52 protein-coding genes and 1 tRNA gene (1 of these 53 running past the window's edge) are annotated in these 57,671 nt (G+C 71.3%); 34 read left to right on the top strand and 19 right to left on the bottom strand.

All coding sequences use genetic code 11. The annotated features are described in order from the left end of the window. On the bottom strand, positions 1-1,152 hold the 5' portion of the coding sequence (gene tkt, locus DEJ01_RS07410; RefSeq protein ID WP_111029283.1) for a transketolase. 942 nt of this gene lie to the left of the window's left edge; only the first 1,152 of its 2,094 coding nucleotides appear in the window; it begins with the start codon at positions 1,150-1,152; its stop codon lies off the left edge, out of view. Positions 1,153-1,576: 424 nt separating this feature from the next. Here tkt and DEJ01_RS07405 point away from each other — a divergent pair, with 424 nt between their 5' ends. Beyond that, on the top strand, positions 1,577-2,503 hold the full coding sequence (locus DEJ01_RS07405) for a heme o synthase (protein ID WP_071403755.1): 927 nt from the start codon (positions 1,577-1,579) through the stop codon (positions 2,501-2,503). Between the two features lie 489 nt (positions 2,504-2,992). Here DEJ01_RS07405 and DEJ01_RS07400 read toward each other — a convergent pair whose 3' ends face one another. Beyond that, positions 2,993-3,967 (bottom strand): heme A synthase, encoded by a 975-nt coding sequence (locus DEJ01_RS07400; protein WP_071403756.1) that lies wholly within the window; start codon positions 3,965-3,967, stop codon positions 2,993-2,995. A 251-nt stretch (positions 3,968-4,218) separates the two neighbouring features. Here DEJ01_RS07400 and sufB point away from each other — a divergent pair, with 251 nt between their 5' ends. The 5 genes from sufB to DEJ01_RS07375 are packed head-to-tail and all read left to right on the top strand — an operon-like array spanning position 4,219 to position 8,449. Next, positions 4,219-5,637 (top strand): Fe-S cluster assembly protein SufB, encoded by a 1,419-nt coding sequence (gene sufB / locus DEJ01_RS07395; RefSeq protein ID WP_071403757.1) that lies wholly within the window; start codon positions 4,219-4,221, stop codon positions 5,635-5,637. Then, the gene (gene sufD / locus DEJ01_RS07390) at positions 5,638-6,963 is read left to right on the top strand and encodes a Fe-S cluster assembly protein SufD (RefSeq protein ID WP_111092627.1); all 1,326 of its coding nucleotides are present in this window, start codon (positions 5,638-5,640) and stop codon (positions 6,961-6,963) included. Then, complete coding sequence (locus DEJ01_RS07385) at positions 6,963-7,289, top strand: non-heme iron oxygenase ferredoxin subunit (protein ID WP_375342377.1); 327 nt, start codon at positions 6,963-6,965, stop codon at positions 7,287-7,289. The genes sufD and DEJ01_RS07385 overlap by 1 nt, the downstream gene beginning before the upstream one ends. Positions 7,290-7,346: 57 nt before the next feature. After that, a complete protein-coding gene (gene sufC / locus DEJ01_RS07380; protein ID WP_071403760.1) occupies positions 7,347-8,120 on the top strand; it encodes a Fe-S cluster assembly ATPase SufC in 774 nt (257 codons plus the stop codon). After that, on the top strand, positions 8,120-8,449 hold the full coding sequence (locus DEJ01_RS07375) for a metal-sulfur cluster assembly factor (RefSeq protein ID WP_017887270.1): 330 nt from the start codon (positions 8,120-8,122) through the stop codon (positions 8,447-8,449). The genes sufC and DEJ01_RS07375 overlap by 1 nt, the downstream gene beginning before the upstream one ends. A 305-nt stretch (positions 8,450-8,754) precedes the next feature. Here the strand turns inward: DEJ01_RS07375 and DEJ01_RS07370 are convergent, their stop codons facing one another. After that, positions 8,755-9,354: a biotin transporter BioY gene (locus DEJ01_RS07370; RefSeq protein ID WP_111092625.1), complete on the bottom strand. Its 600-nt coding sequence runs from the start codon at positions 9,352-9,354 to the stop codon at positions 8,755-8,757. Between the two features lie 115 nt (positions 9,355-9,469). Here DEJ01_RS07370 and DEJ01_RS07365 point away from each other — a divergent pair, with 115 nt between their 5' ends. Beyond that, on the top strand, positions 9,470-11,068 hold the full coding sequence (locus tag DEJ01_RS07365; protein WP_071403762.1) for an ABC-F family ATP-binding cassette domain-containing protein: 1,599 nt from the start codon (positions 9,470-9,472) through the stop codon (positions 11,066-11,068). Positions 11,069-11,923: 855 nt separating this feature from the next. On the opposite strand, the gene DEJ01_RS07360 is transcribed toward DEJ01_RS07365, so the two are convergent. The 3 genes from DEJ01_RS07360 to DEJ01_RS07350 are packed head-to-tail and all read right to left on the bottom strand — an operon-like array spanning position 11,924 to position 13,634. Further along, positions 11,924-12,907 carry an SURF1 family protein gene (locus DEJ01_RS07360; protein ID WP_111092624.1) on the bottom strand — a complete coding sequence of 328 codons (984 nt, stop codon included), beginning with the start codon at positions 12,905-12,907 and terminating at the stop codon, positions 11,924-11,926. Beyond that, positions 12,904-13,212: a hypothetical protein gene (locus tag DEJ01_RS07355; protein WP_371830589.1), complete on the bottom strand. Its 309-nt coding sequence runs from the start codon at positions 13,210-13,212 to the stop codon at positions 12,904-12,906. Before DEJ01_RS07355 ends, DEJ01_RS07360 begins: the two co-directional genes overlap by 4 nt. Further along, complete coding sequence (locus DEJ01_RS07350; RefSeq protein WP_051596733.1) at positions 13,212-13,634, bottom strand: DUF3099 domain-containing protein; 423 nt, start codon at positions 13,632-13,634, stop codon at positions 13,212-13,214. The genes DEJ01_RS07355 and DEJ01_RS07350 overlap by 1 nt, the downstream gene beginning before the upstream one ends. 165 nt (positions 13,635-13,799) lie before the next feature. On the opposite strand from DEJ01_RS07350, the gene fabG reads away from it, so the two are divergent. Further along, positions 13,800-14,513: a 3-oxoacyl-ACP reductase FabG gene (fabG, locus tag DEJ01_RS07345; protein WP_027465673.1), complete on the top strand. Its 714-nt coding sequence runs from the start codon at positions 13,800-13,802 to the stop codon at positions 14,511-14,513. A gap of 12 nt (positions 14,514-14,525) precedes the next feature. Here fabG and serB read toward each other — a convergent pair whose 3' ends face one another. Next, complete coding sequence (gene serB / locus DEJ01_RS07340; protein WP_111039106.1) at positions 14,526-15,164, bottom strand: phosphoserine phosphatase SerB; 639 nt, start codon at positions 15,162-15,164, stop codon at positions 14,526-14,528. 113 nt (positions 15,165-15,277) lie between these two features. Then, positions 15,278-16,519: a glucose-1-phosphate adenylyltransferase gene (locus DEJ01_RS07335; RefSeq protein ID WP_111023028.1), complete on the bottom strand. Its 1,242-nt coding sequence runs from the start codon at positions 16,517-16,519 to the stop codon at positions 15,278-15,280. Between the two features lie 47 nt (positions 16,520-16,566). Between DEJ01_RS07335 and glgA the strand changes: the two genes are divergently transcribed. The 3 genes from glgA to DEJ01_RS07320 all read left to right on the top strand — a co-directional run bounded on the left by glgA (position 16,567) and on the right by DEJ01_RS07320 (position 18,909). Continuing rightward, positions 16,567-17,766 (top strand): glycogen synthase, encoded by a 1,200-nt coding sequence (gene glgA, locus DEJ01_RS07330; protein ID WP_071403766.1) that lies wholly within the window; start codon positions 16,567-16,569, stop codon positions 17,764-17,766. 9 nt (positions 17,767-17,775) lie between these two features. Further along, positions 17,776-18,558, top strand: a complete 783-nt coding sequence (locus tag DEJ01_RS07325; protein WP_017887279.1) for an ABC transporter ATP-binding protein — start codon at positions 17,776-17,778, stop codon at positions 18,556-18,558. A gap of 102 nt (positions 18,559-18,660) precedes the next feature. Beyond that, positions 18,661-18,909: a type B 50S ribosomal protein L31 gene (locus DEJ01_RS07320; RefSeq protein WP_017887280.1), complete on the top strand. Its 249-nt coding sequence runs from the start codon at positions 18,661-18,663 to the stop codon at positions 18,907-18,909. Positions 18,910-19,089: 180 nt separating this feature from the next. Here DEJ01_RS07320 and DEJ01_RS07315 read toward each other — a convergent pair whose 3' ends face one another. Next, a complete protein-coding gene (locus DEJ01_RS07315; RefSeq protein ID WP_220038670.1) occupies positions 19,090-19,836 on the bottom strand; it encodes a 3'-5' exonuclease in 747 nt (248 codons plus the stop codon). A gap of 35 nt (positions 19,837-19,871) precedes the next feature. Then, positions 19,872-21,581, bottom strand: coding sequence for a maltose alpha-D-glucosyltransferase (gene treS / locus DEJ01_RS07310; protein WP_071403984.1), 1,710 nt, complete (start codon positions 21,579-21,581; stop codon positions 19,872-19,874). A gap of 113 nt (positions 21,582-21,694) precedes the next feature. Between treS and DEJ01_RS07305 the strand changes: the two genes are divergently transcribed. Both DEJ01_RS07305 and DEJ01_RS07300 read left to right on the top strand, forming a co-directional pair. After that, positions 21,695-22,687 (top strand): alpha/beta fold hydrolase, encoded by a 993-nt coding sequence (locus tag DEJ01_RS07305; protein WP_258370542.1) that lies wholly within the window; start codon positions 21,695-21,697, stop codon positions 22,685-22,687. A gap of 5 nt (positions 22,688-22,692) precedes the next feature. Further along, positions 22,693-23,763 carry a glycosyltransferase family 1 protein gene (locus DEJ01_RS07300; RefSeq protein WP_111023087.1) on the top strand — a complete coding sequence of 357 codons (1,071 nt, stop codon included), beginning with the start codon at positions 22,693-22,695 and terminating at the stop codon, positions 23,761-23,763. Positions 23,764-23,893: 130 nt separating this feature from the next. Here DEJ01_RS07300 and DEJ01_RS07295 read toward each other — a convergent pair whose 3' ends face one another. The 3 genes from DEJ01_RS07295 to DEJ01_RS07285 form a co-directional block, all read right to left on the bottom strand. Beyond that, complete coding sequence (locus DEJ01_RS07295) at positions 23,894-24,625, bottom strand: hypothetical protein (RefSeq protein WP_111092623.1); 732 nt, start codon at positions 24,623-24,625, stop codon at positions 23,894-23,896. A gap of 49 nt (positions 24,626-24,674) precedes the next feature. Next, on the bottom strand, positions 24,675-25,313 hold the full coding sequence (locus DEJ01_RS07290; protein ID WP_111024980.1) for a histidine phosphatase family protein: 639 nt from the start codon (positions 25,311-25,313) through the stop codon (positions 24,675-24,677). A 132-nt stretch (positions 25,314-25,445) separates the two neighbouring features. Further along, complete coding sequence (locus DEJ01_RS07285) at positions 25,446-26,279, bottom strand: Sir2 family NAD-dependent protein deacetylase (RefSeq protein ID WP_111046434.1); 834 nt, start codon at positions 26,277-26,279, stop codon at positions 25,446-25,448. A gap of 259 nt (positions 26,280-26,538) precedes the next feature. On the opposite strand from DEJ01_RS07285, the gene DEJ01_RS07280 reads away from it, so the two are divergent. Next, positions 26,539-27,357, top strand: coding sequence for an RNA methyltransferase (locus tag DEJ01_RS07280; protein WP_111024981.1), 819 nt, complete (start codon positions 26,539-26,541; stop codon positions 27,355-27,357). Here DEJ01_RS07280 and DEJ01_RS07275 read toward each other — a convergent pair. From DEJ01_RS07275 to DEJ01_RS07265, 3 genes are read right to left on the bottom strand one after another with little or no spacing between them, the layout of a single operon-like run. After that, positions 27,354-28,994 (bottom strand): AtzH-like domain-containing protein, encoded by a 1,641-nt coding sequence (locus tag DEJ01_RS07275; protein WP_111092622.1) that lies wholly within the window; start codon positions 28,992-28,994, stop codon positions 27,354-27,356. The genes DEJ01_RS07280 and DEJ01_RS07275 overlap by 4 nt on opposite strands. Further along, positions 28,991-30,118, bottom strand: a complete 1,128-nt coding sequence (locus DEJ01_RS07270) for an acetamidase/formamidase family protein (protein WP_111092621.1) — start codon at positions 30,116-30,118, stop codon at positions 28,991-28,993. The genes DEJ01_RS07275 and DEJ01_RS07270 overlap by 4 nt, the downstream gene beginning before the upstream one ends. Further along, complete coding sequence (locus tag DEJ01_RS07265) at positions 30,115-30,792, bottom strand: FadR/GntR family transcriptional regulator (protein WP_111030131.1); 678 nt, start codon at positions 30,790-30,792, stop codon at positions 30,115-30,117. The genes DEJ01_RS07270 and DEJ01_RS07265 overlap by 4 nt, the downstream gene beginning before the upstream one ends. A 147-nt stretch (positions 30,793-30,939) precedes the next feature. Here DEJ01_RS07265 and DEJ01_RS07260 point away from each other — a divergent pair, with 147 nt between their 5' ends. Genes DEJ01_RS07260 through DEJ01_RS07245 form a run of 4 tightly spaced genes read left to right on the top strand, consistent with a single transcriptional unit; the run spans position 30,940 to position 35,513 of the window. Continuing rightward, on the top strand, positions 30,940-32,235 hold the full coding sequence (locus tag DEJ01_RS07260; RefSeq protein WP_111046375.1) for an amidohydrolase family protein: 1,296 nt from the start codon (positions 30,940-30,942) through the stop codon (positions 32,233-32,235). Further along, complete coding sequence (locus DEJ01_RS07255; RefSeq protein ID WP_111055566.1) at positions 32,228-32,878, top strand: DUF1097 domain-containing protein; 651 nt, start codon at positions 32,228-32,230, stop codon at positions 32,876-32,878. The genes DEJ01_RS07260 and DEJ01_RS07255 overlap by 8 nt, the downstream gene beginning before the upstream one ends. A 25-nt stretch (positions 32,879-32,903) precedes the next feature. Next, on the top strand, positions 32,904-34,136 hold the full coding sequence (locus DEJ01_RS07250; protein ID WP_146247573.1) for a D-alanyl-D-alanine carboxypeptidase family protein: 1,233 nt from the start codon (positions 32,904-32,906) through the stop codon (positions 34,134-34,136). Positions 34,137-34,178: 42 nt separating this feature from the next. Then, complete coding sequence (locus tag DEJ01_RS07245) at positions 34,179-35,513, top strand: serine hydrolase (RefSeq protein ID WP_181438388.1); 1,335 nt, start codon at positions 34,179-34,181, stop codon at positions 35,511-35,513. Positions 35,514-35,559: 46 nt separating this feature from the next. On the opposite strand, the gene DEJ01_RS07240 is transcribed toward DEJ01_RS07245, so the two are convergent. Beyond that, positions 35,560-36,354, bottom strand: coding sequence for an SGNH/GDSL hydrolase family protein (locus DEJ01_RS07240; protein WP_071244716.1), 795 nt, complete (start codon positions 36,352-36,354; stop codon positions 35,560-35,562). Between the two features lie 23 nt (positions 36,355-36,377). Here DEJ01_RS07240 and DEJ01_RS07235 point away from each other — a divergent pair, with 23 nt between their 5' ends. From DEJ01_RS07235 to DEJ01_RS07200, 8 genes are all read left to right on the top strand, one after another. Next, positions 36,378-37,541, top strand: coding sequence for an acyl-CoA dehydrogenase family protein (locus DEJ01_RS07235; RefSeq protein ID WP_111092618.1), 1,164 nt, complete (start codon positions 36,378-36,380; stop codon positions 37,539-37,541). Positions 37,542-37,944: 403 nt separating this feature from the next. Next, positions 37,945-39,189: a DNA polymerase IV gene (dinB, locus tag DEJ01_RS07230; RefSeq protein ID WP_111030125.1), complete on the top strand. Its 1,245-nt coding sequence runs from the start codon at positions 37,945-37,947 to the stop codon at positions 39,187-39,189. 206 nt (positions 39,190-39,395) lie between these two features. Further along, a complete protein-coding gene (locus DEJ01_RS07225; RefSeq protein WP_111089390.1) occupies positions 39,396-41,186 on the top strand; it encodes a DEAD/DEAH box helicase in 1,791 nt (596 codons plus the stop codon). Positions 41,187-41,193: 7 nt separating this feature from the next. Beyond that, positions 41,194-41,403, top strand: a complete 210-nt coding sequence (locus DEJ01_RS07220) for a hypothetical protein (RefSeq protein ID WP_017887301.1) — start codon at positions 41,194-41,196, stop codon at positions 41,401-41,403. Between the two features lie 32 nt (positions 41,404-41,435). Next, entirely contained in the window at positions 41,436-42,764 is a 1,329-nt protein-coding gene (locus tag DEJ01_RS07215; protein ID WP_027465651.1) for an NAD(P)/FAD-dependent oxidoreductase, read from the top strand. 150 nt (positions 42,765-42,914) lie between these two features. Continuing rightward, positions 42,915-44,396, top strand: coding sequence for an HD domain-containing protein (locus DEJ01_RS07210; protein ID WP_146247572.1), 1,482 nt, complete (start codon positions 42,915-42,917; stop codon positions 44,394-44,396). 142 nt (positions 44,397-44,538) lie between these two features. Then, positions 44,539-45,678 carry a zinc-dependent alcohol dehydrogenase gene (locus DEJ01_RS07205; protein ID WP_111039368.1) on the top strand — a complete coding sequence of 380 codons (1,140 nt, stop codon included), beginning with the start codon at positions 44,539-44,541 and terminating at the stop codon, positions 45,676-45,678. An 11-nt stretch (positions 45,679-45,689) separates the two neighbouring features. Beyond that, positions 45,690-46,274 (top strand): hypothetical protein, encoded by a 585-nt coding sequence (locus tag DEJ01_RS07200; RefSeq protein WP_111092616.1) that lies wholly within the window; start codon positions 45,690-45,692, stop codon positions 46,272-46,274. A 387-nt stretch (positions 46,275-46,661) separates the two neighbouring features. Here DEJ01_RS07200 and DEJ01_RS07195 read toward each other — a convergent pair. Next, positions 46,662-46,747: transfer RNA gene (locus DEJ01_RS07195), tRNA-Leu, on the bottom strand. A 161-nt stretch (positions 46,748-46,908) separates the two neighbouring features. Here DEJ01_RS07195 and DEJ01_RS07190 point away from each other — a divergent pair. The 3 genes from DEJ01_RS07190 (at position 46,909) to mshC (ending at position 50,371) form a co-directional block, all read left to right on the top strand. Then, positions 46,909-48,237, top strand: a complete 1,329-nt coding sequence (locus tag DEJ01_RS07190; RefSeq protein ID WP_111092615.1) for a M20/M25/M40 family metallo-hydrolase — start codon at positions 46,909-46,911, stop codon at positions 48,235-48,237. A 62-nt stretch (positions 48,238-48,299) separates the two neighbouring features. Then, entirely contained in the window at positions 48,300-49,130 is an 831-nt protein-coding gene (locus DEJ01_RS07185; protein ID WP_027465647.1) for an undecaprenyl-diphosphate phosphatase, read from the top strand. Next, on the top strand, positions 49,127-50,371 hold the full coding sequence (mshC, locus tag DEJ01_RS07180) for a cysteine--1-D-myo-inosityl 2-amino-2-deoxy-alpha-D-glucopyranoside ligase (protein ID WP_111055573.1): 1,245 nt from the start codon (positions 49,127-49,129) through the stop codon (positions 50,369-50,371). Before DEJ01_RS07185 ends, mshC begins: the two co-directional genes overlap by 4 nt. Before the next feature lie 688 nt (positions 50,372-51,059). Here mshC and DEJ01_RS07175 read toward each other — a convergent pair. Further along, positions 51,060-51,983 (bottom strand): proteasome assembly chaperone family protein, encoded by a 924-nt coding sequence (locus tag DEJ01_RS07175; protein ID WP_027465645.1) that lies wholly within the window; start codon positions 51,981-51,983, stop codon positions 51,060-51,062. Between the two features lie 147 nt (positions 51,984-52,130). Between DEJ01_RS07175 and DEJ01_RS07170 the strand changes: the two genes are divergently transcribed. The 5 genes from DEJ01_RS07170 to DEJ01_RS07150 all read left to right on the top strand — a co-directional run bounded on the left by DEJ01_RS07170 (position 52,131) and on the right by DEJ01_RS07150 (position 57,133). Beyond that, positions 52,131-52,949, top strand: a complete 819-nt coding sequence (locus DEJ01_RS07170) for an HAD family phosphatase (RefSeq protein WP_258375659.1) — start codon at positions 52,131-52,133, stop codon at positions 52,947-52,949. Next, positions 52,946-54,082, top strand: a complete 1,137-nt coding sequence (locus DEJ01_RS07165; RefSeq protein WP_111092613.1) for a tRNA (adenine-N1)-methyltransferase — start codon at positions 52,946-52,948, stop codon at positions 54,080-54,082. The genes DEJ01_RS07170 and DEJ01_RS07165 overlap by 4 nt, the downstream gene beginning before the upstream one ends. Positions 54,083-54,124: 42 nt before the next feature. Next, positions 54,125-55,045, top strand: coding sequence for an FKBP-type peptidyl-prolyl cis-trans isomerase (locus DEJ01_RS07160; RefSeq protein WP_084740364.1), 921 nt, complete (start codon positions 54,125-54,127; stop codon positions 55,043-55,045). A gap of 71 nt (positions 55,046-55,116) precedes the next feature. Beyond that, the gene (locus tag DEJ01_RS07155) at positions 55,117-56,169 is read left to right on the top strand and encodes a YafY family protein (protein ID WP_071403785.1); all 1,053 of its coding nucleotides are present in this window, start codon (positions 55,117-55,119) and stop codon (positions 56,167-56,169) included. Further along, complete coding sequence (locus tag DEJ01_RS07150) at positions 56,162-57,133, top strand: YafY family protein (RefSeq protein WP_111031702.1); 972 nt, start codon at positions 56,162-56,164, stop codon at positions 57,131-57,133. The genes DEJ01_RS07155 and DEJ01_RS07150 overlap by 8 nt, the downstream gene beginning before the upstream one ends. Positions 57,134-57,671: the final 538 nt, after the last annotated feature.

Raw genomic sequence — 57,671 nt, 5'->3', positions numbered from 1 at the left:
CATCAGCGGCGCGATGGCGTTGATGACCTTGCCGGAAGCGGCACGGGTCGAGACGGCCTTGTCGGTCGGGAAGACCGGGAGCGCTGCTTCGAGGCCCTCCGGGAGCTCCTTCGACTGGACACGGTCGAACAGCGCCTTCTTGTCGGCGTTGGCCGCGGCCCACGCGTCGAAGGACTTCTGCCACTCGGCGTGCTCGGCCTGGCCCTTGGCGACGGCGCCGCGGGTGTACTCGAGGACCTCGGGGGCGACCTCGAAGGTCTTGTCGGTGTCGAAGCCGAGGATCTCCTTGAGACCCTTGATCTCGTCGGCGCCGAGCGCCGAACCGTGGATCTTGCCCGAGTTCTGCTTGGTCGGCGACGGCCAGCCGATGATCGTCTTGAGGACGATGAGCGACGGCTTGTCGGTGACCTGCTTGGCGGCCTCGATCGCGGCGTGGAGCTCCTCGACGTCCTCGGAGTACTCGCCGGTCTTCTTCCAGTCGACGATCTGGACGTGCCAGCCGAGCGCCTCGTAGCGGTCGGCGACGCTCTCGGAGAACGCGATGTCGGTGTTGTCCTCGATCGAGATCTGGTTCGAGTCGTAGAACGCGATGAGGTTGCCGAGCTGCTGACGGCCGGCGAGCGAGCCGGACTCGTTCGTCACGCCTTCCTGCATGTCACCGTCGCCGGCGATCACGTAGGTGTAGTGGTCGAACGGCGACTGACCGGCCGGGGTCTCCGGGTCGAACAGGCCGCGCTCGAAGCGCTGGGCGTAGGCGAAGCCGACCGAGGACGCGAGGCCCTGGCCGAGCGGGCCCGTGGTGATCTCGACACCGTCGGTGTGGCCGTACTCCGGGTGACCCGGGGTCTTCGAGCCCCACTTGCGCAGGTGCTGCAGGTCGTCGATCTCGAGCCCGTAGCCGTGCAGGTAGAACTGCACGTACTGGAGGATCGAGGCGTGACCGGCGGAGAGGATGAAGCGGTCGCGGCCGATCCAGGTGGAGTCGCTCGGGTCGCGACGCATCACCTTCTGGAAGAGCAGGTGGGCGAGCGGAGCGAGGCTCATCGCGGTGCCGGGGTGACCGTTGCCGGCGGCCTCGACCGAGTCGGCGGCGAGAACGCGGGCCGTGTCGACGGCCTTCCGGTCGATGGCGTCCCAGGTGAATTCAGCCACTTGGATGTTGACCCTTCTTGATGCGACATGTGCGAGGGCTCGTGCCATCGCACGGACATGTGGCCATCCCGGGGCCGAGTCGTGTCGCCGTCTAGCGGCGGCCGACCGGCTCATCGCGGCCGACGTCATCGGGGCGCGCACTGCGGGAGGGCGTGTCCAGCATAGTGACCCGGTACTCAGAAGGGGTTCAGGTGACCCCCGATGTTCACACCGGGGTGGCCGTCGACGGTCGATCCGGGCGTGTCGAGCGCGTCCGGATCACGCCGGGATGTCGGAGCGGGGCACCGTCGCGGCGCTTCCATCCCGTAAACTGATCGGGACCCGTGGACATTCCGGGTCAGCGCATGCCCGGACGCCGTCGCAGTCGTCCACCGAGTGTGCGAGCTGATGCGAACAGACTGAGGTTCTCTTGCCGACTGCCACCGTGACCCGGCCCGACACCGATCGACCCCGATCGCCGCTGTCCCGCAAGGTCCGTGCGTACGTCTCGTTGACGAAGCCGCGCGTGATGGAGCTGCTGCTCGTCACCACGGCGCCGACGATGTTCCTCGCCGAACGCGGCGTCCCCGACCTGTGGCTCGTCTTCTGGACGATGCTCGGCGGAGCGATGTCGGCCGGTTCGGCGTCGGCCTTCAACTGCTACATCGACCGCGACATCGACCGACTGATGAAGCGGACCAGCACCCGCCCGCTCGTCACCGGCGAGCTGTCCGACCGCGAGGCCCTCGTGTTCTCGTGGGTGCTCGGCATCCTGTCGACCGCGGTGCTCGGGTTCCTGGTGAACTGGCTCGCCGCGGCGCTGAGCGTCATCGCGATCCTCATCTACGTGTTCGTCTACACGCTGTGGCTCAAGCGCCGCACCCCGCAGAACATCGTGTGGGGCGGCTCGGCCGGCTGCATGCCCGTGCTCATCGGCTGGGCGGGCGTCACCGGGTCGCTGACCTGGACCCCGGTCATCCTGTTCATGGTGATCTTCCTGTGGACGCCGCCGCACTACTGGCCGCTGTCGATGAAGTACCGCGACGACTACGACGCGGCCGACGTGCCGATGCTCGCCGTGGTCCGTGGCCGCACCGTCGTCGGCCTGCAGGTCGTGCTCTACGCGTGGGCGACGCTCGTCTGCTCGCTCCTGCTCATCCCGGTCGGGCACATGGGGCCGCTCTACACGGTCGTCGCGCTGGCCGGCGGCATCTGGTTCGTCGTCGAGTCGCACCGCCTGTACTCGCGGGCCATCCAGCACGTCGAGCACGTGCAGCCGATGCGGGTCTTCCACAGCTCGATCACGTACCTGACGCTGCTCTTCATCGCCGTGGGCATCGACCCGCTGCTGCCGCAGGTCTTCACCTTCTAGGCGGTCGAGCGGGCGCCCGCGCGCTCGGTCCGCACGACGCCGTCGTGTCGATTCGACGCCGTCGTGTCCGGTTGACGCTGTCGTGTCCTGTTGACGCCGTCGTGTCCTGTTGACGCCGTCGTGTCTGCATGACGCCGCCACCCCGCCGAGACGCCGCCGAATCCGGCGGCGTCTCGCGCGTTCGGCGGCGTACCGGCAGGACACCGGCGTCCTGCGTCGGCCACGAGGCGGCCTGGAGGCGCGGTGCGGGCCCGCCACGGGCCTCCCGTCCGGCGTGACCGCCGTCGGCCGCGGGGCGGACGCGAGCCGCTGCGGACCGCGCGTGGTGCGGATGTCGAGCGACGAAGTCGATGTCGTGCGACGTCCGCGGTGTCGTTCTGCGTCGTCAGCGCCCGCCCGTCCACGTCCACCGGAAACGCGACACCCCACGAGTCGAACGACTCGTGGGGTGTCGCGGAACGGGTGTCGAGCGCGCGACGCGCCCGGGCGTCAGGCGTCGATGGGTTCCCGGACGGCGTCTCGGCCGGCCGAGGCCCGCGTCGACAGCACGACGGCGGTCACCGCTCCGACGAGCAGCCCGGCGAGCACCATGTGCGTGCCGACGAGCCCGACGGGCAGACCCGTTCGCGCCTGCGTGAGCCCGACAGCGATCTGCAGGAACTCGACGACGAGCAGCAGCAGCGGCCACTTGCTCGGGCGGCCCAGGCGGACGGCTCCGATGACGAGCACCAGGGTCAGGGCGAAGAGGGCGTACGCGGGCCAGGCGTGCACGTGCTCCATGACCGCGGGGTCGAACCCGGTGCGGTGCAGACGTCCACCGTCGACCGCGGCGTCGGCTCCGGCGTGCGGCCCGCTGCCGGTGGTCAGGATGCCGACGAGCACGGTCACGACGACGGCGGCGACGGTGCCGCGGACGACACCCGTGTACCAGCGCGGGACGAGCCGCTGGGCGGTGCGCGGGCCGTGCGTCGTGCGGTAGACCAGCGCAGCGGTCACCGAGGTGAGGGCCGCGGAGACGACGAAGTGCAGCCCGACCACGAATGGGTTCAGGTTCGTCCAGACGCTCATGCCGCCGATGACGGCCTGCACCGGGATCGCGACGCCCTGAGCGAACGCGAGCCAGAAGAGTTCGGGGCGCGTGCGGAGCATCCGGACGACCGCGAGGAACATCGCGACGGCCACGATCACGAGCACGAAGGTCAGCAGTCGGTTGCCGAACTCGATGATGCCGTGGATGCCCATCTCCGGCGTGGAGACGAGCGAATCCGCCGTGCACTTGGGCCAGGTGGGGCATCCGAGGCCCGAGGCGGTGAGGCGTACCAGGCCTCCGGTGCCGATCAGCACGACCTCGACCACGAAGGACGCCCAGGCCAGTGCGACCACGCGACGGTCGACGACGCGGGGGAGCGACCACCACCGTCCGGTCCGGAGATCCTGCTCGACGGGGGATCCGACGCGTGTCACGAGGGTGGTGCCTTCCTGTTGTTCCGTGCAGTGAACCTGTAGGATTCGAGGGTTCAGCAGCAGTCAAGTCTAGGCAGGCGCCGGCTCCGAATGGGCCGAGATCGCCGATCAACCCACGGACTGCGTGGAACCATTGTCGTTGCGAGGGAGCAGCACCCGGTCCGCATGTCAGCGGTCCGCGGTGGAATGGCGTCCAGACGCCACGGGTTCACACCTGTAACGCTGTCCCGCGAGAAGGAAACGAGGAGACCATGTCCGACGTGCTCATCGACCGTCCCGAGCTCGAAGGGCTCGGCCAATACGAGTTCGGCTGGTCCGACTCCGACTCGGCAGGGTCCTCCGCCCGTCGTGGGATCTCGGAAGAGGTCGTCACCGACATCTCGAACCTCAAGGACGAGCCCGAGTGGATGCTGAAGAACCGCCTCAAGGGGCTGTCGCTCTTCGGCCGCAAGCCGATGCCGACGTGGGGTGCCGACCTGACGGGCATCGACTTCGACAACATCAAGTACTTCGTGCGCTCCACGGAGAAGCAGGCACAGTCGTGGGAAGACCTTCCCGAGGACATCCGTGCGACCTACGAGAAGCTCGGCATCCCCGAGGCCGAGCGCCAGCGCCTCGTCGCCGGTGTCGCCGCGCAGTACGAGTCCGAGGTCGTCTACCACCAGATCCGCGAGGACCTGGAGCAGCAGGGCGTCATCTTCATGGACACCGACACGGCGCTCCGTGAGCACCCGGAGCTGTTCGAGGAGTACTTCGGCACCGTGATCCCGGCCGGCGACAACAAGTTCGCCGCGCTGAACACGGCCGTCTGGTCCGGTGGCTCGTTCGTCTACGTCCCGAAGGGCGTCCACGTCGAGATCCCGCTGCAGGCCTACTTCCGGATCAACACCGAGAACATGGGCCAGTTCGAGCGGACGCTGATCATCGCGGACGAGGACTCGTACGTCCACTACATCGAGGGCTGCACCGCCCCGATCTACAAGTCCGACTCGCTGCACTCGGCCGTCGTCGAGATCATCGTGAAGAAGAACGCCCGCGTTCGGTACACGACGATCCAGAACTGGTCAAACAACGTCTACAACCTCGTCACCAAGCGTGCGATCGCACACGAGGGCGCGACGATGGAGTGGATCGACGGCAACATCGGGTCCAAGGTCACGATGAAGTACCCGTCGATCTACCTCGCCGGAGAGCACGCCAAGGGCGAGACGCTCTCCGTCGCCTTCGCCGGCCCCGGTCAGCACCAGGACGCCGGCGCGAAGATGATCCACATGGCGCCGTACACGACGTCCTCGATCGTCTCGAAGTCGATCGCCCGTGGTGGCGGTCGTGCGGGCTACCGCGGTGAGGTCCGGGTCGACCCGGCCGCGCACCACGCCGCCAACACCGTGCGCTGCGACGCCCTGCTGGTCGACACGATCAGCCGGAGCGACACCTACCCCGCGATCGACATCCGTGTCGACGACGTGCAGCTGGGACACGAGGCCACGGTCTCGCGTGTCAGCGAGGAGCAGCTCTTCTACCTCATGTCCCGCGGCATGGCCGAGGACGAGGCGATGGCGATGATCGTCCGTGGCTTCATCGAGCCGATCGCACGCGAGCTCCCGATGGAGTACGCACTCGAACTCAACAAGCTCATCGAGATGAGCATGGAAGGATCCGTCGGCTAGATGTCCAGCACCACCCCTCCCCACATCGACCAGCCGATCGAGCCCGCTGCCGCAGCGCAGGGCGGCACCCAGCACGGCGCCGGAGCCCACTCCGACGGCGGCTGGGACGCCCCCGACAAGAAGGTGCCGGTCCAGACCCGCTCCGAGCGGTTCCAGTCCGGCGACGTCGAGGCGTTCCCGAAGGTCACCGGCCGAGAGGTCAACTGGAAGTTCGCGCCGCTCACCAAGCTCCAGCCGCTGCTGGACGGCGCGCTCGACGGATCCGCCTACCCGTACCTCGCCCGCCAGTCCGAGGGCGCCGACGTCGAGTGGGGTCGCAGCGACGACCCCCGCGTCGGCTCCGCCGGCCTGCCCGAGGACCGCGCCTCGGCCGCAGCCTGGACCGCGCGTGACGCGGTCCTGGCGATCACGATCAAGGCCACCGAGGCGCACGAGTTCATCACCGTGACCCGCTCCGACTTCGGGTCGCAGCCCCGCGCCGCGCACACGGTCATCACGGCCGAGCCGAACTCCCAGGGCATCGTCGTGCTCGACAACCGCGGCAGCGCCCTGCTCAGCGAGAACGTCGAGATCGTCGCGCAGCAGAACGCGCGACTGACCGTCGTCAGCCTGCAGGACTGGGACGACGACGCGGTGCACGTCTCGACCCACTTCGCCGAGGTCGGCCGCGACGCGTTCCTCAAGCACGTCGTGGTCTCGCTCGGCGGCGACGTCATCCGCGTCAACCCCTCGACGCACCTCGGTGCGCAGGGTGCCGACACGGAGATGTACGGCGTGTACTTCGCCGACGCCGGCCAGTACATCGAGCAGCAGGTCTACGTGAACCACGACGCGCCCAACACGCGCGGTCGGGTCAACTACAAGGGCGCGCTGCAGGGCCAGGGCGCGCACACCGTCTGGATCGGTGACGTCCTGATCGGCCGCGCCGGAGACGGCACCGACTCGTACGAGCAGAACCGCAACCTCGTGCTGACGGACGGCACCCGTGCCGACAGCATCCCGAACCTCGAGATCGAGACGGGCAACATCGAGGGCGCCGGCCACGCGAGTGCGACCGGTCGCTTCGACGACGAGCAGCTGTTCTACCTGCAGTCCCGCGGCGTCCCGGAAGAAGAAGCCCGGCGCCTCGTCGTGCTCGGCTTCCTGGTCGAGGTCATCCAGAAGATCGGTGCACCCGAGCTCGAGGAACGCCTCATCGCCGCGGTCGAGCAGGAGCTGGCCGAGGGCCGTTCGGTCATCGCCGCACCGGCCGAGGCGGGCGACGCACAGGCCGCCACCTCGCAGGCTTCCGCCCCGCAGACCGCCGCTCCGCAGGCCACCGCCTGATGGCCGAGAAGGTCTGCGCCGAAGCCGACATCGCGGTGGACAGCCCGATGCGGGTGGTCGTCGACGGCACGGCGGTCGCGATCGTGAAGGACTCGGCCGGCACGGTCCACGCCATCGGCGACACCTGCACGCACGGCGACATCTCGCTGGCCGAGGGTTTCGTCGAGGGTGACTCGCTGGAGTGCTGGGCCCACGGGTCCCGCTTCTCACTGACCACCGGCAAGCCGCAGAACTTCCCGGCCTACGAGCCCGTCCCGGTCTTCCGGGTCGAGGTCCGCGACGGCGACGTCTACGTCGACGTGCAGGACGTCGTCCCGGTCGACTGAGCACCCCCAACACTTCCCGCGGCTGACGCCGCACACAGCTGCAACCGAAGGAACGCAATGTCCACTCTGGAAATCCGTGACCTCAAGGTCTCGATCGACACCGATCAGGGCACCAAGGAGATCCTGAAGGGTGTCGACCTCACCATCAACGAGGGCGAGATCCACGCGATCATGGGGCCGAACGGCTCCGGTAAGTCCACCCTGGCGTACACGATCGCCGGTCACCCGCGGTACAACGTCGTCGGTGGCACGATCACCCTCGACGGCGAGGACGTCCTCGCGATGAGCGTCGACGAGCGTGCCCGTGCCGGCATGTTCCTGGCGATGCAGTACCCGGTCGAGATCCCCGGCGTCACGGTGTCGAACTTCCTGCGCACCGCCAAGACGGCGATCGACGGCGAGGCTCCGGCGCTCCGTGGCTGGATCAAGGAACTCCGCCAGTCGATGGCCGACCTGAAGATGGACTCGTCGTTCGCCGAGCGCAACGTCAACGAGGGCTTCTCCGGTGGCGAGAAGAAGCGCCACGAGATCATGCAGCTCGAGCTCCTCAAGCCGAAGTTCGCCGTCCTCGACGAGACCGACTCCGGCCTCGACGTCGACGCGCTGAAGATCGTCTCCGAGGGCGTCAACCGCGCCAAGGCCGCGACCGGCCTCGGTGTGCTGCTCATCACGCACTACACGCGCATCCTCCGCTACATCAAGCCGGACTTCGTGCACGTGTTCGTCGCCGGCAAGATCGCGGAGCAGGGCGGCCCCGAGCTCGCCGACCGCCTCGAGAACGAGGGCTACGACCGCTACGTGCAGGTCGCCGCCGCCGAGGCGCAGGCCTGATGATCGCCGCACTCGCTCCCGACAAGTTCGACGAGGTCGTCGAGGGCCTGAAGGAGGTCCAGGACCCGGAGCTCGGCGTGAACATCGTCGACCTCGGCCTGATCTACGACCTCGCCTGGGACGACGACGCCAACGCGCTCGTCATCAGCATGACGCTCACCAGCGCCGGCTGCCCCCTGACCGACGTCATCGAGGGTGACACCGCGAACGCCCTCGACGGCATCGTGGACGCCTTCCGGATCAACTGGGTCTGGATGCCGCCGTGGGGTCCGGAACGGATCACCGACGACGGCCGCGAGATGATGCGCGCCCTCGGGTTCGCGATCTAGTCGCGACCCACCACGGACGGGAGGCGCGGTGCCAGCTGGCACCGCGCCTCCCGTCCGTCTGTGCGCACGCCACGCGCGGGGCGCGCCGCCGAGTGGTCGTGACCACACGCTCACGTTCGCCGAGTGGTCACGTTCTGTCGGCTGACCGCGCTCCAGGCGACGGGATGCGACCACTCGGCGTCCGGGTGGCGGGGAGTCGTGACCGACCGAAACCCCGGCCCGGCCCCGCACGGACTGTTCATCCCCGCACCGGACGCAGAACGGCCCCGCACCGATCAGGTGCGGGGCCGTTCTCGTACGACGGGTCAGCGGCGACCGACGACCTTCCACGCGAGCGGCAGGATGCCGGCGGCGATGAGGGCCTTGGCGATGCCACCGACGATGAACGGGTACAGGCCGGCGGCGAGCACCGACTGGACGTCGTTCGGGGCGCCGAGCTGGCCGAGCGCCACGGCCAGGTACGGCAGGCCGGTCACGAACGGGATGGCACTCGCGAGCAGCATCGCGACGGTGGCGCGGCCGACGTTGCGGTCCCAGTTGCGGCGGGCGAGCCAGCCGACGAGCCCGGCGGCGGGGATGAAGCCGATGACGTACCCGAAACTCGGCAGGGCCAGGGCCTGCAGACCGCCCTGCATGTCGGCGAAGAATGGGGCACCCGCGAGTCCGGCGACGGCGTAGACGAGCAGCGAGAGCATGCCGCGACGTGCGCCGAGGGTCGCGCCGACGAGCACGACGGCGAGCGTCTGCCCGGTGATCGGGACCGGCCACATCGGGACCTCGAGCTGCGCCATCGCGGCGGTGAACAGGGCTCCGCCGGCGACGAGGGCGGCGTCGGTGGCCAGCCCGTGCGTGCGCAGACGGTCGGCGAGGACTGCGCGGGGAGCGAACCCGGTGGCGTTCGTCATGGATTCTCCTAGAATGGACTGCTGGTTCCGTTCGGAACCATCGGTCCCGTCAGCGTAGCGGTGCACCTCACGCACACACCGTTGTGCAAACCCACCAACTGATTGGACGTCCACTGTGCTTGCCGTGCACGAACTCGAGATCCGCGTCGGAGCTCGTCTCCTCATGGAGGACGTGTCCTTCCGTGTCGAGAAGGGCGACAAGATCGGACTCGTCGGCCGCAACGGCGCGGGGAAGACGACGATGACCAAGGCCCTCGCGGGCGAGACGCAGCCGAACGGCGGCACGATCGACCGCGGTGGGGAGATCGGCTACCTGCCGCAGGACCCCCGCTCCGGCGACCCGGAGGAGACCGCGCGGAAGCGCATCCTCGACGCCCGTGGGCTCGGAGAGCTCGTGGAGGGCATCCGCCTCGCCACGCTCGACATGGCGAGCGACGACGCGGCCGTTGCCGAGAAGGCGATGCGACGCTACAGCCGCCTCGACGACCAGTTCAACGCGCTCGGTGGCTACGCGGCCGAGGCCGAGGCGGCGTCGATCGCCTCGAACCTGAAGCTGCCGGACCGCATCCTCGACCAGCAGCTCAAGACGCTCTCGGGTGGTCAGCGCCGGCGCATCGAGCTCGCCCGGATCCTGTTCTCGGACGCCGAGACGATGATCCTCGACGAGCCGACCAACCACCTCGACGCCGACTCCGTCGTGTGGCTCCGCGAGCACCTGAAGACCTACCCCGGTGGCGTCATCATCATCTCCCACGACGTCGAGCTCGTCGACGAGGTCGTGAACCGCGTCTTCTACCTGGACGCCAACCGCCAGACCATCGACATCTACAACATGGGCTGGAAGCTGTACCAGCGGCAGCGCGTCGCCGACGAGGAGCGCCGCCGCAAGGAGCGCGCGGGCGCCGAGAAGAAGGCCGCCACGCTCAAGGACCAGGCCGCTCGGTTCGGCGCGAAGGCGTCCAAGGCCGCGGCCGCGCACCAGATGGTCGCGCGTGCCGACAAGCTGCTCGCCGGCCTCGAGGACGAGCGTGTCGCCGACCGGGTCGCGAAGATCCGCTTCCCCACGCCGGCCCCGTGCGGCCGCACCCCGCTGATGGCCGAGGGGCTGTCGAAGTCGTACGGGTCGCTCGAGATCTTCGCGGGTGTCGACCTGGCGATCGACCGCGGTTCGCGCGTGGTCATCCTCGGCTTCAACGGTGCGGGCAAGACGACCCTGCTGCGCATCCTGGCGGGAGCCGACCAGCCCGACACCGGCGAGATCCAGCCCGGTCACGGTCTGCGCATCGGCTACTACGCGCAGGAGCACGAGAACATCGACATCAACCGCACCGTGATCGAGAACATGGTGTCGGCGTCGACGGACCTCAACGAGACCGAGGCCCGGCGGGTGCTCGGCTCGTTCCTGTTCACGGGCGACGACGGCTACAAGAAGGCCGGCGTCCTGTCCGGTGGCGAGAAGACCCGTCTGTCGCTCGCGATGATCGTGGTCTCCGGCGCGAACGTCCTGCTCCTCGACGAGCCGACGAACAACCTGGACCCGGCTTCGCGCGAGGAGATCCTCAATGCCCTCGCCGGCTTCGAGGGTGCGGTCGTCCTGGTGTCCCACGACGCCGGCGCGGTCGAGGCGCTCAACCCCGAGCGCGTGCTGCTGCTGCCCGACGGCACCGAGGACCACTGGAACAAGGACTACGCGGAGCTCATCGAGCTCGCCTAGCTGCCGCGCGTGTGGTCGGGCGAGGCCCGTCCGCACGGTGCCGCGTTCGCGGTCCGGTGCGGCGTTGCGTGCTGGGTGGCCGTTTGTGGCGCTGCACGGTGCTCGGAAGCGCGCACGGGGTTGCGAGGTCCGCACGGTGCGGCCTGGAGGCGCGGTGCGGTCGTGCGCCGTGCCTCCCGTCCGCGCGGTGCCCGTTTCGCTATCCGGTGCGGCGTTCCGTGCTGGGTGCGCGCGTGTGGCGCTGCACGGTGCGTGGAAGCGTGCACGGGGTTGCGAGGTGCGCACGGTGCGGTCCCGTCTGCACGGTGCGGTGTTCGCGGTCCGGTGCGGCGCTGGGTGCTGGGTGCGCGCTTGTGGCGCTGCACGGTGCGCGGAAGCGCGCACGGGGTTGCGAGGTCCGCACGGTGCGGCCTGGAGGCGCGGTGCGGTCGTGCGTCGCGCCTCCCGTCCGCACGGTGCCGCGTTCGCCATCCGGTGCGGCGTTGCGTGTTGGGTGTCCGCTTGTGGCGCTGCACGGTGCGCGGAAGCGCGCACAGTGCGGCCCCGTCCGCACGGTGCCGCGTTGGCCATCCGGTGCAGCGTTGCGTGCTGGGTGCCCGCTTGTGGCGCTGCACGGTGCTCGGAAGCGCGCACGGGGTTGCGAGGTCCGCACGGTGCGGTCTGGAGGCGCGGTGCCGGTCGTGCGCCGTGCCTCCCGTCTGCACGGTGCCGCGTTCGCCATCCGGTGCGGCGTTGCGCGCTGGGTGCGCGCTTGTGGCGCTGCACGGTGCGCGCAAGCGCGCACGGGGTTGCGAGGTGCGCACGGTGCGCCGACGCGCACCCACGGACGCGCCTCGGCCGCGCCACGGCCGCGCGTCAGCGACGTGACGCGATGAGCTCGTCCTCGATCTCGGCGTCGGTCTTCGGCTTCGCGTTCTTGCGGCGTTCGCGCTCGAGGGCGCGCTCGCGCTCCTCGGGGTCGTCCTGGTTGAGGTTCCGGTACTCCTGCACCATCACGTACGCCAGGAAGCCGAACCCCCCGGCGGCGAACAGGAACCACTGGATGAAGTAGCTCAGGTGCAGCCCCGTGTCGGCGTTCGGACGCTCCCAGCCGAGCGGACGTGCCTCGGTCGGTGCGGGGGACTCGGAGGCGAGCTGCCCGTACGCACCGGTCCAGATCGGGTCGTCGACCTTGTTCGCAACGTCGGCCAGGGTCACCGACTGCACCTGGTCGGTGTCCTTCGGGTCGGAGCGGCCGGGGATGCGCGGTTCGCTCTGCTGCAGGCGGACGATCGCGGTGACCTCACCGGACGGGGGAGCGGGCACGTGGTCGGGTGCGTCCTGGGCGTTGCCGGTCGGCACCCACCCGCGGTCGACGATGAAGGCGCGGCCTTCGGACGTGACCAGGGGCGTCAGGACCTCGAACCCGGGCTGCCCGTTGTGCACGCGGTTGCGCACGAGCAGCTGCGAGTCGACGTCGTAGCGGCCGGTCACGGCGACCCGGAGCCACTCCTGCTCGTCCTGCCAGCTCGAGGCCTTCGGCAGCGCCCGGTCGAGGGGGACGGGGGTGTGGTCGTAGTTCTGCGCGACCTGCTCGTTCTGCCGGACGGCCTCGTTGCGGCGGTCCCACTGCCACATGCCGAACAGTGCGCACACGATCGCGAAGGCGACGGCGATCGCGAAGTAGCCGAGCCAGCGGCGGCTCCGGACGAAGCGCCAGCCCACGAACGGTTCGTCGGGGTCCCGACCGGACGAGCCCGACCTGGTGTCGTCGGTCGAGCGGGACTCCGCGGCGGCGCGCTGCAGCTTGGCGGCGTGCTTGCGGCCGTACCGGGACTGCGGGTCGAAGCCGTCGGTCATCGCGAGGTGCCGGTGGAGCGCACCCCGACGTCGTTCTTCGGCGCCGCCGTTGACTCGCGCTCGTCGTCGAGGTGGTCGACGTCCTCGTGCATGCCGGTGACGCGCACCGGGAAGGAGCGGGACCGCAGGTAGTCGGCCAGGAAGTCGCGGTGTTCTTCGCACGCGGCCCAGATCTTCACGCGGTCGATCGCGTGGATCCGGGGGTTGCGCCAGTTCACACGCCACCCGGCCGTCGACACGCAGCCGGCACGCGAGCACACCGGGGTGGATCCGGGTTCGGTCTGCAGGTCGAACGTCGCACCCATCAGCGGGGTCCCCACATCTTCGATCGGTCGCCGTTGCGCTGCCACTCGTCCTGCGCATGCTGCGCCTGCTGGCGGAGGCGGTCCTGCTCGTCGCGGTAGGCCTGGGCCCGGGCGTCCTCCTGCTGTTCGCGGAGACGCGGGTCGACGGCGTCGTAGAGCTCGATGGACCCGGCGGGGGAGATCATGTCGCTCTCGGTCCGGCTGCCGGCGTTCGCGATGACGACGGCGACCCAGGGGATCACCGCGGCGAGGACGATCGGGATGACCGCGAGCCATGAGTGCCAGATCGAGTACACGAGCACGGCGGAGATGAAGAGGACCACTCGGATGGCCATCTGCCAGACGTAGCGGGACAGGCGGTGCGCCCGGTCCTGCTCCGGTGTGTCCGGCAGCGACGTGATGCTCGTGTGCGTGCTCTTCATACAGATGGTCTCCGTCTACCCGTGGTCAAGCCTAATCCCGCCGGACCGATCGTGGGTGCGCCGCGCGCGAACCGGCGGGGTGGTCCGCTCCGGTACGCTCGTCCGGGCGTGTCCGCCGGGTCCCCGGCACCGCGTGCCGAGCAGATCCCACCGAACGGAGCGACCATGAGCACCCCCCGTACCGTCCTCATCACCGGCGGCAACCGCGGCATCGGCCACGCGCTGGCCGAGCGGTTCGTCGCAGCCGGCCACCGGGTCGCCGTGACGTCGCGCAGCGGCCAGGGTGGTCCCGAGGGCGCGCTGACGGTGCAGGCCGACATCACCGACACGGCGTCCGTCGACGCCGCGTTCACGCAGGTCGAGGCCGAGCTCGGTCCGATCGAGGTCCTCGTCGCGAACGCCGGCATCACCAACGACCAGCTGCTCCTCCGCATGTCCGAGGACGACTTCACCAGCGTGGTCGACACGAACCTCACGGGCACCTTCCGCGTCGTCAAGCGCGCCACGAAGGGCATGATGAAGGCCAAGTTCGGCCGCATCGTGCTGATGTCGAGCGTCGTGGGCGCCTACGGCCAGATCGGCCAGGTCAACTACGCGTCCTCGAAGGCCGCCCTGGTCGGCATGGCCCGGTCGATCACGCGTGAGCTCGGCTCGCGCGGCATCACCGCCAACGTCGTGGCGCCCGGCTTCATCCAGACGGACATGACCGCCGCGCTCTCCGACGAGCTGCAGGCCGAGTTCAAGAAGGCGATCCCGGCCGCCCGCTACGGCACGGTCGACGACGTCGCCGACGCCACGCTGTTCCTGGCGAGCGACGGCGCCGGGTACGTCTCCGGTGCGATCATCCCGGTCGACGGTGGCCTCGGGATGGGCCACTAGCCCTCGGACTGATCAGCCGCGCAGACCGAGCGTCGCGAGCACGGCGGACAGGTCACGGTCGACGACCGCGACGTCCGCCTGCTCCCGCACGCGCGGCTTCGCGTCGAACGCCACCGAGAGCGCGGCGACGCGCATCATCTCGAGGTCGTTCGCGCCGTCGCCGATGGCGATGGTCCGTGCCGGGTCGACCCCGTCGGCGTCCGCCCACTCGCGGAGCGCGACGGCCTTGGCGTGCGCGTCGACGACGTCGCCGAGCACGCGGCCGGTGAGCACGCCGTCGGTGACCTCGAGGCGGTTCGCCCGGCAGTGGTCGAGGCCCAGCTGCTCGGCGAACGGGTCGAGCACCTCGTGGAACCCGCCGGACACCACGCCGACGGTGCCGCCTGCGGCGTGCACCCCGCGGACGAGCTGGTCGGCGCCCCGCGTCACACGGACCGCCTGCTGTGCACGGACGAAGACGTCTGCCTGGAGGCCCGCAAGGGTCGCGACACGCTCCCGGAGGCTCTCGGCGAAGTCGAGTTCCCCGCGCATGGCGCGCTCCGTGATCGCCGCCACCTGTGGCCGGGTCCCGGCGCTGTCGGCGAGCAGTTCGATCACCTCGTCCTCGAGGAGCGTGGAATCGGCATCGAGGACGACGAGGAAGCGGGGCACGCACCAACGGTACCGACTGACGAAAGGCACGGCCGCGTCCGTGACGCGAGCCGTGCCTCCAGGCCGTCCGTCCGGGGCTGCGCCCCGGGTGTCTGCTTCGTTACGCGTCGTGCCTATGCGTCGACGCGGACGCCCTTGCCGACCACGGTGATGCCCGACTCCGTGACGGTGAAGCCGCGCGCTTCGTCGGCCTCGCGGTCGACGCCGACCTGCGCGCCCGGTGCGATGACGACGTCCTTGTCGAGGATGGCGCGGTTGACGACCGCGCCGGCGCCGATGGTGGCGCGCTCGAACACGATCGAGTCGAGGACCTTCGCGCCGGAGTCGATCGAGCACCAGGGCCCGATCATGCTGCGCTCGACCTGCGCACCCGACACCAGGCAGCCGAGCGACACGAGCGAGTCCACCGTGGACCCGGTGTTGCCGTTCGCGTCGCGGACGAACTTCGCCGGCGGCAGGTTCGTCTGCTGGTTGAAGATCGGCCAGTCCTGGTTGTACAGGTTGAAGACCGGGACCGGGGCGATGAGGTCCATGTGGGCGTCGAAGAACGAGTCGATGGTGCCCACGTCGCGCCAGTAGTACTTGTCGCGGTCGGTGGACCCGGGGACCTCGTTGCGCTGCAGGTCGTACACGCCGGCGTCGCCGCGGTTGACGAAGTCGGGGACGATGTCGCCGCCCATGTCGTGCGCGGACGTCTCGAGTTGGCCGTCGCGCAGGACCGCGTCGACGAGCGCGTCCGCGTTGAACACGTAGTTGCCCATCGAGGCCAGGATCTCGCCGGGGGAGTCGGCCAGCCCGACGGCGTCCTTCGGCTTCTCGAGGAACGCGTCGATCTTCGTGGGGTCGTCGTCGGCCACCTGGATGACGCCGAACTGGTCGGCGAGCCCGATCGGCTGACGGATCGCCGCCACCGTGGCACTGCGGCCGGACGCGATGTGCGCCTCGACCATCTGGTGGAAGTCCATCCGGTACACGTGGTCCGCACCGACGACGACCACGATGTCGGGTCGCTCGTCGCGCAACAGGTTGAGCGACTGCAGGATCGCGTCGGCCGAGCCGGCGAACCAGCGCTTGCCGAGCCGCTGCTGCGCGGGGACGGACGCGACGTAGGAGCCGAGCAGCCCCTCCATGCGCCACGTCTCCGCGACGTGCCGGTCGAGACTGTGCGACTTGTACTGGGTCAGGACGACGATCTTCTGCAGACCGGAGTTGACCAGGTTCGACAGTGCGAAGTCGATGAGACGGAAGTTGCCGCCGAACGGGACGGCGGGCTTCGCGCGATCGGCCGTGAGCGGCATGAGTCGTTTGCCCTCGCCGCCGGCGAGCACGATGCCGAAGACCTTCTTTGGTGCCATGCCGCTCACAGTAGGCGTCAGCACTGGGAACCGGTTACGTTGAACCAGTGCGAGTCGATCTGCTGACCAGGGAGTATCCGCCGGAGGTCTACGGCGGAGCGGGTGTCCACGTGTCCGAACTCACCGCCGCATTGCGGTCGGGGACGGACACGGAAGTCCGTGTCCGGGCCTTCGGGGCCTTCCGTGACGAACCCGACGTGTGGGGCTACCGGACCCCGGACGGCCTCGGCCAGGCGAACGGCGCGCTGCAGGCCCTCGGGACCGACGTGGCCATCGCGGCCGACGTCGAGGGCGCCGACCTCGTGCACTCGCACACCTGGTACGCGAACTCCGCGGGCCGGATCGCGCAGCTGACCTACGGCATCCCCCACATCGTGACCGCCCACAGCCTCGAGCCCCTCCGCCCGTGGAAGGCCGAGCAGCTCGGCGGCGGCTACCGCCTGTCCAGCTGGATGGAGCGCGAGGCGTTCGAACACGCCGACGGCGTCATCGCGGTCTCGAAGGCCATGCGTGCGGACATCCTGCGCTCGTACCCGTCGATCGACCCCGCGAAGGTCCACGTCGTCTACAACGGCATCGACATCGACGCGTGGAAGCCGACCGTCGACGAGGACGCCGTGCGCGCCCTCGGCATCGACCCGACGCGCCCGAGCGTCGTGTTCGTCGGACGCATCACCCGCCAGAAGGGCCTGCCATACCTGCTCCGAGCCGTGGCGTCGCTGCCGTCGGACGTGCAGATCGTGCTGTGCGCCGGCGCGCCGGACACCCCCGAGATCCTGGCCGAGGTCACCGAGCTCGTCGAGGGCCTCCGCGCGGAACGTGAAGGCGTCGTCTGGATCGACCGGATGCTCGCGCACGAGGAGATCGTGAACGTGCTGTCCTCGGGCACCGTGTTCGTCTGCCCGTCGGTCTACGAGCCGCTCGGCATCGTGAACCTCGAGGCCATGGCGTGCGGCATCCCGGTCGTCGGCACCGGCACCGGGGGCATCCCCGAGGTCGTCGCCGACGGGCTCACCGGTCGCATCGTCCCGATCGACCAGGTGCAGGACGGCACCGGCACCCCGACCGACCCCGACCGCTTCGTGGCCGACCTCGCCGCGACCCTCACCGAGGTGCTCGCCGACGAGGGGCTGGCGAAGCTCATGGGACGCGCCGGACGGCTCCGTGTCGAGACCGAGTTCACCTGGGACGCGATCGCCACCAGGACACGGCAGGTCTACGACCGGGTGCTCGGCCAGAACCCGTAGGCTGGTCGCATGCCCTCGGTCGTGCGCTTGTCAGACGTCTCCGTGGTCCGCAACGGGGCCACCATCCTCGACGCGATCTCGTGGGAGGTGCAGGACGACGAACGCTGGGTCGTGCTCGGCGCGAACGGCGCCGGCAAGACGACGCTGCTGCAGGTCGCCGGCGCCCAGACGTTCCCGACCTCGGGTGACGTCGAGGTGCTCGGGACCGAACTCGGCGGCGCCGACTTGTTCGAGCTCCGCCCGCGCATCGGCTTCGCGTCGACCGCGCTGGCCCGTCGCATCCCGGTGACCGAGAAGGTCATCGACGTCGTGCTCACCGCGGCGTACTCGGTCACGGGCCGCTGGAACGAGGAGTACGAGGAGCTCGACGTCCGCCGGGCGCAGCGCGTGCTCGAGGAGTGGGGCCTGGGGTCCTTCACCGACCGCACGTTCGGCGACCTGAGCGACGGCGAGCAGAAGCGCGTGCAGATCGCCCGCGCCGTGATGACCGACCCGGAGATCCTGTTCCTCGACGAACCGGCCGCGTCGCTCGACCTCGGCGCCCGTGAGAGCCTCGTCCGCACCCTCGGCGGCTACGCCCAGAGCGCCGACTCGCCGGCCATCGTCATCGTGACCCACCACGTCGAGGAGATACCCGCCGGGTTCACCCACGCGCTCGTCCTCGCCGACGGCCACGTGCAGGCCGCCGGCCCCATCGACGAGGTCCTGACGGACCAGACCCTGACCGAGGCGTTCGGCATCGACCTCTCGGTCACCAAGGACGCCGGTCGCTACACGGCACGCGCCGCGTAGCGCTGCGATCCCGCCGTCTCTCTGGTATCGTGGACGGCTGGCGCAAGCCGACGACTTCCCGCGCAGTTCGCGCAATCCCATCACCGCTATCGAGGAATCTCCATGAAGACCGACACCCACCCCGAGTACCGCGCCATCGTCTTCCGCGACCTGGCCTCCGGTGAGACGTTCCTGACGCGTTCGACCGCGAACAGCGACAAGACCATCGAGCTCGACGGTGCGACCTACCCGGTCATCGACGTCGAGATCTCGTCCGCTTCGCACCCGTTCTACACGGGCAAGCAGCGCATCCTCGACTCGGCCGGTCGCGTCGAGAAGTTCAACCAGCGCTTCAAGGGCTTCAGCAAGTAAGCAGCCCCCACGCAACGCCCACGGGCGGTCCTCCTCCGGGAGGGCCGCCCGTTCGCGTTGTGCGGTGCCTCCGGCTGCCGCTGGACCTGGAACACAAGACACCGGTGTTCGCGCGTCACACCGCGTTCTGCGGGTGTTCGGCGCGTGGACACCGGTGCTGTGCGAAGGGGCAGTGCGAGGTCAGGCGCCGTTGCGGTGGGGCCAGCGGCCGTCGGCGGTGAACGTCGGGTCGCGCTTCTTGCGCATGTAGTCCTGGAACGAGGTGGCCTGCTCGGCGCACCAGCCGACCTGCTTGCGGTGGAGTTCCTCGGCGGAGATGGCGAGCTCGTCCGGGTACTTGCCCGCGATGGCCTGGGCGACACGCCCGGCAGCGATCGCGTCGGCACCGGCGTCGTGGGCGTCGTCGAGGGTGACGCCGTAGAGCTCGGACGCGGCCTCGAGCGTGCGCTTGCCCTTGCGGAAGGTGTCGAGCGCCTTGTCGATCACCAGCGGGTCGACGACGTTGCCGATGACGGGCGAGGCGAACCCGTGCCGCTTCGCCTCGCGGTCGAGGACGGTGAGGTCGTACGGGGCGTTGTAGATCACCAGGGGGATGCCCCGGGCGAACACGGCCTCGATCGCGGCGATGATCTCGGCGACGACCTCGGCCGCGGGACGCCCCTCGGCCTGGGCGCGCTCGGTGGTGTAGCCGTGCACGGCCGCGGCGCCCTCCGGGATCGGCACGCCGGGGTCCGCGATCCAGGCACCCTCGACGATGGAGGCCCCGGTCATGTCGATGAGCCCGACGTGGGCGGTGACGATGCGGGCCGTCTCGACGTCGACCCCGGTGGTCTCGAGGTCGAAGACGCCCAGCGCGTGCCACCAGGGCCGACCCGTGAGGTCCTGGGACGGAGCGGGCGCGTCGAGCTGTGCTGTGGGGAACGTCACGCGGTCAGGCTAACGGGACGCACCGACACCCCCGACTACCGGGTCGGCGCGCCGACGTGCAGCCAGTAGAACGACTGCGTGCCCATGGTGAGCGTGACGGTGCCGTCCTCGTCGAACGACGGGAACGAGCTGCCGCCGAACAGGTCGTAGAGCGGGCGCCCCGCGAACTCCGGAGCGGAGATCGTGACCGAGGTCGGGTTCGTCGCGAACGAGAACACGCACAGGACGTCCTCGGCGGAGGGGCCGAACTGCTGGCCGGAGCCCTCCCACGAGCGGACGAAGGCGAGCACCGAGTCGTTCGAGGTCTCCTGCACGTGCAGGGACCCGAGGCCGAACACCGGGTGGGCCTTGCGCGTGTGGATGACGTTCCGGACCCAGTGCAGCAGCGAGCGCGACTGGGCGAGCTGCGCCTCGACGTTCACTTGCGCGTAGTTGTACACGAGCGACTGCACGACGGGCAGGTAGAGCTTGCCCGGGTCGGCGGTGGAGAAGCCGGCGTTGCGGTCCGGCGTCCACTGCATCGGCGTGCGCGACGAGTCGCGGTCCGGCAGCCAGATGTTGTCGCCCATCCCGATCTCGTCGCCGTAGTACAGGAACGGCGAACCGGGCAGCGAGAACAGCAGCGCGTGGATGAGCTCGAGCTCGGCGCGCGAGTTGTCGAGCAGGGGAGCGAGACGTCGGCGGATACCGATGTTCGAGCGCATCCGCGGGTCGTAGCCGTACCAGCCGTACATCGCCTGCCGGTACTCCTCGCTCACCATCTCGAGCGTGAGTTCGTCGTGGTTGCGGAGGAAGACGCCCCACGCCGCGCTGGCCGGCACGTCGAGGGTCTCGGAGAGGATCGCCTTGAGCTCGGCGGCGTGCTGGGCACGGAGCGAGTAGAAGATGCGCGGCATCACCGGGAAGTCGAACGCCATGTGGCACTCGGGCTCCTCGTCTGTGCCGAAGAACGCCGCCGTCTCGCGCGGCCACTGGTTGGCCTCGGCCAGGAGCACGCGGCCGGGGTACTCGTCGTCGACCATCGCGCGGAGCTTCTTGATGAACTCGTGGGTCTCCGGCTCGCCCTCGCCGTTGCCCTCCTCTGATTCGAACAGGTACGGGATCGCGTCGAGCCGGAGCCCGTCGACGCCCATGTCGAGCCAGTGCCGGACGACGTCGTAGATCGCCTCGATGACCGCGGGGTTCTCGAAGTTCAGGTCGGGCTGGTGCGAGAAGAAGCGGTGGAAGAAGAACTGGCGTCGGACCGGGTCGAAGGTCCAGTTGGACTCCTCGGTGTCGACGAAGATGATGCGGATGTTCGAGTAGTCCTCGTCCGTGTCCCGCCAGACGTAGAAGTCGCCGTAGGGGCCGTCCGGGTCCTCGCGGGACTGCTGGAACCACTCGTGCTGGTCGCTGGTGTGGTTGATCACCATGTCGATCACGATGCGCATGTTCCGCTCGTGCGACTTCGTGACGAGCTCGCGGAAGTCGTCGAGCGTGCCGAACTCCGGCAGGATCGCCCGGTAGTCGGCGATGTCGTACCCGCCGTCGCGCATCGGCGACTGGAAGAACGGCGGCAGCCACAGGGCGTCCACGCCGAGCCACTGCAGGTAGTCGAGCTTGCCGATCACGCCCTGGATGTCGCCGATGCCGTCTCCGTTGGAGTCGACGAACGACCGGATCATGCACTCGTAGAAGACCGAGCGCTTGTACCACTGCGGGTCGAGCGTCAGGCCGGGCAGCTGGATCGGGGCTGTGAAGGTCACCGTGCTCCTCGTCGTCATCGACGGACCGGTCGACGGCCCGCCCCGGACACGATAGGCGCGAGATGCTGCGGGTGTCCGGGGTTTCGTGCGGTTCGCTCCCTAGACTGGCGCGGATGCAACCGCCCGTGCTCTCCCCGTACCAGTCGTTGATGGCCGCCACCCCGGTCGTGCACCGGGCCGTCCAGGTCGACGGCCGGACCACGCACTACTGGGTCTACGGGCCCGAGGATGCGGATCGCACCGTGCTCGCCGTGCACGGGTTCCGCGGGGACCACCACGGGCTCGAGACCATCGCCGCGCACCTCGAAGGTGTCCGTGTGATCGTGCCCGACCTGCCCGGCTTCGGCGTGTCCGATCCGCTCCCGGTGTCGGACATCGACGCGTACGTGGCCTGGCTGACGGGGTTCCACGCCGCGCTCGGGCTCGGCCGCGACACGGTCGTGCTCGGGCACTCGTTCGGGTCGATCGTGGTGTCGGCCACCGTCGCCGCCGGGCTCGACACCCGGCTGCTCGTCCTCGTCAACCCCATCGCGGCCCCGGCACTGCAGGGACCGCGTGCCGTCGGGACCGCGATCGCGATCGGGTACTACCGCGCCGGCGCGGTCCTGCCGAAGCCGATCGGGCTCGGGATCCTGCGGAACGGCGCGATCGTCCGGGCGATGAGCATCGCGATGCTGAAGTCGCACGACCCCGCCGTCCGCCGATGGGTGCACGACCAGCACGACCGGTACTTCTCGGCCTTCGCGAACCGCACGAGCGTGCTCGAGGCGTTCCGCACCTCGGTCACCCACGACGTCTCCGAGTACGCCGACCGCATCCACGTGCCCGTGCTGCTCGTCGCGGCCGAGCACGACGACATCACCGCCGTCCCCGAACAGCGCGCACTCGCCGAGCGGCTGCGTGACGCCGAGCTCGTCGTGATCCCGGGGGTCGGCCACCTGGTGCACTACGAGACGCCGGCTCCGGCCGCGGCGGCCGTGCTCCGCCGGATGGCGGACACGACCGGGCGTGCGGGACGCCATGGACGCACTGGACGCGGCGCGGCCGCGACGGACAGCCGACCGTCGGGGGCGGGGCGGGCCTCCCGGACGGCGGACGCGTCGTGACGCGCCTGCGCATCGGCATCGACTGCCGGTACGTGCGGATCGGTCGGCACGACGGCATCAGCCGGTTCACCGCCGGGGTCGTCGCGCACCTGCCGGACCGGCACGACTACGTGCTGCTCGTCAGCGACGAGCGCCAGCTCGAGTCGCTGCCGAGGGACCTGCCGTGGGAGCTGCTGCCCGCGCCGACGGACGCGGGGGAGCCGCTCGTCGCCCGGCGCGTCAACCGGCTCGGGCTCGACGCGGTGTTCTCGCCCATGCAGACGATGGGGTCACGGGGGCGCCGGTACGCGCTCGTCCTGACGCTGCACGACCTGATCTACTACCGCAACCGCACGCCCCCGCGGGAGTTCTCGTGGCCGCTGCGGCTCGGCTGGCGGGCGTTCCACCTGTCCTGGGCGCCGCAGCGGTTCCTGCTGAACGGCGCCGACGGGGTCGTGACGGTGTCCGAGACGACCGCCGGGCTGATCGCCGAGCACCGGCTGACGAAGCGACCCGTGACGGTCGCCTACAACGCGGCCGACCCGGCGACACCGCGGGTGGCCGGAGCGCCACGTGGACGCTCGCTCGTCTACATGGGCTCGTTCATGCCGTACAAGAACGTCGAGACCCTGGCGGCGGCGCTGCCGCTCCTGGGGGCGGACTGGACGCTGCACTGCATGTCGCGGGTGTCCGACGCCGACCGTGCACGTCTCGAGGCGCTGGCTCCCACGGGGACGATCGTGTTCCACGACGGCGCCACCGACGAGGAGTACCTGTCCGTGCTTCGTTCGGCCACTGCGCTGGCGACCGCGTCGTACGACGAGGGGTTCGGCATCCCGCTCGTCGAAGCGATGGGCGTCGGGACCCCGGTCGTCGTCAGCGACATCCCGATCTTCCGGGAGATCGGTGGCTCGGCTGCGGAGTACTTCGACCCGGCGTCGCCGTCCGCCCTCGCCGCGGCCGTCCGGCGGGTCGAGGAACGGTGGGACGAGGCCTCGCGGCAGTCGATCGAGCGTGCCGGTCGGTTCCGGTGGCAGGACTCGGCGGAGCAGGTCGTCCGGGCCGTCGAGCGGGCGGTGGGGGACCGGCGGGGCTGAGGGCTGGTGCGGGTTCGGGCTCGCGGTTCGTGGCGATGCGGAACGACGATGTCGATGTCGTGCGACGTCGACCGTGTCGTTCCACGTCGGACGCGCCACCGCCGCGCCACACCACGCGACCACCGCACGATCACTCCGGCGCGATGACCTGCACGTCCGCCCCGGGGAACACCTTCTGCGTCTCCTCGGTCACCCGCGACACGATCGGCGGCACCGCTGCACCCCGACCCGGGGTCCGCACGACGATCGACTGGTCGCGTGCGGCGTCGGACGGATCCCCGCCGCGCTCCCACGAGCAACGGACCTCCGTCACACCGCCGATGTGGTCGAGCGTGTCCGCCAGTGCCAGGCGCTTCGCCGCGACCTCTCCGGCGCCGGTGACGCCGACCTCCAGGTTGCCGAGGTCGGCGACCACGACGACGCGGACACCGTTGCCACCGGACTCGTCGGCTGCGCGGCTGATGGCGGCGACCAGGTCACGCCGGGCAGCGGTGTCGAGCGACGGGTCCGCCCGGACCGAGGCGATGGCGTCGTAGCTCGCGAACGCCGTCTTCGACGGGGCATGGTGCCGCACGTCGGTGACGCCGGGCAGCGCACGCACGCGCGTGTCGAACCGGTCGAGCGCCACGTCCGGCCGTGGGAAGACCCCGCCGATGCCGTTCTGGACGCTCCCGATGATCGACCCGAGCACCACTGCGATGACCGCGACCACCGCGAGGGTGCTCCCGCCGATGATGAACCACGTGCGGGCCCGGGTGCGGGTGGGGACGCTCGCCGTCTCGGGACCGAACACCCGGTCGAGGTCGTCGTCCTGCTGGTCGAGGGCATGCTGGCCGTGTCGGCTGGTTCCGTCGTCGGACATGTGGCTCCCCTCACCCCGGTGTGCGGGTGCGTCGGAGCCTAGTCCCCGGTCAGCCCCGGCGCTCCAAGGGGTTCTGGTACTCGAACGCGGACCCTCCGGTGGCGTCGGACACGTCGTCGATCGGGTCGTCGAACCGGACGAGTTCGGCGTGGAAGCGCTCGGGGTCCCACCGGAACGAGTGGATGGACCCGTTGCGGATCGGGGTGTTGCGGCGGTCGGCGGTGCCGGGGGCTGCGGCGTTCACGACACTGCGGATCACCGCGCCGTGGGTCGCGACCACGACGACGCCGGCGTCGAACCGGACCGCGATCTCGCCGAGCGTCTCGGTGACGCGGGCGAGCAGCGCGGAGCGGGACTCCCGACCGGGGATGTCGTCGTGCGGGTACCGTGCCGACACCTCGTCGTCGGTCAGCCCCTCGGCTTCGCCGTACGAGCGCTCGGCCAGGCCCGGGTACGTCGTCGGTGCGTCGAGGCCCAGGCGGTCGGCGATGATCGCGCCCGTCTCGGCCGCACGGGACAACGGGGAGGCGACCACCGCGTCGAACGGCCGGCGGGTCAGGAGCTCGGCGGCCTCGGCGGCCTGCCGTCGTCCGGTGTCGTTGAGCGGGATGTCGGTCGAGCCCTGGATGCGGCGCTGCGCGTTCCAGTCGGTCTCGCCGTGCCGGACGAGGTACAGGAGGGTCGTCACCCGTCGATCTTCGCAGACGCGAACGGCAGGCCCGTCCGGGAACCGCGACCGCGCAGGCTCGTCCGGCGGCAGCGCCCGCGCGGGTCCAGGCAAGCCGCGACCAGCAGGTCGGCCCAGGCGACCGCGACCGGGCTAGTCGGTCGCCGCCGCCGCGCTGAGCCGCTCCGCCAGGTGCACGAGCGTCTCGGTGGTGCCGGCGTCGAGCTTCACGGCCGCCCGACGGTCACTGCGGGTCTCGCCGCGGTTCACGATGACCACCGGGTTCTTGCGGCGCGCAGCGTGGTCGACCAGCCGCACGCCCGAGTTCACGGTGAGGGACGAACCGACGACGAGGAGTGCGTCGGCGTCGGCGACGATCGACACGGCCTCGCGGAACTTCTCGGCCGGCACGAACTCGCCGAAGAAGACGACGTCGGGCTTCAGGTCGCCGCCGCACACGGTGCACGCGGGCACGACGAACCGTTCGACGTCGGTGATCTCGACGTCACCGTCCGGCTGCAGCTGCACGGACCCGGGCTCGTCGATCCAGGGGTTCTCGCGGTCGATGGTGGCGGCGAGGTCGGAGCGGGAGAAGACCTGCCCGCAGCGCAGGCACACGGCGCGGTCCATCGAGCCGTGGATCTCGACGACGCGGCGGGAGCCGGCGCGCAGGTGCAGGCCGTCGACGTTCTGCGTGATGACCCCGGCGACGATCCCGGCGTCCTCGAGTGCGGCGAGCGCCCGGTGTCCGTCGTTCGGCACGGCGGCCGCGAAGCTCCGCCAGCCCAGGTGCGATCCGGCCCAGTAGCGCTGGCGCTTCGCGGGGTCGGCCAGGAACTCCTGGAACGTCATGGGCTTGCGCACCACCCGTCCGGCACCGCGGTAGTCGGGGATGCCGGAGTCGGTGCTCAGGCCGGCACCGGAGAGCACGGCGATCCGCTTGCCCGCGAGCACCTCGACGACGCGGTCCAGGTCGTCCGCGGTCACCGATCCGGCGGCCGCCCCGGTGGTCGGTCCGGTCGTCGACGCAGCATCATCCAGCACCCTGTTCACGGTACCCTCAACACCCGACCGTCCCGGTCGCTTCCCAGGCGGAGCGCATCCTCGGCGGACCCGCCCGGCGACAGCCCGGAGCAGCCCGTCGGCAGCCCGGACCCGCGCCGGCCCCGGGCCGCCGGACCCGCGCCGGCCGGCCCCGGCCCGCCTGACCCACCCGCCGCCTCCGCACCACACCGAAACGAGCCCCGTGCACCCCGTCCGCATCGACTCCCTCGACGATCCCCGCCTCGACGACTTCGCCCGTCTGACCGACGTGGCACTCCGCCGGGTCTCGGAGCCCGAGGGCGGCCTGTACATCGCCGAGTCGAACACGGTCATCGAGCGTGCGGTCCGCGCCGGACACGTGCCGCGGAGCATCCTGGTGCAGGAGAAGTGGCTCGACAGTGTCCTGCCCCTGGTCGCGGAGCACGACGGGCCGGTCTTCGTCGGTGCCGACGCCCTGCTCGAGGAGCTCACCGGCTTCCGGATGCACCGCGGTGCGATCGCCGCGATGCAGCGTCCCGAGCTGCCGAGCGTCGCCGACGTGGTGCGGGACGCGAAGGTCGTCGTCGTGCTCGAGGACATCGTCGACCACACGAACGTCGGCGCGGTGTTCCGGAGCGTCGCCGGCCTCGGCGCCGACGCGGTGCTCGTCAGCCCGCGGTGTGCCGACCCGCTGTACCGCCGGAGCGTCCGGGTGAGCATGGGCACGGTCCTGCAGGTGCCGTGGACCCGCATCGGCGACTGGCCCGCGGCTGGTGAGGAACTCCGCGCGCAGGGCTTCCACCTGGCCGCGATGGCGCTGACCGACGAATCGGTCGACCTCGACGCCTTCGTGGCGGACCTGCCCGAGAAGGTCGCGCTCGTGATGGGCACCGAGGGGCAGGGACTGACGCCGGCCGCGATCGCGTCGGCCGACACGACCGTCCGGATCCCGATGGCGCACGGCGTCGACTCGCTCAACGTGGCCGCGGCGAGCGCCGTCGGTCTGTGGGCGGTCACCCACGCCCGGCGGCTCGCCTCCTAGCGCACCACCGAGACCGTCGGGAGGCCCGGGGCGGCCTGGTCCGGCAGCATGCGCCCGCCACGGATCACCAGGGCACGGTCGGTGGCCGGCCCGCCCACCAGGCAGACGCCGACGGGCGCGCCGTCCACGGTCAGCGCCGGTGCACTCACCGCGGGCAGGCCGCCGATGCTCGCGAGCGCGGTCATCGCCGTGGTGGCGGTCCGGGTGCGCTCGAGCGCAGCGGTGTCCGCGTCGAGCAGCGGAGCGGGTCCGGGCACGGTCGGGAACAGCAGCGTCCGACCGGCGAGGGCACGGCGGATCGTCGCACGGACCTCGTCGAGGCGTGCGACGGCGTCGGCGGTCGCGTCGGGGTCGTTCGCGCGTGCCGCCCGGAACCGGTCACCGACGACGGGGCTCAGTGCGCCGGGGTGCGCGTCGATCCAGGGGCCGTGGGCGGCGAGTGCCTCGGCGGCCTGGACGAGGCGCATCTGCTCCTGCAGTGCTGCGGGGTCCGGGATGCCGAAGTCCCGCAGCCGGACGGTCGCGACGGGTTCGTCGAGTGCCTCGACGAAGGCGGTGAAGGACCGGGCGACGGCCGGTTCGACGAGTGCGACGAGTTCCTCGGGGACGACGAGCACGGTCGCATCGGAAGCCCCTGCCGTCGCGGGCGGCGGCACGGTGGCGTCGAGGGCGGCGAGCAGCACACCGTGGCTCCGCGTGAGCCACCCGACGGTGTCGAACGACGGCGCGAGCGGGAGCAGCCCCTCGCGGGACACCGTGCCGTGGGTCGTCCGGAGGCCCCAGAGCCCCTGGTACGAGGCGGGGACCCGGACCGATCCCGCGGTGTCCGTGCCGATCCCGATCTCGGCCGTCCCGAGGCCGACGGCCGATGCGGATCCGCTGGACGAGCCTCCAGGCAGTCGGGTGGGAGCCGCGCTGTTCGGCGGCGTGCCGTGGTGCGCGTTCCGGCCCGTCAGGTTGTAGGCGAACTCGTCGGTGCGCGCGATCCCGCGGATCGAGGCGCCGGCGGCGAGGAGCGCGGCGACCGCTGCGGCGGGCGCGGTCTCGACGGGGGCCTCGCGCAGGTACGTCGGGTTGCCCGCGCCGACCGGCTGGCCGGGGACGGCGTAGAGGTCCTTGACCGCGACGGTCAGGCCGTCGAGCGGTCCGGAGGCGGTGGGGGCGACGAGCGGGTCGCCGACGGCCCGCCAGACGGTGGTGTCGACGGCCTTGGGGCGGGCGGTGACGTGGGCTGCCTCGATGCGCCAGCGGGGGCCCGCGCCGGTGTCGCCGTCGTGGGTCTCGCGTTCGCCGGTGTCGCCGTCGCGGCGCCAGAGCTGGGTCTGGAGGCCCTGCCCACCCGCCGCGAACCGGGACACTGACACGACGAGGGCACGGTCCTCCGTCAGGGGGCGGACCTCGACGTGCGTCAGCGACCGGGTCGCGACCCCACCCCGTGCCCCGCGGAACGCGCTGATCGCGTCGTGCCCGACGAGCAGGCCGCGGTCGTCGCCGCGCATCGTGCCGGGGGAGTCGACGAAGGCGGCGTCGAGGGCGTCGAGGTCGTTCGCCAGCAGGGCGGCCTCGTAGGCGTCGAGCGCCTCGAGCAGGCCTTCGGGCGCGGCGTCGGGCGCGGGCGACGCCGGGGGCGTGGTCATCGGGCGGGCTCCTCGAAGTCGGCCTTGCGGATGCGGGCGTGGACCCCGGTGACCAGGTCCACCACCTGCGAGATGTTGAAGTCGGTCGCGGCCGACAGGTACGCGTACGCCAGGTGGCGTTCCATGCCCCAGCGCGCGCCGAGGATCGCGACGGCGTGCCGGACGCACTGCCGGACGGCCTCGTCGAGGTCGGGGTCCATGCCGGTGGGCACGAGGAACTCCTGCGTCTCGGCGACGGGCCAGACCAGGTCACCGAAGCGCGCGGCGGCCTCGGCTGCCGGGGTCAGGTCGAAGCGGATCGTCGCGCGGAGCGAGGCCTCCATCGCGGTGAGTGCGACCTCGCCGTCGCCCTGGGCGAAGTGCGGGTCACCGACGTGGGCGAGTGCGCCGGGGACGAGCACCGGCAGGTGCAGCTGGGACCCGGCCTGCAGCAGGTTGACGTCGATGTTGCCGCCGTGGCGACCGGGCGGGACCGAGTGCAGCCGCTCCCCGGGGGTGGCGACGCCCATGATCCCGAGGAACGGGGCGAGGGGGAAGTGCGCGAAGCGGTCGCCGGCGGCGGTGAGCGGGATACGGCCCCGCCGGCCCTGGTCGGTGTCGACGACGTCGGCGAAGACGCTCACCGTCGTGCCGTCGACCGGGAACTCACCGTGCAGGGCGCCGCGGCCGTGCCGGTTCGACACGACGCCGTAGTGCACCCGGGGCAGAGTCTCGAGGACCGTCATCGTCAGCACGTCACCGGGACGGGCACCGCGCACCGCGATCGGCCCGGACACGACGTGCGGTCCGTCCGCCGAGGGGTCGCGGTGACCGGAGTGAACGATCGCGACGGCGTCGGCGAGGACGTGCTCCGGAGCGACGCCGTGGTCGCCGAACCAGGCGACGGGGTCGCTGCCCTGGTCGGGGAGGATCCCCTCGTGGCTGACGGTGTCGATCGTGACCGACTCCCCTGGGCCGATCGTCAGGGCCGGGGTGTCACCGTCGCTCGGCAGCCGGCCCCAGAGGACGGTCTCCGGGTCGACGGGCAGGGCGTGGTCACCGCGGACGGGCCCGGCGCCGGGCTGCAGGGTCGCCACCGCGGGGGCGGTGGTCTCGCGTGCGGTGGTGCGGTGTGTGGTGGTCATCGTTCCGTCCTCCGTTCGACCAGGTGGGCCACGTCGGCCAGGTGGTCGGCCATCGCCCGCGTCGCGCCCGCGACGTCGTGCTCCCGGATCCGCTCGAGGATCCGCTCGTGCCACTCGAACGACGACCGGCGCCCCTCGCTGGTGCTGTGCGAGCGGGCACGGACGTCCTGCACCCAGCCGCTGCTGAGCTCGCACAGGGACACGAGCAGGGGGTTCCCCGAGGTACGGGCGACCTGCACGTGGAAGGCGACGTCCTGGGCGAGCGACTCCTCCGGGCTGAGCCCCGCGTGGGTGGCGGCGAGGATGCGTTCCAGGGTGAGCAGGTCGGCCTCGCCCGCCCGCGACGCCGCGAGTCCGGCGACCTGCGGCTCCACGACGGTCCGGAACTCGGCGACGTGCTCGGCCCGGTGGTCCAGGTCGTCGCGGTGGTGGTCGAGCAGGGCGGACGCTTCCTCCGGCCGCGGCAGCACCACGGTGCCACGACCAGGGGTCCGGGAGACCAGGCGACGGCGCTCGAGCTCCTGCAGCGCCTCGCGGATGGTCGTGCGGGACACGGCGAGGTCCTCGGCGAGGGTGCGTTCCGGCGGCAGCTTGTCGCCGGGCTGCAGGTCGTCGAGCACGAGCGTGCCGAGGTGGGCGGCGGTCGCCGCGCTCAGGGTCCGTCCACGGTGCATGCCCTCGACCGTAGGGCCGATTGGTCTGCTTGGTTCATTGGTACGACCATCTTTTACACGGCCGTCACACGCGGCGTCGGAAGCCGAAACACGGCGGGCGAATGGTGGAGCACGTCCCACCCGCACCGACCGGAAGAGGGGTTCGACGTGGACCTGGTCCTCACCAACGCACGGCTGACCGACGGTCGATCCGTCGACGTCACCATCGCCGACGGCGTGATCGTCAGCGTGGCCGACGCGCTGCCCGGTGCCGCCGCTCCCGCTGGTTCCGCGCGCGTGGTCGACTGCGCCGGACGTGTGCTCATCCCCGGGCTCATCGAGGCACACCTGCACGTCGACAAGGCCCTGCTCGACCGGGAACGCCCGAACCCCGACGGCACCCTCGCCGGCGCCATCGCCGTCACGGGGGAGCTCAAGCGCGGCTTCACCCACGCCACCGTCCGCGACCGCGCCCGCACCCTGCTCGACCAGGCCATCACGAACGGCACGACGCTCGTCCGCGCACACCCCGACGTCGACCCGATCGTCGGGCTCACCGGGGTCGAGGTGCTGCTCGACCTGCGCGACGAGTACCGGGACGCCCTCGACCTGCAGATCGTCGCGTTCCCCCAGGAGGGCATCGCCAAGGCACCGGGCACCCTCGCGCTGCTCCGTCAGGCGCTCGCCGCGGGGGCGGACGTCATCGGTGGCTGCACGTACAACGAGCACACCCTGTCCGCGTGCCACGAGCACGTCGAGACCGTCCTCGACCTCGCCGAGGAGTTCGGGGTGCCGGCCGACCTGCACGCCGACTTCGCCGACGACACCTCCGACCCGCGGTACGCCCTCGCCGGGCACATCGCCGACCGCGTGACCGCCCGCGGGCTGCAGGGGCGGGTGGCGCTCGGGCACGTGACCTCGGTCGCGAGTCTGCCCCGCGGCGAGCGCCGGGCGTTGTTCGACCGTCTGGCAGCTGCCGGGGTCGCCGTCGTGCCGCTGCCCGCGACCGACCTGCACCTGGGCGGCCGGTCCGACGACCACGACGTGCGGCGCGGGGTCGTGCCGGTCCGCGAACTCTGGGACGCCGGGGTCACGAGCGCGTACGCGTCGAACAACGTCCGGAACGCCTTCACCCCGTTCGGCAACGCCGACCTGCTCGACGTCGGGCTGCTCCTGGCGCAGACCGGGCACCTGTCCGGCCCGGACGACCTGCGCCGGGTGCTCGCCATGGCGACCACGGGGGCGGCGGAGGTCGTCGGCGTCGCGGACACCCACGGCATCCGGCCCGGCGCCGCCGCCGACCTCGTGGTGCTCTCCACCACCGACCCGGACGGCGTCCTGCTCGACCGGCCGGACCGCGCCCTGGTCGTCAAGCGCGGCCGGGTCGTCGCCGAGACCACCCGGACCACCCGCCTCACCACCAGCCGCACCACGAACCGATCGAAGGAACTCAGCCATGCGTGAACGGATCCCGCACGAGATCGTCGCCTCCGTCCTGGCCGGTGCCACGGCGTTCATCGGGGGCAACGCCCTGCACCTGCCGACCTGGGCGATCTTCATCAGCTGGGCGGGGATGTTCCTGCTCGGCAGCAAGCCGACGCTGCGGAACGCCACGCGCCTGTGGGCCGCGATGCCGATCGGGTCGGCGTTCGGCCTGGTCATCGTCCTGCTCGACCAGCGGTTCGGCACGCTGTTCGGCGAGGGGCAGGCTGCGCAGAACACCGTGCTGGCGCTGCTCATCCTCGTCGTGAACTGCGCGCTGATGTACACCGGTCGCACGAAGCTGTTCGGGCTCGTCCCCGGCATGTTCCTCGGGTTCGCCTCGTTCTTCGCGACCTGCTTCGGCGGCTTCGGGTTCGACCCGGGGAACGCCTGGGCGGCCTGGGTGTCGGTCGTGCTGATGAACGCGCTCGGGCCGGTGTTCGCCTACCTGTCCCGTCGGCTGACCTTCGCCCGGGCCGAGACGACGGGCTCGGCTGGTTCGGTCGGCTCGTCCGACCCGGCCGCTTCGGCCGACCCGGTCGCCGCGACCGACGCCGGCGGCGCAGCGACCCCGCCTCCTGCTCCGGAACGCCAGCCCGACCAGCCCGTCGCAGCCTCGGCCTAGGAGCGGACCGGTACGCTCGGGTCCCGTGTCACGAGTCGTCCGCCGCCCCCGCTCCGCCGTCCGGAGGCCGGTCACGATCTCGGTGGTCGCCGTCCTGCTCCTGGTGGCGGGGTACCTCGTCGCCGCGGCCGTCGTACCGTTCGGCCCGGCGAGCGCCAGCACCACCACGTACTCGGCACCGAAGACGACCGTCCCGGCGCTGAGCTTCCCGGGGTACGGCGCGACGGCGGTCGAAGCGACGGACTTCCCGGAGAGCCTGCGCACCAGCGGCGACACGAAGCCCCGGTCGATCGCGAGCATCACGAAGGTCGTCACGGCGCTCGTGGTGCTCGACGAGAAACCGATGGCCGCGGGGGAGTCCGGTCCGTCCATCCGCTTCACGAAGCAGATGGAGGGCCTGTACGCCAAGTACGCCGCGCAGAACGGCGAGGTCGCCCCGATGCCCGCCGGCCTGAAGCTCACCGAGCACCAGACGTTCCAGGTGATGCTCATGAAGTCGGCGAACAACTACGCCGGCGCACTCGCCATCTGGGCCTTCGGGTCGATCGCCGCCTACGAGCACGCGGCGAACGACTGGCTCGACGAACACGGCCTGGACGACACCACGATCCACGAGCCGACCGGCCTCGACCCGGACAACACCTCGACCGCCACCGACCTGGTCGAGCTCGGGCAGCTCGCGCTGGCGAACCCGGTGGTCAAGGACATCGTCGGCACCCAGGACGTCACGATCCCGACGGTCGGCGAGATCGAGAACTCGAACAAGCTCCTCGGCCTCGACGGCATCGAGGGGATCAAGACCGGCACCCTCGACGAAGCCGGCGCCTGTCTGCTGTTCGCGGCGACGTACGAGCGCGGCGGCAGGGACGTCACCGTCGTCGGCGTGATGCTCGGCGGTGTCGACCACGACTCCCTCGACGTCGACGTGCAGCGGTTGCTGCGGTCCGTTGCGGACAACTTCCAGGTGGTGACGCTCACGCACCAGGGGCAGACCTTCGGCACCTTCTCGACCCCGTGGCAGGACGAGGCCGACGCGGTCACGACGAAGGCCGCCGAGGTGCTCGTGTGGGGCAAGACGACCGTCACTGCGAAGGCGAAGCTCGAGCAGGTGACCTTCGGCACGAAGGGCGAGCGGGTCGGGCACGTGCGGTTCCGCATCTCCGACCACGACCCGGTCACGGTGCCGCTCGTGCTCGAACGCACGATCGACGACCCCGGCGTCTGGTGGCGCTGGACGAACCCGTTCCAGGGGGCGTGACGCCCGTCGCCCGCCGACCGTAGAGTCGGTCGGGTGACGACGATGACGACGTTCCCCCGGACCACCCCCGCCGCCCTCGGCATCGATCCCGGCGGGGTGACCGCCCTGCTCGACGCCCTCGAGTCGACCCCCGCCGTGGAGCCGCACAGCATCATGTTGCTGCGGCACGGCCAGGTCGCGGCCGAGGGCTGGTGGCAGCCCTACGCCCCGGACCACGTGCACCTGCTCTACTCGCTGAGCAAGAGCTTCACCGCCGCCGGGGTCGGCATCGCCGTCCGGGCGGGCCTGATCGACCTCGACGCGACCGTGCTGTCGTACTTCCCGGAGCTCGACGCCGACGTCACCGACGAACGCAGTCGCCGCATCCGCGTCCGGCACCTGCTCGCGATGGCGAGCGGCCACCGCGAGGAGACGATCGAACGCGCCCAGGCCCTCGACCCGACGAACACGGTGCGCGGGTTCCTGCTGCTCCCGCCGGACGAGGAACCCGGCACGGTCTTCGCCTACAACCAGCCGTGCACGTACACCCTCGCCGAGATCGTCCGGCGGGTGACCGGCGGGTCCCTCGTCGCGTGGCTCCGCCCGCACCTGCTCGACCCGCTCGGCATCGACGACCTCGCCTGGCGCCGCGACGACACCGGCGCGGAGCTCGGCTACAGCGGGTGCTACGCGCCGACCGACGCGGTCGCCAAGCTCGGCCAGCTGTACCTGCAGGGCGGCGTCTGGGACGGCGAGCGGATCCTCGACGCCGACTGGGTCGAGCAGGCGACCAGCACGCAGGTCGCCAACCCGGACGAGGCCAACCCCGACTGGTCCCAGGGCTACGGCTTCCAGTTCTGGATGGCCCGCCACGGCTTCCGCGGCGACGGCGCCTACGGCCAGTTCTGCGTCGTCCTGCCGGAGCAGGACGTCCTCCTCGCGATGACCGGCCAGAGCCTCGACATGCAGGCCGTCCTCGACGCGGTCTGGGAGCACCTGCTGCCCGCCGTCGACCGCGCGTCCGACGCGGCGTCGGCATCCGCCCTGGAGGCCCGGCTCACCTCCCTGGGACTGCCCGCCGTCGACGGTGGGCCGCTGCAGGGCCTCGCCGACGCCGGTCCGCTGGCCCGCGACGGCGACGGGTGGCGGCTCACGCTCGACGTCGACGGCGGCTCCCTGTCGGTGCCGGTCGGGCAGGGGGAGTGGGCCGTCGAGGGACCACTCGCCGCGAGCGGTGCCGTCGCGGACGACGGGACGATCCGCGTCGACGTGCGGTTCGTCGAGACCCCGCACCTGGCGCACGTCCGGATCGACCCGGCCACGGGATCGACGACGACGAGCTGGCAGACCGAGCCGCTGCACGACGGACCGCTCACGCTGCGGCGCCCCGCGGACTGAGGGCCCGCGGCTCCGCGGCCTCTCGTCCCTCGGCCCCGCGCCGCGTCTACGGGGTGTCGGAGGGGTGCTCCGTGACGATCTGCAGCTCGGGCCGCTTCGCCGACACCCCGTCGCCGGACGAGGTGTGCTTGATGCGCCGGACCACCCACGGCACCAGGTACTCCCGGGCCCAGCCGAGGTCCTCGGCGCGAGCCTCACGCCACGGGCGCGCCTCGAGCGGGTCCGGGTTGAACGGTTCGAGCCCGTGCGGCACACCGAGGGTGTCGAGCACCGCCGCGGCGATCGTCGAGTGGCCCATCGGGGAGTGGTGCAGCCGGTCCGGAGCCCACATCCGCGGGTCCCGGAGCACCCGGAGTGCCCACATGTTCGCCACCAGGGCGCCGTGCTTCAGGGCGATGGCGTGCAGGTTCTCGTTGTAGATCGCCGTCTTGCCGCGGACCATGCCGAGCACCGGGGTCATCCCGACGTCCGGGCCGGTGAACAGGACGACGGTGGCTCCGTCGCGGCGCAGGTCGGCGACGAGCCGGTCCACGCGCTCGGCGAGCTCGTCCGGGTCCGAGCCGGGGCGGATGATGTCGTTGCCGCCGGCGGACACCGTGATGAGGTCCGGGTGCAGGGCGACGGCGGCCTCGGCCTGCTCGTCGATGATCTGCTGCAGCAACCGCCCGCGGATCGCGAGGTTCGCGTAGGCGAAGTCGTCGGTCTGGTGTGCGAGCACCTCGGCGACGCGGTCCGCCCAGCCGCGGTTCCCGCCCGGGACGGTGGGGTCGGGGTCCCCGATGCCCTCGGTGAACGAGTCACCGATCGCGACGTACCTGGTCCAAGGATGACGATCTGACACGTCCCGGACCCTAGTCTCGTGGCATGACGAAGGCCAACACGGACGCCGTCGGCTGGTCGGTGCCGGACGAGCTGCTCGACCGCATCGCCGAGCGCGCCCCGGGCTACGACGCCGCGAACGCGTTCTGCACCGAGGACCTCGACGAGCTCCGCGCCGCCGGCTACCTACGGATCGGCGTCCCCGTCGAGCAGGGCGGGGCAGGCCTCGGCCTCCGCGCCACCGCGCGGGTGCAACGCACCCTCGCCCAGGCCGCACCGGCGACGGCACTCGGTCTCGGCATGCACCAGGTGTGGGTGCAGGCGGCCCGCGCGGTCCGTGCGCGAGGCGAGTCGTTCCTCCAGGCCGTCACCGACCACGCTGCGGACGACCACCTGCTCGCCTTCGGGGTGAGTGAACCCGGCAACGACGCCGTGCTGTTCGACTCGTCGACGACGGCGGAGCCGGACGGCGACGGCGGCTACCGGTTCACCGGCACGAAGGTCTTCACGTCCCTCGCGCCGGCGTGGGACGTGATGAGCGTCTTCGGCAAGGACACCTCGGGGTCGGAGCCACGACTCGTGCACGGGTTCGTCCTGCGGTCGGACGGCGACGTCGAGCACCTGGACGACTGGGACACGCTCGGGATGCGCGCGACGCAGAGCCGCACGACGAAGCTGCTCGGCGTGCACGTCCCCGCCGACCGCATCGTCCGGTCGCTGCCGGTCGGGCCGAACCAGGACCCGCTCGTGTTCGGGATCTTCGCGTCGTTCGAGCTCCTCATCGCGTCGGTGTACGCCGGCGTCGCGGAGCGGGCGATCACGCTCGCGGCGGCCGCCGTGGCGGGGCGGACCGCGGCCGACGGGACTCCGCGGTCGCAGGACCCGGACGTGCGCCGGGCGATCGCCGACCTGCGCGGTGCGGTCGACGCGATCACGCTGCAGGTCGACTCGCTGGCGCGGTCGGTCGACGAGCTCGACGACCTCGGAGCCCGCTGGTTCCCGCTGCTCGTCGGCACCAAGGCCCGGGCCGTGGACACCGCGCAGCACGTCGTGGACGAGGCCATGCGCGTCGTCGGTGGCTCGGCGTTCCGGTCGTCGAGCGAGCTGGCGCGGCTGGCGCGGGACGTCCGGGCGGGGCAGTACCACCCGTCGTCGCGGGACTCCGCGGCGCGGACGATCGCCGCGTCGGTGCTCGGCCCGCTCGGCTGAGCGCTGCGCTCGCACGGTGCGAGGGTGGCGTGGCGGCGGCGTGGCGTGGCCGCGCACGGTGCCGGGTCCGTCGGCCGGTGCGAGCTTGCTCGCTCGGTGCTGCCCTGTGGCGCCGCACCATGCAACCAACTCGGCACCGAGTCGCGAAGGGCGCGCGGTGCGGTGGGCGCGACGGCGGCGATGGCGTGGCGGCGCACGGTGCTGGGTCGGTCGGCCGGTGCGAGCTTGCTCGCTCGGTGCTGCCCTGTGGCGCCGCACCGTGCAGCCAACTCGGCACCGAGTCGCGAAGGGCGCACGGTGCGACGGCGGGCGAGCAACCGCGCACGACGGGACGAACCTCGCACCGAGCGGCCGTGAGCACGCCCCGCACGGCGATGTCGGCGGCGCCTGGCATCATCTCGGTGTGAGCAAGCAGGACGGACGGAACCGCCTCGTCTCCGACGCACCGGTGGACGACGTCTCGGCGACCGTGCTGCACGTCGACATGGACGCCTTCTTCGCCTCCGTCGAACTGCTCGACCGCCCCGACCTGGTGGGGCTGCCGGTCATCGTCGGACACGACTCCGACCGCTCCGTCGTCACCGCCGCCACCTACGAAGCCCGTCGCTACGGGGTCAACTCCGCGATGCCGATGGCCATCGCCAAACGCCGCTGCCCGAACGCCGTCATCGTCGAGCCTCACTTCGAGAAGTACCGGGCGAAGTCCGCCGCGGTGATGGCGATCTTCGACCGGTTCACCCCGCGCGTGGAGCGCCTCGGCATCGACGAGGCGTTCCTCGACGTCGCCGGCGCCCTCCGCCTGTACGGCACCCCGTGGCAGATCGGCCAGGCGATCCGCCGCACGGTCTTCGCCGAGACCGGTCTGCACTGCTCCGTCGGTGCGGCATCGACGAAGTTCGTCGCGAAGCTCGCCTCCAGCCGATCGAAGCCGGACGGCCTGCTCGTGGTGCCCGCCGCCGACACCGTGGCGTTCCTGCACCCGCAGCCGGTGTCCGCGCTCTGGGGCGTCGGCGGCAAGACGCAGGAGACGCTCGAACGCCGGGGCATCCGCACGGTCGGCGACCTGGCGAACACCCCGCTCGGGTCGCTGGTGTCGGCACTCGGCCCGGCCGGCGGGCAGCGGCTGCACGACCTGTCATGGGGTCGCGACCCGCGCGTGGTCGACACCGGCGTCGGCGAGAAGTCGATCGGGCACGAGGTCACGTTCGGTCGTGACCTGACGGAGCGCGACGACGTCGCACGCGAACTCCTGCGCCTGGCCGACAAGGTCGCCGTCCGCCTGCGCCAGGCCGACGTACAGGCCCGGACCGTGGCGCTCAAGGTCCGGTACACCGACTTCACCACCCTGACCCGGTCGCGCACGCTGGCGGAGCCCACCGACGTCGCGAAGCGCCTGCACCGCGAAGCCGTCGAGCTGTACGACGTGCTGCACCGACCGGGCAACCAGATCCGGCTGATCGGGGTGCGCGGCGAGAACCTCGTGCCCGCGGCCGCGAGCAACGCCCTGTGGGACGACGACGCGCCGTGGCGTGACACCGAGACCACAGTCGACGCGGTCGCCGCACGCTTCGGCGCCGGCGTGCTGCGGCCGGCATCCCTGGTCCGCCGGACCCCTGACGGCGGCGTCCCGCACGCTCGGCAGGACTGACGGTGGCGGTAGAATCGGGTTCAGTGAGCGCAGCGGAGTACGAAGACCAGCAGCCCGCCACGCTGTGGGCGGAGTCGGGTGACGACCAGTCCGGCGCAGGCGGATCGTCGTCGACGCACGACGGCAGCCAGGCGCATCAAACCCAGGCGTACCAGACGGCGCAGGCGCAGGGTGACGCCGCCCGTGACGAAGCCGACGCCGCGGCCCTGGCCGAAGCGGCCGGCAACTCGGCCGTCCAGCACCTCTCGCCGGCGTTCCCGGACCGGGCCGCCTGGGGCACGGCATCGAAGCTCCGCGCCTGGCAGATCGAAGCGCTCACGAAGTACTTCGAGAAGGAACCCCGCGACTTCCTCACGGCCGCGACCCCCGGCGCCGGCAAGACCACCTTCGCGCTGCGTCTGGCGACCGAGCTCCTCGCCCGCGGCACCGTCGACCGCATCGTCGTCGTGGCCCCGACCGAGCACCTGAAGCGCCAGTGGGCCGACTCCGCCGACCGTGTGGGCATCCGGATCGACCCGATGTTCAAGAACGGCGACGGCATGTTCGGCCGGCACTACCAGGGCGTCGCGATCACCTACGCCCAGGTCGGCATGAACCCCGAGGTGCACAAGCGCATCACCGAGGGCGGCCGCACCCTGGTCGTCCTCGACGAGGTCCACCACGGTGGCGACGCCCTGACGTGGGGCGACGGCATCAGAGAGGCGTTCTCCGGCGCCACCCGCCGGCTCTCGCTGTCGGGGACCCCGTTCCGGTCCGACACCGCACCGATCCCGTTCGTGCAGTACGCCCCCGACGAGCAGGGCATCCGCACCTCGATCTCCGACTACAACTACGGCTACGGCCGAGCCCTGAAGGACGGCGTCGTCCGCCCGGTGCTGTTCATGGCCTACGCGGGCCAGATGCGCTGGAAGACCCGGATGGGCGACGAGATGTCGGCGTCCCTGGGGGAGCAGGTCACGAAGGACATCACGGCCCAGGCCTGGCGCACCGCGCTGTCACCCGAGGGCGAGTGGATGCCGGCCGTGCTCTCCGCGGCCGACAAGCGCCTGACCGAGGTCCGCCGTGGTGTGCCCGACGCCGGCGGCCTGGTCATCGCCACCGACACCACCACAGCGCGCGCCTATGCCCGGATCCTGCAGCAGATCACGGGGGAGCGTCCCACCGTGGTGCTGTCCGACGAAGCCGCCGGGTCGAGCCGCATCAGCGCGTTTGCCGAGGACACCTCGCGCTGGATGGTCGCCGTCCGCATGGTGTCCGAAGGTGTCGACGTCCCACGGCTCTGCGTCGGCGTCTACGCCACGAGCGCGAGCACGCCGCTGTTCTTCGCCCAGGTGATCGGCCGCTTCGTGCGTGCCCGTCGCCGCGGTGAGACCGCGAGTGTCTTCCTGCCGAGCGTCCCCGGCCTGATGGCCCTCGCCGCCACCCTCGAGCTCGAGCGCGACCACGCACTCGACCGCCCGAAGGACGCCGACGACGGCATGTACAACCCCGAAGACGCGATGGTCGCCGAGGCCAACAAGGAAGACCGCGCGTCCGAGAGCCTGCTCGAGGTCCAGCCGTTCGAGGCACTCGACTCGCAGGCGTCCTTCGACCGAGTCCTCTACGACGGCGGTGAGTTCGGCACCGGCGGCGAGGTCGGTTCCCTCGAGGAGCTCGACTTCATCGGCATCCCCGGGCTGCTCGAACCCGACCAGGTGCGCGACCTCCTGCGCGCCCGGCAGGCAACCCAGGCCAAGCGCTCCAAGGGCCGCACGGCCAAGGACGGCATGCCGAAGCCGCCCGAGCCCGACCGCCCGATGTACATGACGATCAAGGAGCAGCGCACCGAGCTCGCCCGGCTCGTGTCGATCTGGTCCCGCCACTCGAACGAACCGCACGGATCGATCCACGCCGAACTCCGACGGATCAGCGGTGGACCGGCCGTGGCGCAGGCGAGCATCGAGCAGATCCAGAAGCGCATCGACATCCTGCGCTCCCGCATCGGCGGACGACGGTGACCGCGGCGTGATCGAGCCGGTCGACGACCGCACCTGGTACGTCAAGCGCGACCCCGAGGCGTCACCCGAGGCGATCATCGACCGCTTCGGCGGCGGCTACCGACTGCGCCGGTTCTCGCTCACCGAGTCCCGCCGCACCCCGCACGGGGTGTTCACCGGACCCGAACTGGCCGAGACCGCGTGGTGGCGGCTCCGCGACAGGCCGCGGAACTCATGACGCGCCAAGCCAAAGTCCGGTAGACCGGAGGAATGGCAGACTCGATCCCTCACGTCCTCGTCCTCGGCGGCGGCTCCGCTGGCTACACCACGGTCAAGCAGCTCCAGAAGCACGCGGCCACGGTGCCCATGCGCATCACGCTCGTGGACCAGAACACCTACTACACGTACCTGCCGTTCCTGCCCGAGGTCGCGGGTGGCCACATCGCGCCGAAGGACGTCACCGTCGAGCTGCGCCGTGCACTGCGCAAGACCCGGGTGATCCAGGGCAAGGTCACCGCGATCTCCTCGGCGGACAAGACCGTCTCGATCGCGACCGCCGGCGGCGACGACCGCACCCTCGGCTACGACCACCTCGTCGTCGCCCTCGGTTCCGTCACCCGCACCTTCCCGACCCCCGGGCTCGAGGAGTACGGCGTCGGCTTCAAGAGCGTCGAAGAGGCCGCCTACGTGCGCGCCAAGCTCCTCGACAACATCGCGAAGGCCGCTGCCACCCGTGACGAGGACGAGCGTCGCCGTCTGCTGACCAGCGTCTTCGTCGGCGGTGGCTACACCGGCGTCGAGGCGATCGGCGAGCTCTTCGACGTGTCGCAGGCCGCCATCAAGACCTACCCGTCGCTCGCGGGCGAGCAGCCCCGCTGGGTGCTCATCGACGCCCTCGACCGCGTCGCGCCCGAGGTCGGCCCGGAGCTGTCCAAGTGGACGCTCGAGTCGCTCCGTGCCCGGGGCATCGACGTCCGCCTGAAGACCACCATGCCGAGCGCCGAGGGCGGTGTCGTCAAGTTCTCCGACGGCGACGAGTTCGCCACCGGCCTGCTCGTCTGGACCGCGGGCGTCAAGCCGAACCCGCTCCTCGACGCCTCCGACCTGCCGCGCGGGCCGAAGGGCCACCTCGCCGCGAACGCGAAGCTCCAGGTCGAGGCCGAGGACACCCACCAGGTCGTCGAGGGCGTCTGGGGGCTGGGTGACGTCGCGCAGGTGCCCGACCTGACCGCCGACAAGCAGCCGGCGTTCTACCCGCCGAACGCGCAGAACGCCGTGCGCCAGGCCGTGGTCGCCGCCGACAACATCGTCGCGACCATCACCGGCAAGCCGCTCGAGGAGTACCGCCACCCCTCCATCGGCACCGTCGCGTCGTACGGTGTCGGCAAGGGTGCCGCGAACATCAAGGGCATCAAGATGACCAACCTGCTCGCGTGGCTCGCGCACCGCGCGTACCACGTGTACGCGATGCCGACCCTGAACCGGAAGGCCCGCATCATCATCGGCTGGATCACCGGTGCCGTGTCGGGTCGCGACGCGACCTCGCTCATCAAGGAAACGGACCCGCGACGCAATTTCGTCGAGGCGTCGAAGAGCTAGACGCCCCCAAAGATCGGACGGGAGGCGCGGTGCCAGCTGGGACCGCGCCTCCCGTCCGTCCGTCACGTGCGTTCGCACCCACCTGCCGCTCTCCGGCATACTGACTCCCTCGGCGCCCACGGCGACGAGGTCCCGGAAGTCGACCGACACGTGCGCCCCACCACCACCATCTCCTCCGTCCGATCGTGCCTCCGATGCGGCGCCGAGCGTCACGACAGCACCGTCCACCGGTGCCCCGGTCCGGCCGACCCGTTCCGCGCCTTCGGCCTCGACGCCGGAGCCCGAACGGTGCTCGAGGTCCTGGGCGGGATCGGGCAGCCCTCCCTGGTCGGCGGAGCAGTCCGCGACGTGCTGCTCCGGGAAGCCGGGCGCGGACCGACGACCACCGGTGACGTCGACGTCGAGGTGCACGGCACCAGGACCGATGTGGTCGTCGGAGCGTTGCGTGCGGCCGGCGCGATCGTCGTCGAGGCCGGTGCGGGGTTCCCGGTCCTCAAGGTGGTGCTCGACGGATCCCGCGTCGACGTCGCAGTGACAGCGGAGTCCGGTGCGCTCGATCCGGTCACGGTGTCTGCCCTCGGTCGGGACTTCACGGTGAACGCCGTCGCCTGGGACCCCCGCACGAACGTGTTCCTCGACGCGGTCGGTGGGATCGACGATGCCGTCATCGGCGTGCTGCGGCACACTTCCGAACGCTGCAGCGAGGACCCGCTCCGGGTCTTGCGTGCCGTGCAGCTCGTCGCCCGGTTCGACTTCGCCGTGCACCCCGCGACGCTGCGTCTGGCACGGTCGCTCGCGGCACGGTTCGAGTCGATCGCCACCGGGCGGATCTGGCCCGAGATCCGCAAGCTGGCACTCGGCGACCACGTGTCGGCTGCCCTCCGAACGCTGCACGACAGCGGCTGGGAGCGACACCTGCCCGAGCTCGCCGCGGTCCGAGACGTGCCGCAGGACCCCCGGTGGCACCCGGAGGGTCCCGTGCACGTCCACCTCGGAGCGGCGGGGGACGCTGCCGCCCGCGCCTGTACCGCGGACGGGATCCGGGGTGACGACCGGGTCGTCATCGTGCTCGCCGCCGTCCTGCACGACCTGGGGAAGGCCGGCTCCGGCACGCAGGTCCTCGCCGACGACGCAGGTGCGGTCCGCATCCGCAGCCTGGGCCACGAGGTGTCCGGCGCTGCGGCAGCAGCAGCGCTGCTCGGTCGCCTCGGCGCGCCACGCCACATCGTCGAGCGGGTCGTCCCGCTCGTTCGCGAGCACATGGTCCCGCACTCGTCCAACGGCGCGCCACCGTCCGTTGCCGCTGCTCGGCGGCTGTTCCGACGGCTCGGATCCTCCCTGCCCGCGATGGAGTCGTGGGCCCGGGTGTGCGAAGCCGACTCGCAGGGGCGTGGTCCGGGGGCGAGTCGGTCCTCGGCGTGGTCGTGGTTCGACGTCGCGCTCCGGGACCAGGTCGCGCGTCGACCCGTGCGGCTGCTGTCCGGCCGCGACCTCGTCGACGCGGGACTCACCCCGGGGCCGGTGTTCCGCGAACTCCTCGTGGCGTCCGCGGCGGCGCAGGACGACGGCGTCTTCGATGACGTCGCCGGAGCCCGGGCGTGGCTGCGCCGAGCGGTCGACGCACGCCGGTGACGGACGGGAGGCGCGGTGCCAGCTGGCACCGCGCCTCCCGTCCGTCTGTGCGGACGCCCACCGTCTGTCCGCCATCTGCGGTCCTGGGTCCGTTCCAACGTGGCGCGCGCCAGCGTGGACGCGACGAACGAGAGGAGCGTCCATGCGCGCCATGACGTACCGCGGCCCCTACCGGATCCGCGTCGAGGAGAAACCGGATCCCCGGATCGAGCACCCGAACGACGCGATCGTCCGGGTGGAACGGGCCGCGATCTGCGGGTCGGACCTGCACCTCTACCACGGCATGATGCCCGACACCCGGGTCGGGCACACGTTCGGCCACGAGTTCATCGGGGTGGTCGAGCAGATCGGCTCGTCCGTCGAGACCCTGTCGGTCGGCGACCGTGTGATGGTCCCGTTCAACATCTTCTGCGGCACGTGCTGGTTCTGCGCCCGCGGACTCTTCGCGAACTGCCACAACGTGAACCCGAACGCGACCGCGGTCGGCGGGATCTACGGGTACTCGCACACCACCGGCGGGTACGACGGCGGGCAGGCGGAGCGCGTGCGGGTGCCGTTCGCCGACGTCGGACCGCAGGTGATCCCGGACTGGCTCGACGACGACGACGCCCTCCTCATGACGGACGCACTGAGCACCGGCTACTTCGGGGCGCAGCTGGCGTCGATCCGCGAGGGCGACACCGTCGTGGTGCTCGGTGCCGGGCCGGTCGGACTGTTCTCCGCGGCGTCGGCGTGGTTCATGGGAGCCGGCCGGGTGATCGTCGTCGACCAGCTCGAGTACCGGCTCGAGAAGGCCCGGAGCTTCGCGCACGCCGAGACGATCAACTTCGCCGAGGTCGACGACGTCGTGCTCGAGATGAAGAAGCAGACCGACTTCCTGGGTGCGGACAGTGTGATCGACGCCGTCGGAGCCGAGGCGGACGGCAACTTCACCCAGCAGGTCACCGCCTCGAAGCTCAAGCTGCAGGGCGGGTCCCCGACGGCGCTCAACTGGGCGATCGACGGCGTCCGCAAGGGCGGCACGGTCTCGGCGATCGGCGCGTACGGGCCGATCCCGAGCGCGGTCAAGTTCGGTGACGCGATGAACAAGGGCGTCACGATCCACACGAACCAGGCGCACGTGAAGCGCCAGTGGCCGCGGTTGCTCGAGCACATCCAGGCCGGGCACTTCAAGCCGAGCGACATCATCACGCACCGCATCCCCCTCGAGCACATCGCCGAGGGGTACCACCTGTTCTCGTCCAAGCTCGACGGTTGCATCAAGACCGTCGTCGTGCCGTGAGGAGGCCCGACATGTCCGACCACACCCCGTACATCGCCGATCCGCCCCGTCGGGTGCCGTCGGCCGAGGAACTCCGTGCCCGCATCCCGGGGTGGGGGAGCGACCTCGACCCGGCGGACCGGCCGTCCGTTCCGAAGCTCTCGCGCGAGGCCGGTTCGGCCACCGGAGCCCACTGGGACCGCCCGCCGCAGCAGGACGGTGCGCACGGCCGGGAGCGCTCGATCGAGCACGCCCACGTGACGCCGGTGTTCGGCACCGCGCAGCCCCTGCACGGTGTCGCCGGGATCGTCCGGCGGTACGCCTACCGGCGGTTCAGCGAGGGGCGCCTGGCGCACTGGATGCTGCTCGTCGTCGGGGACCGCCTGGACGTCGCGACGCACCGGGTGACCGATGCGCTCCGGGGTCGGCCGGACCGGGTGATCAGCGAGACCGGTGTCGCGGCGGAGCGTGGGAACCACCCCGTTGCGTCGCGGCTGGGGTCGAGTCGGTCGGACTGGCGGCACCAGGTGCTCGACCCGGTGGTCGCGAACTGGGGCTGGCTGGCTGCCCTCGGCGCCGTCGTGCTGGTGGTGCGGCGGGTGCGCCGCTCGCGCTGACCGCGCGCGCCGCCTGGCCTGCACCATGGTGCGGCGTTGCCCACTCGGTGCGACGTTGTCCCGTCACACGGAGTGCGCAACCCTGCACCGGCCTCCGACGTGCGCACGTTCCGGCCTGGAGGCGCGCTGCGGCCCCGCCCCGCGCCTCCAGTCCGCACGTCCCGCGTCCACCCGCGCGCACCGACGCTGCACGGAGAACGCCCTGAGCGCAGCGAGGTGGCACGTGGATCGCCCTGAGCGCAGCGAAGTTGCACGTGGTCGCCCTGAGCGCAGCGAGGTGGCGCCCCAGAGGCGGTGACGCCCTGAGCGCAGCGATGGCGGCACTCGCCGGGAAGACACAACAGAAAATGCCCCCCGACCGAAAGGTCAGGGGGCACGCATTTCCTGTGTCCGAGAGGGGACTTGAACCCCTACGCCCTAATACGGGCACTAGCACCTCAAGCTAGCGCGTCTACCAATTCCGCCACCCGGACAGGGTGTCTGGTGTCTGTTTCCCGGGTTGAACCCGGCGTTCCTGCCGAGAGAAGACACTAGCACGGGTCTGAACGCGCGATGAACACGGTCGCGCATCCCGGGCGAGTCCTGCGCGCGCTGTCCCGGCGACGGGGTCGGTGCCGACCGATACCGTGGAGCCATGACGTACCCGGAGCCCTCCGAGCCGCAGTCCGTGCCCGAGCTCGAGGCCACCGCGGCGATCGCCCGCGACCTCATCCGCATCGACACGACGAACTGGGGCGAGGGGAAGTCCCGTGGTGAGACGGAGGCAGCCCACTACGTCGAGGACAAGCTCCGCGCGCTGGGTCTCGAGCCGCAGTTGTTCGAGTCGGAGCCGGACCGGGTGAGCGTCGTGGCGCGGGTGCCCGGTCGGAACCGTGACAAGCCGGCGCTCGTGGTGCACGGGCACCTCGACGTCGTGCCGGCCGACCCGGCGAACTGGTCGGTCGACCCGTTCGGTGGCGTGGTCAAGGACGGGTCGCTGTGGGGTCGGGGCGCCGTCGACATGAAGAACATGGACGCGATGATGCTCACGTCGCTGGCGGACGTCATCGAGCAGCACGGTGCGCCGGAGCGTGACCTGGTGATCGCGTACTTCGCAGATGAAGAGGCCGGGGGAGTCCTGGGGTCCCACCACGTGGTCGACCAGCACCCGGAGGTCTTCGCGGGGGCGTCGGCGGCGATCAGCGAGGTCGGCGGGTACTCGATCACGCTCGGTGACCGTCGCGCCTACCTGTTGCAGACCGGCGAGAAGGCGCTCATGTGGGTGAAGCTGATCGCGCGCGGCACCGCTGCCCACGGCTCGCACGTGATCCGCGACAACGCCGTCACGAAGCTCGCGGCGGCGGTCGCCCGGATCGGCAGCGAGGAGTGGCCCGTCCGGCTCTCGGCCACGACGGACGCGATGGTGGCCGAGGTGGCACGGTTCCTCGGGGTCGACCCGACGGTCACGGGCCCGGACGAGGTCGCCCTGGCCACCGGCTCGGCGTCGCGGTTCATCCACGCCGCGCTGCACACCACGTCGAACCCGACGGTGCTGACCGCCGGCTACAAGCACAACGTGATCCCGGACACCGCCGAGGCCCTGGTGGACATCCGCTGCCTGCCGGGTGACGAGGAGTCCGTGCTCGAGCGGGTGCGGGAGCTCGCCGGACCCGACGTCGAGGTGGTCATGTCGTTCCGCGACATCGGCCTCGAGCAGGACTTCGGCGGCCCGCTGGTCGATGCCGTCCGCGACGTCCTCGGCCGGCACGACCCGGGCGCACCGGTCCTGCCGTACCTGCTGTCCGGCGGCACCGACAACAAGGCGCTCTCGACGCTCGGCATCGCGGGGTACGGGTTCGTGCCGCTGCAGCTGCCGGCGGGTGTCGATTTCCCCGCGATGTTCCACGGCGTCGACGAGCGGGTGCCGCTCGACTCGCTGGCGTTCGGTCGGCGGGTGCTCGGCGACCTGCTCGCCACGTACTGATATTGTTCATGGTCGCCGTCGTGGCGGTGCCCTGACCGACCTCCCCCCGAAAGGCCCGTGCGATGCACATCCTCGAGGCGATCTTCCTCGGCTTCGTCCAGGGGCTCACCGAGTTCCTGCCCGTGTCCTCCAGCGCGCACCTGCGCATCGTGGGGCTCTTCCTGCCCGACGCGAAGGACCCCGGTGCGGCCTTCACCGCCGTGACGCAGCTCGGCACCGAGACCGCGGTGCTCATCTACTTCTGGAAGGACATCACCCGGATCATCGGGCGGTGGTTCCGGTCGGTGGTCAAGCGTGACGTGCCGAAGGGCGACCCCGACGTCCGGCTCGGCTGGCTGGTGATCCTCGGCACGATCCCGATCGGGGTCGCCGGGCTCCTGCTCAAGGACTCGATCGAGACCACGTTCCGGTCCCTCTGGATCGTCGCGATCGTCCTCATCGTGTTCGGTGTCGTACTCGGGGTGCTCGATCGTGTCGGCCGCAAGGAGCGCCGGATCGAGCAGATGACGTTCCGCGGTGGTCTGCTCATCGGCCTGGCGCAGATGCTCGCCCTGGTGCCCGGTGTGTCCCGTTCCGGCGCGACGGTGTCGATGGGTCTCGCCCTCGGGTACACCCGCCCGGCGGCCGCGCGCTTCGCGTTCCTGCTCGCGATCCCGGCGGTGTTCCTGTCCGGGTTCTACGAGGCCGCGACGAGCCTCGGCGACCACGGCTCGCCGTTCGGACTCGCCGACACGCTCATCGCGACCGTCGTCGCGTTCGTGGTCGGGTTCGTCGTGATCGCGGCGTTCATGAACTACATCAGCAAGCGCAGCTTCATGCCATTCGTCGTTTACCGGATCGCACTCGGTATCGTGCTCATCGTGTTGTTGTCGCTCGGAGTGATCCAGCCGTGAGGGCCTGGCAGGCCCCATCCGTCCCCGACGTCCCCGGCGCCGCGCCCCGACCGGTCGTCCACGACACCGCAACGGGCAAGCCGGTGGACCCCGCCCGCGACGAGGACCGTGCTGCGCTGTACGTCTGCGGCATCACGCCGTACGACGCAACGCACCTCGGCCATGCGGCGACCTACCTGGCGTTCGACACGCTCGGCCGCGCCTGGCGTGATGCCGGGCTCGACGTCGAGTACGCGCAGAACGTCACCGACGTTGACGACCCGCTGCTCGAGCGTGCCGCCCGCGACGGCGTCGACTGGCGTGCCCTGGCGGCTGAACAGGTCGACCTGTTCCGTCGCGACATGGAGTCGCTGCGGATCCTGCCGCCGGACGACTTCGTGGCCGTCACCGACGAGGTCGAGCGCGTCGCCGAGGCGGTCTCGTTCCTGCAGGAGTCCGGCTACGCGTACGAGGTCCCGACCGACGGCGCCGAGGGCGACGACCTGTACTTCGACGTGAACCGCCCCACCGACGCGTGGACCCTCGGTGACGAGAGCGGCCTGGACCGCGAGACGATGCTCGCCCTCGCAGCCGAACGCGGCGGCGACCCGGATCGTCCGGGCAAGCGCGACCCGCTCGACCCGCTGCTGTGGCGCGCCGCGCGTGACGGCGAGCCGGCCTGGGACACCGAGATCGGCCCCGGTCGCCCCGGCTGGCACATCGAGTGCAGCGTCATCGCCGGTGACCGCCTCGGGCTGCCGATCAGCGTTCAGGGCGGCGGGAGCGACCTCGTCTTCCCGCACCACGAGATGAGCGCCGGGCACGCTGCTGCCCTCGCGCACCAGCCGCTCGCGAACGCGTTCGTGCACACCGGGATGATCGCCTACCAGGGCACGAAGATCTCGAAGTCGCTCGGCAACCTCGTCACCGTGCGCGGGCTGCTCGACGACGGCGCCGACCCCCGTGCCATCCGGCTCGCGCTGCTGTCGCACAAGTACTCCGACGACTGGGAGTGGTTCGACACCGAGCTGACGAGTGCCCAGACGCGGCTCGCCGGCTGGGACGCCTGGGCCTCGGGAGCCTCCGCCGGGCACGCCGACGACGCAGCGGACGTCGCGGCACGCATCCGCGCGCGGGTCTCCGACGACCTGGACACCCCCGGTGCCGTCGCCGCGGTCGACACGGCGATCGCCGGTGGCACGGCGTGCACGCCGGAGCTCATCGACCTGATCGACGCGCTGCTCGGCATCCGCCTGGCCTGACCTGCGCGGACGCGACACGTCGCGTGCGCGTCGCCAAGGGGTCAGGAACTGTCGCCTGGGCGGTCGGCAGCCGACAGTTCGCGACCACTCGCCGGACGTGAGCGGGGTGTCGTGACCGCTCGCGTCCGCCGGACGGGAGGCCCGTGGCGGGGCCGCCACGCTCCTCCCGTCCGCGTGTGGTCGCGACACATCGCGTGCGCGCCGCCGAGGGGTCAGGAACTGTCGCCGACGCGGGCCGCAGCCGACATTTCGTGACCACTCGCCGGACGTGAGCAGGAGTGTCGTGACCGTTCGCGGCCGCCGGTCGGGAGGCCCGTGGCGGGGCCGACACGCGCCTCTCGTCCGCCGTGTGGTCGCGACACGTCGCGTGTGCGCCGCCGAGGGGTCAGGAACTGTCGCCGAGGTGGGCCGCAGCCGACAGTTCGCGACCACTCGCCGGACGTGAGCGGGGTGTCGTGACCGTTCGCGGCCGCCGGTCGGGAGGCCCGTGGCGAGGCCGACACGCGCCTCCCGTCCGCCGTGTGGTCGCGACACGTCGCGTGCGCGCCGCCGAGGGGTCAGGAACCGTCGCCGACGCGGGCCGCAGCCGACAGTTCGTGACCACTCGCCGCACGCCGCACGCCCCCCCCACGGACAGGAGGCACGGTGCCAGCCGGCACCGTGCCTCCTGTCCGTCAGCGGGTGACGGCTACTGCTGGGGCCGCCACGGCCCCTCGCCACCGGCGGTGCCGCCGTCCTTGCCGTCCTTGCGCTCACGGCGACGGAGGTACTGCTCGAACTCCTGCGCGATGGCGTCGCCCGAGGCCTCGGGGGAGTCGACCGTGTCGCGCGCCTGCTCGAGCTGCCCGATGTAGGACGCCATGTCCTCGTCGTCGGCGGCGAGGGCGTCGATGCCCTCTTCCCACTCGGTGGCGTCGTCGAGCAGCGAGCCACGGGGCACCGTGACGTCAGTGAGCTCCTCGATCTTGTCGAGCAGCGAGAGCGTGGCCTTGGGCGAGGGCGAGTTGTGCACGTAGTGCGGCACCGAGGCCCACAGGGACAGCGTGGTCAGGCCGGCCTTGTCCATAGCGTCGGCGAGGACCCCGAGGATGCCCGTCGGGCCCTCGTACGAGGACTTGTCGACGTCGAAAGCGGCGCGGACACCGGCGTTCTCGCTCGACACGAACACCGAGATCGGCCGGGTGTGCGGGACGTCGGCGAGCATCGCACCGACGAAGACGACGGCGTCGATCGAGTAGACGTCCGCCAGGTCGATGATCTCCGAGCAGAAGCCCCGCCAGGTGCGCGAGGGTTCCGGGCCGACGAGGACGAAGACGTCACGGTCGGTGGGGGAGCCGGTGGCGCCGATGACCGGACGGCCCTCGGCACCGGGGCCGTGCAGCACGATCCGGGGCCACTGCACGCCGCGGTCGCCGTTGTCGTCGGTGCCGACGGTGGGCCGGTTGAACTGGTAGTCGACGTACCGCTCACCGTCGAGCTCACGCAACTCGTCGAGCCCGAGCGACTCGACGATGCGACGCGCCAGACCGCTCGCGGCCTCGCCGGCGTCGTTCCAGCCCTCGAAGGCGACGACGAGCAAGCGACCGTCGCTGAAGGGGGAGTGCTGTGGCACGGAGCGGACCTCCTGGTGGTGGAGCGGAGCGGGGCGGGAGCGATGCCCCCGGCCGGACACGATTCAGGCATCCACTGTAGGCCCAGGGGGTGTCGGCGCACGCGCGCGTCCGCGCCCAGCGGAACGGCCCCGGTAGACTCGTCGCCCGTGACCGCGCATCCTCCTGCCCTCGTCCCGCCCGCAGCCGTGCTGTGGGACATGGACGGCACGATCATCGACACCGAGCCGATCTGGCAGCGGTCCCAGGTCGACCTGACGAACCGCTACGGGGCCGAGTGGACCCACGAGGACGGCCTGTCCCTGGTCGGGTCCGGCCTCGAGCGCTCCGGCGAGCTCCTGCGCGCCAAGGGCGTCGACATGGAGGTCGAGGAGATCATCCAGTGGATGACCGACTACGTCATGGAGGACCTGCGCGCCGGTGAACTGCCCTGGAGGCCGGGTGCCCGTGAGCTCGTCGAGGAGCTCCACGCCCGCGGCATCCCGACCGCCCTGGTCACGATGTCCCGTCGCAAGATGGCGCTCGTCGCCGCCGAGGCCCTGGGCGAGCGCGGCTTCCGCGTCGTCGTGGCCGGCGACGACGTCGACCGCCCGAAGCCGTTCCCGGACGCGTACCTGTCCGCCGCGGCGCAGCTCGGCGTCGAGCCCACCGCGTGCGTCGCGATCGAGGACTCCGCCACCGGCGTCGCGTCGGCCGTCGCCTCCGGCGCCGTCACGGTCGCCGTCGAACACATCGTCCCGCTCTCCGAGATCGCCGGCGGCGACGTGCACCTGACCACCCTGGCTGGGGTCGACGTCGACCGTCTGGTCGAGTTGACGACGCCGGCACTGGCCGCACGGGCTGCGCACTCTGGGCCCACGACGCCGGTTCCGGACAGACGCGCCAGCGGCGGGCCGGCCGTGCCGGTGGGGAGAGGCGCGGTGCCGGACCCGGCGCACGCTGCGGACACCGAAGGGGTCACCCGATGAGCCACACCGACGACGCACGCGACGAGGCGGACGCGAGCAGCGCCTCCAGTCCGACCGCGGACCCGACCGCAGCCCTCCCGCACACCGCGGGCGGCGCACCGCACACGCCGCCGCGCGGCCCGTTCCGGGCCGGCGACCGCGTCCAGCTGACCGGTCCGAAGGGCAAGCTCACGACGCTGTCGCTCGAGACCGCGGGTGAGTACCACACGCACCGCGGGGTGCTGCGGCACGACGACGTCATCGGCCAGCCCGACGGCTCCGTCATCCGGGCGAGCACCGGTGACGAGTACCTCGCGCTCCGTCCGCTGCTCAACGACTACGTGATGTCGATGCCGCGTGGCGCCGCGATCGTCTACCCGAAGGACGCGGCGCAGATCGTGGCCTTCGCGGACGTCTTCCCCGGGGCCCGCGTGGTCGAGGCCGGCGTCGGCTCGGGGGCGCTGTCGCTGTTCCTGCTCCGCGCGATCGGCCCGACCGGGCAGCTGCAGTCGTTCGAGCGCCGCGAGGAGTTCGCGGCGATCGCGAAGGGCAACGTCGGCACCTTCCTCGGCGCAGTCCCGGACAACTGGTCCGTCACCGTCGGTGACCTGGTCGAGTCGCTGCCCGACGCGACCGAGCCGCAGAGCATCGACCGGGTCGTGCTCGACATGCTCGCGCCGTGGGAGTGCGTGGACGCCGCGGCCGACGCCCTCGTGCCCGGCGGACTCATCGTCTGCTACGTCGCGACCGTCACGCAGCTGTCCCGCACGGCCGAGGCCCTGCGCGACACCGGGCGCTTCACCGACCCGATGCCGAGCGAGACCCTGGTGCGTACCTGGCACGTCGAGGGCCTCGCCGTCCGCCCGGACCACCGCATGGTCGGGCACACCGGGTTCCTCATCACGGCACGACGCCTGGCCGACGGCACCGTGCTGCCGAACCTGAAGCGCCGCGCGGGCAAGGCGGAGTTCTCGGACGAGGACATCGAGGCCTGGACCCCCGGCGCCGTGGGCGAGCGGGCGACGAGCGACAAGAAGCTCCGCAAGGTCGCCCGGCAGTCGGCGGCGCAGGCGCGCAAGGTCGCGGCGGCCGAGGCGTCGTCGGCGGCGGATGGTGCTGCGGCGCCGTCCGGGGCCGTCGAGGACGAACGGTAGGCTGACGGCGTGCCCGTCCTGCATCGAACGGAAAGAGGGTCCGTGCGCACCATCCCCGCACTCCTGGTCACCATCGGTCTCGCGGTGTCCCTCACCGCCTGCGCCTCGAACGGTGCCGGCACCACGCCCTCGAGCTGTGCCGCTCCCGGCGCCGCGTCCGAAGCGGTGACCGCCACCGGCAAGTTCGGCTCGGAGCCGAAGGTCAACGTGCCGAAGGGCCTGACCACCAAGGGCACCCAGGTGTCCGTGCTGCAGCAGGGTTCCGGTCGCACGATCGACGACGGCACCCCCGTCCTGGTCGAGTACACCCTGGTCGACGGCTCCACGGGGCAGGTCGCCCAGACGAGCGGCTACTCGGGCCAGACGGCACCGATCACCGCCGGTGCGAGCAACTACGGGGCCCTCGGCGCCTCGCTGCAGTGCGCCCGCGTCGGCGACCGCCTGGCGGTGGCCCTGCCGAAGAGCGCCCTGAGCAGCACCGGCGGCACCGCTGGGAGCTCGTCGTCGAAGAAGACCGAGGACGCCGTCATCGCCGTCATCGACGTCAAGCGCGCGTTCGACGCCCGTGCCACCGGCACCCCGCAGCTCGCCGGCGACAAGATGCCGGCCGTGGTGCTCGCACCCTCCGGCGCCCCCGGCATCACGATCCCGTCGTGGAGCGCGCCGAAGTCGAACGAGACGCACCTGCTCCGCAAGGGCGACGGTCGCGAGCTCACCGCGAAGGACACCGCGGTCATCAAGTACACCGCCGTCACCTGGGGTGCCGACCCGTCCGTCGCCGGCTCCAGCTGGACCGACGGTTCCGGCGCGCAGGCCATCCCGCTCACCAAGGGCCAGGTCGACGAGGGCGTCCGGACCGCCATCGTCGGGCACCACGTCGGCGACCAGGTCCTGGCCATCGTCAACCAGCAGGGGACCGCGTACGCGTACGTGATCGACGTCCTCGGGGCGATCTCGAACTGACCCGGTCCGACCGTCCACGGACCGCGGCGCGGGTGCACTCCGGTGCACCCGCGCTGCCGTAGGATCGGCTCGTGCCAGCGACCCGTGTGCCCCGTGTGCCCGCCGAGGAGCGGCTGTTCAGCCTCGTGCTCGCGCTGCTCTCGACGGAGTCCGGGCTGACCAAGGCCGAGATCCTGGCCAACGTGCAGGGGTACCGGCAGCGGTTCTCGACCGGTGGCGACAACGCCTCGCTCGAGCGCCAGTTCGAACGCGACAAGGACGACGTCCGCGAGCTCGGCATCCCCCTCGAGACCATCGAGACCCCGGGTGCCGCGGGCAACAACCAGACGCTCCGGTACCGGATCCCGAAGGGTGAGTACGACCTGCCCGTCGACGTCCGCTTCACCCCGGACGAATCCGCGCTGCTGTCCCTGGCCGCGATGGCCTGGCGCGAAGGCGCACTGTCCGCCGACTCCCGCCGTGGCCTGCTGAAGGTCCGCTCGGCCGGCGCCGAGGACGACGACGGTGCCCTGCAGCTCGGGGTCGATGCGTACGCCCCGCGGCTCCGGGCTCGGGATGCGTCCTTCGAGCCGCTCCGTTCCGCGCTCGATCGCGGCGCCGCAGTTCGCTTCGACTACATCACCCCGGGGCAGCACGACGCCCGTCGGCGCGAAGTGGCTCCACTCGCCCTGGTGCAGCACGGCGGCCGGTGGATGCTCGCCGCCCACGAGTTCGCAACGGACTCGGACAAGAACTACCTGCTGGCCCGCATCGTCGGACCCGTCACCCAGTACGAGGTCGGGCAGCACACCGCTCCCGTCGGCGCGGGGGAGCGCACCCTCGCCGAGCTCGAGCGAATCTGGGCCGAGCGCACCGCGCGCATCGCCGTGACGCCGGGTTCCGACGCCGAACGCCGACTCACCCGTCGCCGCGACACCGAGACCGACGCCGACGGCGCGCTCGTGCTGCACCACGTCGACCCGCAGATCCTCGCCGAGGAACTCGCCGCCTTCGGGCCCGAGGTCCGGGTGCTCGAGCCCGACGACCTGCGGTCGCGGGTCGACGAGCGCCTCCGTGCACTCGTGCGCGACCACACCGACGACGACCCTGCAGCAGCCCCCGGAGAGGACCCCGTTCGTGGCTGACGCCCAACCCCTGCAGGCCCAGGACAAGCTCGCGTTCCTGCTCGCCCTGGTGCCGTACCTGATCGACCGCGAGCGGGTCTCGGTGGCCGAGGCCGCTCGGCACTTCGGTGTGCCCGAGGCCCGCATCCGGCGTGCCGTCGAACTCATCGCGGTGTCCGGGGTGCCCGGCGAGACGATGCAGTACCAGCACGGCGACCTGTTCGACATCGCCTGGGACGACTTCGACCAGAACGACATGATCGTGCTGACCAACCTCGTGGCGATCGACGACTCACCGCGGCTGTCCGCTCGTGAGGCCTCGGCACTTATCGCGGGCCTGCAGTACCTGTCCGCGCTGCCCGAAGCCGCCGACCGTGACGCCATCCGCGCGCTGATGGCCAAGCTGTCCCGCGGTGCCGGGGGAGCGGCGTCGACCGTCGCCGTCGGGCAGGACCTGCACGACGTCGCCCTCGCCACCATCCGGCGGGCGATGTCCGACGGCCGCGGCCTGGTCTTCGAGTACGCCGGACCGCGCACCCAGGGCGGCACCCGACGGGTCGACCCGCTCCGGGTCGAGTCCATCGACACCGACTGGTACCTGCGCGCGTGGGACCTCGACCGGCAGGCACTCCGGACGTTCCGGCTCGACCGGATGTCCGAGGCGCGGGTCGACGACCGCCCGGCCGAGAAGACGATCGACCAGGTCGTCATCCCGGACACGCTGTTCCAGCAGGCCGCCGACGACGTCATCGTCACGGTGGAACTCGACTCGACGTCGCTGCCCCTGGTCGCCGACTTCCTGTCCGACACGGCCGACGCGCCCGACTCCGACGGCCGTGTCCGCATCCGGCTCGCGGCGTCGCACGGGTTCGACGGCGTGGTCCGGCTCGTCGCCGGGTTGCCTGGTCGTGCCGTGGTGCTCGACCCGCCCGCCGCTCGTGACGCCGTGCGCGACTTCGCGGCCGCGGCCCTCGCCGCGGGCTGACGTCTGCCGCTGCGGCCCGTCCGAGCGCTGCACGTTCCGACCGGGTACGCCCGATCCCGCCATGCCTGATCTCGCCAGGTACGCCCGATCTCGCACGGTGGACCTCGGGTACCTGGTTGTTCCGGGCGTACCTGGTGTGATCTTCCGACCCGGTATGCCCGACCGCGCACGGTGGACTTCGGGTACCTGGTTGTTCCGGGCGTACCTGGTGTGATCTTCTGACCCGGTATGCCCGAACTCGCCAGGTATGCCCGATCTTGCTAGGTATGCCCGATCCCGCACGGTGAAGCTCGGGTACCTGGTGGTTCCGGGCGTACCTGGTGTGTTGCTCCGACCAGGTATGCCCGATCTCGCCAGGTACGCCCGATCTCGCCAGGTACGCCCGATGGCGCACGGTGTGCCCGAACTCGCAGGTACGCCCGATCTCGCACGGCGGACCTCGGGTACCTGGTCGTTCCGGGCGTACCTGATGCGATCTTCCGACCCGGTACGCCCGATCTCGCCAGGTACACCCGATCCCGCCCGCTCGCCACACGCC

The organism is Curtobacterium sp. MCLR17_040 (assembly GCF_003234735.1).
GTDB classification, from domain to species: Bacteria; Actinomycetota; Actinomycetes; order Actinomycetales; family Microbacteriaceae; genus Curtobacterium; species Curtobacterium flaccumfaciens.
This window is presented reverse-complemented; position numbering and strand designations above follow the sequence as displayed.

Coding starts and splice junctions, on each gene's coding strand:
- sufB (WP_071403757.1), top strand. CDS start 4,219: ATGTCCGACGTGCTCATCGACCGTCCCGAGCTCGAAGGGCTCGGCCAA.
- sufD (WP_111092627.1), top strand. CDS start 5,638: ATGTCCAGCACCACCCCTCCCCACATCGACCAGCCGATCGAGCCCGCT.
- DEJ01_RS07385 (WP_375342377.1), top strand. CDS start 6,963: ATGGCCGAGAAGGTCTGCGCCGAAGCCGACATCGCGGTGGACAGCCCG.
- sufC (WP_071403760.1), top strand. CDS start 7,347: ATGTCCACTCTGGAAATCCGTGACCTCAAGGTCTCGATCGACACCGAT.
- DEJ01_RS07375 (WP_017887270.1), top strand. CDS start 8,120: ATGATCGCCGCACTCGCTCCCGACAAGTTCGACGAGGTCGTCGAGGGC.
- DEJ01_RS07370 (WP_111092625.1), bottom strand. CDS start 9,354: ATGACGAACGCCACCGGGTTCGCTCCCCGCGCAGTCCTCGCCGACCGT.
- DEJ01_RS07360 (WP_111092624.1), bottom strand. CDS start 12,907: ATGACCGACGGCTTCGACCCGCAGTCCCGGTACGGCCGCAAGCACGCC.
- DEJ01_RS07355 (WP_371830589.1), bottom strand. CDS start 13,212: ATGGGTGCGACGTTCGACCTGCAGACCGAACCCGGATCCACCCCGGTG.
- DEJ01_RS07350 (WP_051596733.1), bottom strand. CDS start 13,634: ATGAAGAGCACGCACACGAGCATCACGTCGCTGCCGGACACACCGGAG.
- fabG (WP_027465673.1), top strand. CDS start 13,800: ATGAGCACCCCCCGTACCGTCCTCATCACCGGCGGCAACCGCGGCATC.
- DEJ01_RS07335 (WP_111023028.1), bottom strand. CDS start 16,519: ATGGCACCAAAGAAGGTCTTCGGCATCGTGCTCGCCGGCGGCGAGGGC.
- DEJ01_RS07325 (WP_017887279.1), top strand. CDS start 17,776: ATGCCCTCGGTCGTGCGCTTGTCAGACGTCTCCGTGGTCCGCAACGGG.
- DEJ01_RS07320 (WP_017887280.1), top strand. CDS start 18,661: ATGAAGACCGACACCCACCCCGAGTACCGCGCCATCGTCTTCCGCGAC.
- DEJ01_RS07305 (WP_258370542.1), top strand. CDS start 21,695: ATGCAACCGCCCGTGCTCTCCCCGTACCAGTCGTTGATGGCCGCCACC.
- DEJ01_RS07295 (WP_111092623.1), bottom strand. CDS start 24,625: ATGTCCGACGACGGAACCAGCCGACACGGCCAGCATGCCCTCGACCAG.
- DEJ01_RS07275 (WP_111092622.1), bottom strand. CDS start 28,994: ATGACCACGCCCCCGGCGTCGCCCGCGCCCGACGCCGCGCCCGAAGGC.
- DEJ01_RS07270 (WP_111092621.1), bottom strand. CDS start 30,118: ATGACCACCACACACCGCACCACCGCACGCGAGACCACCGCCCCCGCG.
- DEJ01_RS07265 (WP_111030131.1), bottom strand. CDS start 30,792: ATGCACCGTGGACGGACCCTGAGCGCGGCGACCGCCGCCCACCTCGGC.
- DEJ01_RS07255 (WP_111055566.1), top strand. CDS start 32,228: ATGCGTGAACGGATCCCGCACGAGATCGTCGCCTCCGTCCTGGCCGGT.
- DEJ01_RS07245 (WP_181438388.1), top strand. CDS start 34,179: ATGACGACGTTCCCCCGGACCACCCCCGCCGCCCTCGGCATCGATCCC.
- DEJ01_RS07235 (WP_111092618.1), top strand. CDS start 36,378: ATGACGAAGGCCAACACGGACGCCGTCGGCTGGTCGGTGCCGGACGAG.
- DEJ01_RS07215 (WP_027465651.1), top strand. CDS start 41,436: ATGGCAGACTCGATCCCTCACGTCCTCGTCCTCGGCGGCGGCTCCGCT.
- DEJ01_RS07205 (WP_111039368.1), top strand. CDS start 44,539: ATGCGCGCCATGACGTACCGCGGCCCCTACCGGATCCGCGTCGAGGAG.
- DEJ01_RS07200 (WP_111092616.1), top strand. CDS start 45,690: ATGTCCGACCACACCCCGTACATCGCCGATCCGCCCCGTCGGGTGCCG.
- DEJ01_RS07190 (WP_111092615.1), top strand. CDS start 46,909: ATGACGTACCCGGAGCCCTCCGAGCCGCAGTCCGTGCCCGAGCTCGAG.
- DEJ01_RS07185 (WP_027465647.1), top strand. CDS start 48,300: ATGCACATCCTCGAGGCGATCTTCCTCGGCTTCGTCCAGGGGCTCACC.
- DEJ01_RS07165 (WP_111092613.1), top strand. CDS start 52,946: ATGAGCCACACCGACGACGCACGCGACGAGGCGGACGCGAGCAGCGCC.